The sequence below is a fragment of the Kordia algicida OT-1 genome, assembly GCF_000154725.1.
Classification (GTDB): Bacteria; Bacteroidota; Bacteroidia; order Flavobacteriales; family Flavobacteriaceae; genus Kordia; species Kordia algicida.
This window is the reverse complement of sequence record NZ_DS544873.1, coordinates 1581661-1639331: the sequence shown is the minus strand read 5'-3', so window position 1 is coordinate 1639331 and position 57671 is coordinate 1581661. Positions and strand designations below refer to the sequence as shown.

The 57671-nt window shown below is 34.0% G+C and carries 52 protein-coding genes (1 of these 52 running past the window's edge); 36 read left to right on the top strand and 16 right to left on the bottom strand.

All coding sequences use genetic code 11. From position 1 onward, the window contains the following. From KAOT1_RS06890 to KAOT1_RS06800, 18 genes are all read left to right on the top strand, one after another. On the top strand, positions 1–238 hold the 3' end of the coding sequence (locus KAOT1_RS06890; RefSeq protein ID WP_157560078.1) for a hypothetical protein. The gene continues 1316 nt to the left of window position 1, outside the view; the window shows 238 of its 1554 coding nt (coding positions 1317–1554); the start codon falls outside the window, past its left edge; the stop codon is at positions 236–238. Next, complete coding sequence (locus KAOT1_RS06885; protein ID WP_007094034.1) at positions 235–858, top strand: hypothetical protein; 624 nt, start codon at positions 235–237, stop codon at positions 856–858. The genes KAOT1_RS06890 and KAOT1_RS06885 overlap by 4 nt, the downstream gene beginning before the upstream one ends. A 143-nt stretch (positions 859–1001) precedes the next feature. Beyond that, the gene (locus KAOT1_RS06880; protein ID WP_007094032.1) at positions 1002–3743 is read left to right on the top strand and encodes a patatin-like phospholipase family protein; all 2742 of its coding nucleotides are present in this window, start codon (positions 1002–1004) and stop codon (positions 3741–3743) included. Between the two features lie 181 nt (positions 3744–3924). Beyond that, positions 3925–5229: an ATP-binding protein gene (locus tag KAOT1_RS06875; protein ID WP_007094030.1), complete on the top strand. Its 1305-nt coding sequence runs from the start codon at positions 3925–3927 to the stop codon at positions 5227–5229. A gap of 70 nt (positions 5230–5299) precedes the next feature. Continuing rightward, a complete protein-coding gene (locus KAOT1_RS06870; RefSeq protein WP_007094029.1) occupies positions 5300–6331 on the top strand; it encodes a zinc-dependent metalloprotease family protein in 1032 nt (343 codons plus the stop codon). 349 nt (positions 6332–6680) lie between these two features. After that, positions 6681–7163 (top strand): hypothetical protein, encoded by a 483-nt coding sequence (locus KAOT1_RS06865; protein ID WP_007094028.1) that lies wholly within the window; start codon positions 6681–6683, stop codon positions 7161–7163. 69 nt (positions 7164–7232) lie between these two features. After that, positions 7233–7901, top strand: coding sequence for a hypothetical protein (locus tag KAOT1_RS06860; protein ID WP_007094027.1), 669 nt, complete (start codon positions 7233–7235; stop codon positions 7899–7901). A gap of 136 nt (positions 7902–8037) precedes the next feature. Beyond that, the gene (locus tag KAOT1_RS06855) at positions 8038–8469 is read left to right on the top strand and encodes a hypothetical protein (protein ID WP_007094026.1); all 432 of its coding nucleotides are present in this window, start codon (positions 8038–8040) and stop codon (positions 8467–8469) included. A 20-nt stretch (positions 8470–8489) separates the two neighbouring features. Beyond that, positions 8490–10595: a tetratricopeptide repeat-containing sensor histidine kinase gene (locus KAOT1_RS06850; protein ID WP_007094025.1), complete on the top strand. Its 2106-nt coding sequence runs from the start codon at positions 8490–8492 to the stop codon at positions 10593–10595. A gap of 27 nt (positions 10596–10622) precedes the next feature. Beyond that, the gene (locus tag KAOT1_RS06845; protein WP_007094024.1) at positions 10623–11264 is read left to right on the top strand and encodes a response regulator; all 642 of its coding nucleotides are present in this window, start codon (positions 10623–10625) and stop codon (positions 11262–11264) included. A gap of 76 nt (positions 11265–11340) precedes the next feature. Further along, positions 11341–14904: a T9SS type A sorting domain-containing protein gene (locus KAOT1_RS06840; RefSeq protein WP_007094023.1), complete on the top strand. Its 3564-nt coding sequence runs from the start codon at positions 11341–11343 to the stop codon at positions 14902–14904. 158 nt (positions 14905–15062) lie between these two features. Next, positions 15063–16601, top strand: coding sequence for a YifB family Mg chelatase-like AAA ATPase (locus KAOT1_RS06835; protein WP_007094022.1), 1539 nt, complete (start codon positions 15063–15065; stop codon positions 16599–16601). Positions 16602–16867: 266 nt separating this feature from the next. Next, positions 16868–17761, top strand: coding sequence for a LytR/AlgR family response regulator transcription factor (locus KAOT1_RS06830; protein WP_040559384.1), 894 nt, complete (start codon positions 16868–16870; stop codon positions 17759–17761). A 159-nt stretch (positions 17762–17920) separates the two neighbouring features. Beyond that, on the top strand, positions 17921–18160 hold the full coding sequence (locus KAOT1_RS06825) for a hypothetical protein (RefSeq protein WP_007094020.1): 240 nt from the start codon (positions 17921–17923) through the stop codon (positions 18158–18160). Between the two features lie 293 nt (positions 18161–18453). Beyond that, the gene (locus tag KAOT1_RS06820) at positions 18454–19593 is read left to right on the top strand and encodes a DUF2891 domain-containing protein (RefSeq protein ID WP_040559926.1); all 1140 of its coding nucleotides are present in this window, start codon (positions 18454–18456) and stop codon (positions 19591–19593) included. Beyond that, positions 19577–20767 (top strand): Nramp family divalent metal transporter, encoded by a 1191-nt coding sequence (locus tag KAOT1_RS06815; RefSeq protein ID WP_007094018.1) that lies wholly within the window; start codon positions 19577–19579, stop codon positions 20765–20767. Before KAOT1_RS06820 ends, KAOT1_RS06815 begins: the two co-directional genes overlap by 17 nt. Before the next feature lie 83 nt (positions 20768–20850). Further along, entirely contained in the window at positions 20851–22341 is a 1491-nt protein-coding gene (gene pxpB, locus KAOT1_RS23525) for a 5-oxoprolinase subunit PxpB (RefSeq protein WP_007094017.1), read from the top strand. After that, on the top strand, positions 22335–23183 hold the full coding sequence (locus KAOT1_RS06800) for a 5-oxoprolinase subunit C family protein (protein ID WP_007094016.1): 849 nt from the start codon (positions 22335–22337) through the stop codon (positions 23181–23183). Before pxpB ends, KAOT1_RS06800 begins: the two co-directional genes overlap by 7 nt. On the opposite strand, the gene KAOT1_RS06795 is transcribed toward KAOT1_RS06800, so the two are convergent. Continuing rightward, a complete protein-coding gene (locus KAOT1_RS06795) occupies positions 23161–23418 on the bottom strand; it encodes a hypothetical protein (protein ID WP_007094015.1) in 258 nt (85 codons plus the stop codon). The two genes, KAOT1_RS06800 and KAOT1_RS06795, sit on opposite strands and share 23 nt — an antisense overlap. A gap of 253 nt (positions 23419–23671) precedes the next feature. Here KAOT1_RS06795 and KAOT1_RS06790 point away from each other — a divergent pair, with 253 nt between their 5' ends. The 4 genes from KAOT1_RS06790 (at position 23672) to KAOT1_RS06775 (ending at position 26364) form a co-directional block, all read left to right on the top strand. Further along, positions 23672–24067 (top strand): hypothetical protein, encoded by a 396-nt coding sequence (locus tag KAOT1_RS06790; RefSeq protein WP_007094014.1) that lies wholly within the window; start codon positions 23672–23674, stop codon positions 24065–24067. Positions 24068–24073: 6 nt separating this feature from the next. Further along, positions 24074–24751, top strand: coding sequence for a hypothetical protein (locus KAOT1_RS06785; protein WP_007094013.1), 678 nt, complete (start codon positions 24074–24076; stop codon positions 24749–24751). A gap of 177 nt (positions 24752–24928) precedes the next feature. Then, entirely contained in the window at positions 24929–25702 is a 774-nt protein-coding gene (locus KAOT1_RS06780; RefSeq protein WP_007094011.1) for a sensor histidine kinase, read from the top strand. A 5-nt stretch (positions 25703–25707) separates the two neighbouring features. Beyond that, complete coding sequence (locus KAOT1_RS06775) at positions 25708–26364, top strand: response regulator (protein ID WP_007094010.1); 657 nt, start codon at positions 25708–25710, stop codon at positions 26362–26364. A 94-nt stretch (positions 26365–26458) separates the two neighbouring features. Here KAOT1_RS06775 and KAOT1_RS06770 read toward each other — a convergent pair whose 3' ends face one another. From KAOT1_RS06770 to KAOT1_RS22805, 7 genes are all read right to left on the bottom strand, one after another. Beyond that, positions 26459–27193, bottom strand: a complete 735-nt coding sequence (locus KAOT1_RS06770) for a nitroreductase family protein (RefSeq protein ID WP_007094009.1) — start codon at positions 27191–27193, stop codon at positions 26459–26461. A gap of 685 nt (positions 27194–27878) precedes the next feature. Next, complete coding sequence (locus KAOT1_RS06765) at positions 27879–28088, bottom strand: class I lanthipeptide (RefSeq protein ID WP_007094008.1); 210 nt, start codon at positions 28086–28088, stop codon at positions 27879–27881. A gap of 118 nt (positions 28089–28206) precedes the next feature. Then, positions 28207–30015, bottom strand: a complete 1809-nt coding sequence (locus tag KAOT1_RS06760) for an AraC family transcriptional regulator (protein WP_007094007.1) — start codon at positions 30013–30015, stop codon at positions 28207–28209. A gap of 100 nt (positions 30016–30115) precedes the next feature. After that, positions 30116–31495 carry an aldehyde dehydrogenase gene (locus tag KAOT1_RS06755; RefSeq protein WP_007094006.1) on the bottom strand — a complete coding sequence of 460 codons (1380 nt, stop codon included), beginning with the start codon at positions 31493–31495 and terminating at the stop codon, positions 30116–30118. Beyond that, complete coding sequence (locus tag KAOT1_RS06750) at positions 31465–31992, bottom strand: DUF4252 domain-containing protein (protein ID WP_083777294.1); 528 nt, start codon at positions 31990–31992, stop codon at positions 31465–31467. Before KAOT1_RS06750 ends, KAOT1_RS06755 begins: the two co-directional genes overlap by 31 nt. 37 nt (positions 31993–32029) lie before the next feature. Then, the gene (locus tag KAOT1_RS06745) at positions 32030–34363 is read right to left on the bottom strand and encodes a penicillin acylase family protein (RefSeq protein WP_007094004.1); all 2334 of its coding nucleotides are present in this window, start codon (positions 34361–34363) and stop codon (positions 32030–32032) included. 113 nt (positions 34364–34476) lie between these two features. Further along, positions 34477–34650: a hypothetical protein gene (locus KAOT1_RS22805; protein ID WP_007094003.1), complete on the bottom strand. Its 174-nt coding sequence runs from the start codon at positions 34648–34650 to the stop codon at positions 34477–34479. A 222-nt stretch (positions 34651–34872) separates the two neighbouring features. On the opposite strand from KAOT1_RS22805, the gene KAOT1_RS22800 reads away from it, so the two are divergent. Then, the gene (locus KAOT1_RS22800; RefSeq protein ID WP_007094002.1) at positions 34873–35043 is read left to right on the top strand and encodes a hypothetical protein; all 171 of its coding nucleotides are present in this window, start codon (positions 34873–34875) and stop codon (positions 35041–35043) included. 221 nt (positions 35044–35264) lie between these two features. On the opposite strand, the gene KAOT1_RS06740 is transcribed toward KAOT1_RS22800, so the two are convergent. The 4 genes from KAOT1_RS06740 to KAOT1_RS06725 all read right to left on the bottom strand — a co-directional run bounded on the left by KAOT1_RS06740 (position 35265) and on the right by KAOT1_RS06725 (position 41281). Then, on the bottom strand, positions 35265–36320 hold the full coding sequence (locus KAOT1_RS06740; protein WP_157560077.1) for an endonuclease/exonuclease/phosphatase family protein: 1056 nt from the start codon (positions 36318–36320) through the stop codon (positions 35265–35267). A 360-nt stretch (positions 36321–36680) separates the two neighbouring features. Next, entirely contained in the window at positions 36681–37637 is a 957-nt protein-coding gene (locus tag KAOT1_RS06735; protein WP_007094000.1) for a T9SS type A sorting domain-containing protein, read from the bottom strand. A gap of 402 nt (positions 37638–38039) precedes the next feature. Then, entirely contained in the window at positions 38040–38429 is a 390-nt protein-coding gene (locus tag KAOT1_RS06730) for a Rid family detoxifying hydrolase (RefSeq protein WP_007093999.1), read from the bottom strand. A gap of 170 nt (positions 38430–38599) precedes the next feature. Further along, positions 38600–41281 (bottom strand): putative LPS assembly protein LptD, encoded by a 2682-nt coding sequence (locus tag KAOT1_RS06725; RefSeq protein ID WP_007093998.1) that lies wholly within the window; start codon positions 41279–41281, stop codon positions 38600–38602. Positions 41282–41561: 280 nt separating this feature from the next. Here KAOT1_RS06725 and KAOT1_RS06720 point away from each other — a divergent pair, with 280 nt between their 5' ends. The 8 genes from KAOT1_RS06720 to KAOT1_RS06685 all read left to right on the top strand — a co-directional run bounded on the left by KAOT1_RS06720 (position 41562) and on the right by KAOT1_RS06685 (position 47772). Next, complete coding sequence (locus KAOT1_RS06720) at positions 41562–42689, top strand: N-acetylmuramoyl-L-alanine amidase family protein (RefSeq protein ID WP_007093997.1); 1128 nt, start codon at positions 41562–41564, stop codon at positions 42687–42689. 63 nt (positions 42690–42752) lie between these two features. Beyond that, complete coding sequence (locus tag KAOT1_RS06715) at positions 42753–43724, top strand: MlaD family protein (RefSeq protein ID WP_007093996.1); 972 nt, start codon at positions 42753–42755, stop codon at positions 43722–43724. Positions 43725–43748: 24 nt separating this feature from the next. Continuing rightward, entirely contained in the window at positions 43749–45059 is a 1311-nt protein-coding gene (locus KAOT1_RS06710) for a (Fe-S)-binding protein (RefSeq protein WP_007093995.1), read from the top strand. 27 nt (positions 45060–45086) lie between these two features. Next, complete coding sequence (locus KAOT1_RS06705; RefSeq protein WP_007093994.1) at positions 45087–45866, top strand: (Fe-S)-binding protein; 780 nt, start codon at positions 45087–45089, stop codon at positions 45864–45866. 18 nt (positions 45867–45884) lie between these two features. Next, positions 45885–46523 (top strand): hypothetical protein, encoded by a 639-nt coding sequence (locus tag KAOT1_RS06700; RefSeq protein ID WP_007093993.1) that lies wholly within the window; start codon positions 45885–45887, stop codon positions 46521–46523. Positions 46524–46529: 6 nt separating this feature from the next. Next, positions 46530–47015, top strand: coding sequence for a hypothetical protein (locus KAOT1_RS06695; RefSeq protein ID WP_007093992.1), 486 nt, complete (start codon positions 46530–46532; stop codon positions 47013–47015). Between the two features lie 146 nt (positions 47016–47161). Next, positions 47162–47377, top strand: coding sequence for a hypothetical protein (locus KAOT1_RS06690; RefSeq protein WP_007093991.1), 216 nt, complete (start codon positions 47162–47164; stop codon positions 47375–47377). A gap of 188 nt (positions 47378–47565) precedes the next feature. After that, a complete protein-coding gene (locus KAOT1_RS06685; protein WP_157560074.1) occupies positions 47566–47772 on the top strand; it encodes a hypothetical protein in 207 nt (68 codons plus the stop codon). Positions 47773–48592: 820 nt separating this feature from the next. On the opposite strand, the gene KAOT1_RS06680 is transcribed toward KAOT1_RS06685, so the two are convergent. The 4 genes from KAOT1_RS06680 to KAOT1_RS22795 form a co-directional block, all read right to left on the bottom strand. Beyond that, a complete protein-coding gene (locus KAOT1_RS06680; protein WP_007093989.1) occupies positions 48593–49765 on the bottom strand; it encodes a lanthionine synthetase LanC family protein in 1173 nt (390 codons plus the stop codon). 22 nt (positions 49766–49787) lie between these two features. After that, a complete protein-coding gene (locus tag KAOT1_RS06675) occupies positions 49788–50552 on the bottom strand; it encodes a nucleotidyltransferase domain-containing protein (RefSeq protein WP_007093988.1) in 765 nt (254 codons plus the stop codon). A gap of 142 nt (positions 50553–50694) precedes the next feature. Further along, positions 50695–50934 (bottom strand): class I lanthipeptide, encoded by a 240-nt coding sequence (locus KAOT1_RS06670; protein ID WP_007093987.1) that lies wholly within the window; start codon positions 50932–50934, stop codon positions 50695–50697. Between the two features lie 318 nt (positions 50935–51252). Continuing rightward, on the bottom strand, positions 51253–51423 hold the full coding sequence (locus tag KAOT1_RS22795; RefSeq protein ID WP_157560072.1) for a hypothetical protein: 171 nt from the start codon (positions 51421–51423) through the stop codon (positions 51253–51255). Between the two features lie 311 nt (positions 51424–51734). Here KAOT1_RS22795 and KAOT1_RS06665 point away from each other — a divergent pair, with 311 nt between their 5' ends. The 5 genes from KAOT1_RS06665 to KAOT1_RS06645 all read left to right on the top strand — a co-directional run bounded on the left by KAOT1_RS06665 (position 51735) and on the right by KAOT1_RS06645 (position 57567). Further along, positions 51735–52166 carry a hypothetical protein gene (locus KAOT1_RS06665; RefSeq protein WP_007093986.1) on the top strand — a complete coding sequence of 144 codons (432 nt, stop codon included), beginning with the start codon at positions 51735–51737 and terminating at the stop codon, positions 52164–52166. 152 nt (positions 52167–52318) lie between these two features. Continuing rightward, positions 52319–55231 carry a glycoside hydrolase family 3 N-terminal domain-containing protein gene (locus KAOT1_RS06660; protein ID WP_040559376.1) on the top strand — a complete coding sequence of 971 codons (2913 nt, stop codon included), beginning with the start codon at positions 52319–52321 and terminating at the stop codon, positions 55229–55231. A gap of 12 nt (positions 55232–55243) precedes the next feature. Beyond that, positions 55244–56371 carry an N-acetyl-alpha-D-glucosaminyl L-malate synthase BshA gene (bshA, locus tag KAOT1_RS06655; RefSeq protein WP_007093984.1) on the top strand — a complete coding sequence of 376 codons (1128 nt, stop codon included), beginning with the start codon at positions 55244–55246 and terminating at the stop codon, positions 56369–56371. Between the two features lie 191 nt (positions 56372–56562). Next, on the top strand, positions 56563–56982 hold the full coding sequence (locus KAOT1_RS06650; RefSeq protein ID WP_007093983.1) for an OmpA family protein: 420 nt from the start codon (positions 56563–56565) through the stop codon (positions 56980–56982). A 6-nt stretch (positions 56983–56988) separates the two neighbouring features. Next, the gene (locus KAOT1_RS06645; RefSeq protein ID WP_007093982.1) at positions 56989–57567 is read left to right on the top strand and encodes a TlpA family protein disulfide reductase; all 579 of its coding nucleotides are present in this window, start codon (positions 56989–56991) and stop codon (positions 57565–57567) included. The last annotated feature ends 104 nt before the right edge of the window (positions 57568–57671 follow it).

Below are 57671 nucleotides of genomic sequence, written 5' to 3'. Positions count from 1 at the left end.
GGGAATCAAGAGTGGACTTGCTCGTGATATATTGACATGTAGGGATAAATTTAAAGAAACTAATGGTGGTTTTGAAAATTTAGCTGATTTAATAGCTAGCTTGAAATTAATGTATTCAGATTCATTAACACCAAAAGAAGGAGGACAACCATCGAGACGATTAAAAAGTTTAAGAACTAATCACATAACTGAACTTACGAATTTAATTTCAGTTGAGAAAAAAGTGAAAATTGAATGATATTACAAGAAAAATTTAAGAAATTGGTAGAACAACTGAATGAGAATCAATATGTAATTATAGAAAAAATTGCTATAGGAGAAGCTACTGATGACGCACTTGTTGGAGTAATTCTTAATGTTATAAATTACAAAATACCAGAAATAATAGTAAATTTTTACAATGAAGTTTCTTATGTGAAAATTTATTGGAAATGTAACTTAGTAGAAAATAATCAAATCACTAAATACAGTAAAGAAGATGAACAAGTTTATGGTGACATAAATATTCTTGATTTAGCAGAAATGACAGCTTTTGATGAAAAACTATTGTCCGAATATTGGACTAGGAATATGGAAGCAGAGGAATTGGAAGATGTAAAAAATTTTAGATATTTTAATAAACATGATGAGTACTTACGATTAGGTTTTTTAGTAGAAGATGATATAATGTCTGATGAAATATATTATATTCAAGAAGGCACTACAGGATTCGCGAAAGCACCATTTAGTTTTGAAGAATATTTAGATACGATTTTTAAATTCAAAGGGTTTTTAGGGTTTGAATATAACATGTTATATCCAGAAACCGAGTCTAATGAAAGAATGCAACATTACATAAAAGAAATATTTGGCGAATAGCTTCATTGCAAATAATCCCCAAACATAGGTATAAACCCCACAAATCTATTTTTGTATATTTAAAAAAACAAAAGTAAATCGTACTGTCATGGCAACCAATCCAACCAAAGAAGAGAAAGAAGAACAATCAAATCTTATCAAAAATGGGTAATAAATTATACAACTTTTTTGCTTCTCTCAACAAGTTTCGTCGTTCCTCTTTTCTAAGTATCATCATCTTAATTGTGATCTTTTTATTAGTCAAAGCACTCGATCAAGCATACACACTATTAGTCGATATGATTGAACGCGATGCCACATCACTCATACTATGTTACATTATCATTTCTGTATTTGCATTGGTTATCTCGCATTACCCAATCTATATTTACTATGCAAAAGATATCAATGATAGTAAAGATGAAAACTACTGGTATGCGCACATTTGGTTAGGATTCTACAAAATATTTACCTTCAATAAAAAGCCGAAAAGTGCTATTACAACCAATCAAAACTATGAACAGGATTACATGGCAAAATTCTTTCGATACAGTTTGGGACTCTGCATCTTTTCCATCTGGACGTACTATATTTACAAAACCTACGAACCCAAACTACTATTTGCTTTTGGAAGTGTAGACATCTTTTGGGGAATCAATTTTTTACTCTACGGAACACCATTTTTGATACTTCTATACATGTTGCCTAAAAAACAACGCATAGAAAAAGAAAACAAAACATACAGAGAAAATAACAATGAGAATACAGACAATTACAACAAATTCTATACAAGAGGCGTTATCATATTCTATGTAATTACCATACTTTCGGTCATTTTACTATTAATTACCGCATACGGCACAAGTTTTAACTTTACATCATACATTCTCTTACAACTTCTCACACTCAGTTTAGCACTTACGTATATATATTTCCGACTATTCCGATCAAAACTCTACGACTTTGCATCTGTATTTCTCATTAGAAAAATAGAAGTAAACTTCAACTATGTAGTCTTCTTTTTTATCATTGCTTTGTTAATTCTCGGATTACTCATCTATAGTAACATTGCTGTGGCGTATGGGTATAAAATTGTAAATGCAATGGTCATTTTATTCGGATATCTATACATCATTTACTACGGATTGGCATGTATTCTAAAATATCTTTTTGTAATTCAGGCGATGAAACACCAAAGTGAAGCATTCAAAAAAGGAGAAATTGACGAAGACATTTACAAAAAACACTCAGGAATTGAAGAAAGCAAAATTTCCAGAATCATTCCACTGGAAGATCAAGAACAATTTGTAAAATGTGGTCGTAGAAGAACAACCTATTATCTTGTCATAATGATAATTATTATAGGAACTTCAATGATTTGGAGAGAAAGTAGCGTACATGCTCTCGATACACAGTCTGCAAATCCTCGTACAGATAATGACGTGGTAAAAATGGAAACCTACAGAAATGAACTTCAACAACGTATCAAAGACGACAAGCCGCTCATATTTGTAGCATCGCATGGTGGTGCCTTAAAAGCAAATATCTGGACGATGAAAGTATTAAATCACATTCAAAAGAAAACCAACGGTGCATTTTTAGATCAAACTGCTTCTTTTTCTGGTGCCTCTGGTGGAATGATGGGACTTTCCATGTATGCCGTTTTATCAGGACAATTTCCAAAAAATGTACAAAATCGTTTCGATTTAATCGAAAAAAGAATTGATACAGTTGCTTCAGAAGATTATGCTTCCCGAGACATTTCGTATACGCTTGGTTGGGATTTTATTCGAAAAGCCACAGGATTCAAAGAAATAAGCCAACATAAAGACAGAGCCTATTATTCCATGGTTGCTTATCAAAATTTATTAGAAGGTAAAAAACAAAAAGAACACAGAATGCTGACCAACGAGTCATTTCAAAGCTACTGGAAAAAAAATATTTATGATTTAAATGGATATTTCCCTGCATTATTAGTCAACACTTCCAAAACCAACGGAAGACGTGGAGTTTTCAGTTCTGTTCGATACAATCAAACGGAAAGAGACTTATTTTTAAATGCTGATAATTTAGCGCAATTAGAACCAATTACGTTAGAAAATAACGAAGAAAAGCGGGCAATCGTCTCTTTCTATCAAGCTGTTTCGTGTACCAATCGCTTCCCAGGATTCAGTCCTGCAGCAAAAATAAAAGGTTACGGACATTTTATTGATGCTGGCGCGATAGACAATAGCGGATTGCTCACAAGTTTAGATTGGTACGATTACCTAAAAAACAGCGATGATGCGATTATTGAGCCAGAAACGAATGTAATCTTTGTGGAAATCATTAATGGAAAATCCAATTACATCAAATACATTTTAGAAAGATTTCAAGAAAAAATAAACACAGATTTTTTACAATTTGATGAAGACGAACAAGGAAATCTCTCTGCGGTTATCAGTGCTGGCGCAAATTTAGACAAGAATCCAGACTACTTTAGCGATCTCATCAAACGTCTAGAAAAACGTGGTAGAAAACTTGATGAAACGATGATGGATTCTATCAAAATTGCAAATAATTCGAAAAAATATCGCGTCAAACACATTCCAATATACTTACCAAGAGTTATTACCATTGATGATGTAGAAGGTTTTATTGGCGGAAAAGTCATGGGAATTATTGATAATAATGAAAAACTGAAAATTCGTGACAGTCTCATTGGGTTCATTCGAGAGAAAAACAACGAAATCTTTGAAAGAACGGAAAATCTTGAAAACAAATTCGAATGGGATACGTATGAACCTACATTGGCGCGACACTTAAGCAAAAGTACCTTAAACTATTACGACAAAATTCTAGAACGCGATTCTCTTATCAAGCTAAGAGTTGCAGAACTAAAAACACAATTGGGAATAAAAGAATAAACGATTTTGTGACGAGTTTGCAAAGTATAAAAATCTCGATTATAAAGCAAAAAAGGGGAAAAACACCCTTAGAAAAAGTGTTTCAACGGTTTTATAACATCAAAAGTCTTCTTTTATTTATGGTGGATATTCAGGTATGTAAAATACTTGAAAATACGCTACTAAATTCATTTGAAAAGACATGACTACAGAACTTATTGACTATATAAAACAAGCCGTACGCTACAGGTTGGTAGAAGTTTCGGGAAGTGACGAACAAATTGACTTTCCTACGTTTGATTTTGCGAATGACGATTCAGAATTTTCAAAATTCATCATAGAAAATGACTTTCAAATCTTTGAAACGCTCATCTTATTACTTTCCATGTTGCCATACATTGCACCAGGTTTTCTAACCAACATACTTTCCGAATACTTTCCTGACGGAAGCGACTTTCCAGAATTTGGAGGCGTAAAAGGAACGCAATATCGCGGCATCATTCCTACGGGCGAAACTGCCATATTTATTGTAGTGGGAAACAATTACAGGGCGAGAAACTTTATCATTTCTATCTTCAATGAAGAACATCCTTTCTATAAAAATTCGATTCTTTCTTTAGGAAATGTGCCTGTGGGCGAACCGAAAATAAGCGGAACACTATTATTAGACATTGAATACGTAGAACTATTCGTGTACGGTTCGGTATCAAAACCAAAGCTCAGTCAAGGGTTTCCAGCAGAATTACTAGAAACACAAATGGAATGGGACGATTTAGTCTTAAATGACAAAACGCTCAACGAAGTCAATAATGTCCTAGTTTGGATGGAACATAACGAAACATTGCTAAACGATTTCAACATGAAAGACAAAATCAAGCCAGGATATAAAGTCATGTTTTTTGGTGCGCCAGGAGTTGGAAAAACGCTTACAGCAAGCTTGATGGGAAAACATACAGGAAAAGACGTATATCGAATCGATTTATCATTAGTCATCTCAAAATACATTGGAGAAACTGAGAAAAACTTATCCAATCTCTTTAACAAAGCCAAAAACAAAGACTGGATTCTGTTCTTTGACGAAGCCGATGCCATTTTCGGAAAACGTACAGGCGTGCGCGATGCACATGACAAATACGCCAATCAAGAAGTTTCGTTCTTACTACAACGCATAGAATCGCACTCAGGTTTGGTGATCTTAGCATCCAATTACAGAAGTAACATTGACAAAGCATTTACCAGAAGATTTCAATCGATTATAGACTTTGAAAGTCCAGGAATTCCAGAACGTTTACGACTTTGGCAAAAATACATCCCAGAAGCTTTTATAGCTGACGAACTGAATTTACAAACCATTTCAGAAGACTATGAAGTTACAGGAGCCAACATTGTAAACATTGTACAATATGCGTGTTTACAAGTCTTAGCCAACGGTGGAACAAAACTCACTGACGAACTTTTAATCAACGCAATTCAAAGAGAATTTATCAAAGAAGGCAGAATGGTGTAAAAATCATACATAACTTTGGGTAACAAATCGTTCCAAAAAGAACTATACAACAAACAACAAAAGTTCAATTATGGAAAAGTTAAGCAAAACCTTCAGCGTCAATCTAATTTTATTATTTCTTTGCAGTGCATTACTCATTATTGTATCATGTTCACAAGAAGAAATCTCAACAGAAGAAGATGTACAAAAAAGAACAGAAGCTGTACGTTATCCAGACAAATATCCAATAAAATACCCTGAACCTGTACGACCATTTATAGAATGTGTGGTAACACATGACAATCAAACAGGTGTTGTATATGATGAAGATGACATCAATCAAAATACCAATTCATTCTACGAACCTTCTCCAATAATAATCAAGGTAAAATTTAACTTTATTCGAAGAAGTGATGGAACAGGTGGTGCAGCAGAAGCAGACATGACAACAATCATCAACAACCTCAACAGTGTTTTTAACGTACATATTTCAGGAATCGTAAGCACATTAGTAGATGTAAAACGCATTCAATTTACCAATGCAGGAAATGATACTTTAAACTCAGATACGTATTTTGAAATTGATAATCCAACAGAATACAATGCATTATTGCAAAATACTGACTTATACGAAGCAAATATGCTAAACATATACTTAGTTGGCTCATTATACTTGGCTAACGGAAATGCTGGTGGTGCCGCAGGAATTATGGACAACAGAGCCACCATTATTACAGAAGATAATAGACACTTAGAAGCTTCAACCGTTTCGCATGAAGTCGGACATAGCTTAGGATTGTATCACACGCATAAAGAAGATTTTGGACTCGAATGCGCCGATTTTTCTAACGGATATACAACAGGAGATTTAGTCATTGATACGCCAGCAGACATCACGTTTTTACCTACAACAAACATAGAAAACTGCGTATATACGGTTGATCCAACTTTTGCAGATTTATGTGATAACACACCATACGATCCTAGTTTACAAAACATTATGTCGTACTACGGAAGCTGTAGAACAGGTTTTTCGGTAGTGCAACACATGAAAATGAACGCAAACGCAATCACACTAGGAATTACCTGTGAAGGTGGCGGAAATAGTTCGTCTTCATTCTAAAAAAAACATAACCAGTAATACTAGAAAAGCTTCAATCTGTAATGGATTGGAGTTTTTTTTATGTCAAAAAATGAAGCAGTATCGTAGCTAACCTAAGTTTTAGAGAAAAATACTGAAAAACACGTAATTACCTAAAATAAAAGGTATTGCGTGTTTTTTTTGTCATAGAAATTAGTAGAAAAAAGATAAATATCACATAAACAGGTGAGACAAAAATCACACATACATGTGTTTTATGGCGTGGAGTTGCGCAATAGTTTTGAAGTGTACAAAAATAATGGTCATTAGCAGGCGGAATCTGAAAAGCCTTAACAGAGTAAGAATAAAATTTTTTAAAACCAACAAAATTATGTCAACCCATTACAAAAGTGTTACAAAAGTTGAAAACAACGCCGTATATCAAGGATTTGATTTGCGTGCCGTAAAAAGATGCACACCAGAAATATTTGGTTTAAAAGCTTGTGCAGAATTAGTTGCAGAAGGTGACGGAGAAGTAACGATCAATTTAACTGCGGAAAGTCCGTTAGGAAACTTTACCAAAACCTTTTCTTTCAACGCAGATACTGATTTTGAGTTCAGTCCGATACCAAGAATTACAATTAAAGTTTCGGTAAGAAATTTTAAAGTTACTGATGCTGAAATATCCTTTAAACTGAGTTTAGAAGGATGTATCGATGTGCCTTTTCTTGGCGAAAAATGTGAAGAAACAAGCTTCAATATTTCCTTACCAATGCCATTAGCATTTGCGAGCAATAATGTAAAAGATTTGTCTTCTGGCGATATGGCTTTGCTATTATTAGCAGGAAACAATCACGCGTGTACATGTAAATAATAGTCGCAACAAAGGCGTATTCCGAAAAGCCTAAATAGAGTAGGAGCAAATCAATTAAATAAAAATAACATGTCAGAATTTAAACTAAATACCGCATTCACGGACGAACAATTAAGAAATATCTACATCGCAGGAGTGAATGTTGTGGTAGCAAAACCAACAAAAGATGGAAGTCCAAACGTAGCTTGGCAAGTATTCAAACCAATGCAATCAAACACATTAAGTTGGACAGAAGAATACGGAATTTACGCTTCAACGAGTGAAATTGTAAGTGGCGCAAAGCTAAGTCAATTATCAAATGTTCCTGTTGGTGCGATTCAAAACAAACAATATACTTTAGAATCGAATGCCACAATTACTGGTCCAGCAACTGGCGGAAAACCACATTCGTACGCATTGGAAAATCAATATGCTGAAAAGCCATATATGACTGTAGGATTGTATCAAGATGCTACTGTAAACGGCACAGAAATCGCAGGAAACGCTATTTCGGCAGTTCCTGTGTTACGAGCGCACAATGCTGTAATGACGCCTTATACAACGGTATATATTTGGTTAGAATCGAATACGATAAGCAATACCGTGGTAACAAATGTGACTTCTCAAATGACTGCTGTAAAATTTGGTGGCGGCATTGATACCATTTCATTAGCATACGATTCTAGTACAGGAAAATTCATTCCGAATGGAAGAAATGCAGATACTTCTTTGATTGAACATCATGAAGCAATCTTATAACTAGCAATTTCATACAGCGTAATTCATTAAAAAATTACGCTGTATTTTCTTAAAATAAAAGAAGATTCTGAAGATATACTTATGACAGAAAATTTGATTAAATTCATAGTATACTAATTCCAAACCAACCCATATTATGAAAACTGAAAAAAATCCAATCAAATCTGTACAAATGGTTGTTGCCAGAGAAGATAAAGAAACTACCAATCAATTACATGTCGAACTCACTGTTGAAACAACATTTGATATTGATTTTAAAGAGGTTTCTTCTGAAGATATCAACAATCTGGAAGCATTCAACAAAGACAAAACTGCTGTTTTAAATGTATTAAAATTGAGTATATATCTCATTCCAAAAACAAAAGTGTCTTCTGAAACGATATTTAAAAATAAACATAAATTCGAAATCATAAAAGATCCAAAAAAAGGAATTGATTTTAAATTTGACAACGATGAAAACTCAGTATTTGTGGTAGAAGTGAAGGTAAAAGATGCAAGACCAGATGGCACCAAACGCAAGGTGATTACTTATGAAGATTCTGATCTTATCGATCAATCACATTCATAACCTACTTAAGAAATTACCCAATGAACTTACCATTTCAAGCACAGCGTTTTTTACTATTTTTTGCAATTCTTTTCACTGCCATACAATTGACACAATGTAAAAAAGTAGCATCTGCAGAAAATGATGAATTTCGCAATCTTGTAGACAGTTTAAACACAGAAGCATTTTCAAATATAATTGACAAACAATGGGAAACATCTTTTTTGGTCGCTAAAAAATCAGATTCAATCGCAACTATTCATAATTACAAAAAAGGAATTGCCAAAAGTCTCAGAATTCAAGCCTATTACTGGAATCACAAAGTAAAATTAGACAGTGCTTTTCGAGTGTTACAACAAGCGGAACGACTTGAAATTGCAACTAAAAACTACGTGGGTTTGCGTGCAGTATACAACACAAAAGCCTTGCTATACAAACGAAATGAGTTGTATGATGAAGCGTTGGAAGTATATCAAAAAGCCTTGTCAATTCAAGATAGTAGTATTACAAACAAACAACGGAGTACAACACATGCCAACTTGGGAAATGTATATGTAAAAAAAGGCGTGTATGATGTTGCAGTATATCATTTGCAACAATCATTACTATTAAATAAAGATGATACGACGAGCCGACAAACGATTAAAACCTATACAAATTTGGGAAATGTGTACAGTTTATCTTCAGATTATAATTTAGCAGAATTCTACTATAAAAAGGCTTTAAAACATTATAAAAACAAAGAAAACGAAACAGAAATTGCAAAACTATACAACAATCTTGGCGCGTTATTTTATGAAAAAAATGAAGATGCACTTTCGTTAGAATATTTTAAAAAAAGCATTCAACTCAAAGAAAAAACACAAGATTCTTCTGCTTTGGTAGAAGGTTACTTAAATATTGCGGAATTGTATTCAGATCGAAATCATTCGGTTGCATTTGAATATTTAGACAAAGCTGAAAACCATTTACAAACTACAGAAAAAGCTTCTTATTTGGCAAAAATCCATCTTTCAAAAGCAGCGATGTATCAAACGAAAGGTCAAATTGCAAAAGCCAAAAACGAACTAAAAAAAGCAATATTGCTATCAAAAAATCAAGAAAAACTCACTTTTGAGCGTTATTTGGTCAAAAAACAGGCAGAAATTGCTTTTCAGGAAAGAAATTTTAAAAATGCGTACAACTACAGAATCGCCTACGAAAAGTTGAACGATTCCGTATTTAACGAAGAAAAACTTTGGGAAATTGCAGCATTGCAAAAATCAGCACAAGCAAAAATGAAAAAAATAGAAGTCGCTTCTTTAGAAAAAGACCGCGCTTTGGCAGAAGAAATTGCGTTGCGAAAACAAAAAGAAAACGAACAACTCTATGCGTATTTAATTGTCTTCGGACTCACTCTTTGCTTAGTTTCTGTCATTGCTTTTTACTTTTACAAACTAAAAAAAACAACGAGTCAGCTTGCCAAACAACAAGAATTATTATTGCAAGAACGCATTCAAAATCTAGTAAACAATCAGGAACTCGAAATCATCAATGCGACACTCACAGCACGATCTAAAGAAAAAGAAGCAATTTCAAAAGAATTACATAACAATATTGGGAGTTTGCTCACTTCCGTGAAATTTCACTTTCAGGCATTTGATGAAAACGTCTTAAAAGCGCACAACGGCACTAAAAAATTGTATGACAAAACCATGCAAATCATCAATACGATTACGATGGAAATTAGAAGTATATCACATCGTTTTGACCAAGACCCGATTCCAGAATTCAATCTAAAAAATGCGATTGCGAACTTTTCAGAAAAAGTACAAAACGAACGATTAAAAGTACACACGGCAATTCACGGTTTGGAAAACTTCCAAAACTCTCAAATCAGTATTTTTATCTTTAGAATCTTACAGGAATTGGTTAACAATACCTTAAAACATGCAGTAGCTACTAACTTAACCATTTACATTACCAAAAATACAGATCACATAAATATCATGGTAGAAGACGACGGAAAAGGCTTTGATATGCAACAACATTTTAACGGAATTGGATTAAAAAACCTTCGCAAACAAGTACAAATCATAGAAGGAAACTACCATATCGATTCAAACAAAAAACGCGGAACTACCGTAACCATTGACATACCAATATGATTTGAAATTCTTTAAAACAGCCAACCAATGAAAAAAATACAACTGCTCATTTGCGACGATCATAACTTAGTTTCGGAAGGCATTGCAGTCATGTTAGAAAGCGAAAACAACTATAATATTCACATCGTTACTTCGGGAAAACAAGCGATTCAGCATTTACACAATCACGAAGTACATGTGTTCATTCTCGATATTTCCATGCCAGAAATGGACGGATTGGTGGTGTTAGATACGCTAAAAGAAGAAAAACTATCACAAAACGTGTTAATGCTCACCATGCACGATCAGGCAAAATATATCAAAAAAGCCATTGAAAAAGGTGCAAAAGGATATGTCTTAAAAAGTACGAGCAAAACCATGCTTGTAGAAGCCATTCAGAAAGTTTATAACGGCGAAAACTTCTACGACCCAAGATTGACAGAAATCTTATTAAATACTTCGGAAGAATCCAAAAACAAGCAAGCAACACACGTAAAACTCACGCCAAGGGAAATAGATATCTTAAAACTCATCGCACAAAACAAAAAAACCAAAGAAATCGCCGAACTTCTTTTCATCTCAGTAAATACGGTACAATCGCATAAAAAAAACCTATACAGCAAGCTAAACATTCATTCTGTTTCGGAATTGGTGACGTATGCTATTCAACATAAATTTATAGAACTATAAAACCATTCCAAAAGAATAATCTCCTCAAAAACAAACCATAAACAAAGATTACTTACTTTTGTGCAAAACCGTAATTATGAAAAAAATACTACTCGCACTAATAAGCTGTTTCTGTTACCTTTCAGCAAATGCACAAGTGGCTTATGAACAAAATGTTGTTATTGACGATTCTTATGGGACTTCCAATCCGCAATCCATACACGCAGCAGATATTGATAACGATGGCTTCAAAGATATACTCGTAGCAAGTTATGGCGAAATCATATGGAGACGCAGTACAGATGGACAAGGAAATTTTGAAACTGAAAGACGTTTAATAGACGATTTTGTTGACGCATACACGGTAAGAACAGGTGATTTTGACAATGATGGCGATCTAGATGTTGTCTTCTTTATGAGAGGCAACGGAAGTACTGCCAATGTAATGTATAGTGAAAATCTAGACGGAGCAGGAAACTTCGCAGAAGCAGTCGCTCTAGCAACGACAAACTCTTTTTTTGGTTTGCGACTACAGGTAATAGACATGAATAACGATGGCGACTTAGATATCATCTATGGAAGCACACAAAATATATCATGGATAGACAACACTGATGGACAAGCAAATTTTACAGACAATTACTTACTTGCAAACAATGATGGTTTTATTGCGGTTGATGTAGATGGCGACAATTTGGTAGACATCATCAGAGACAACGGATATGACTTAAATGCCTACAAATTCAACGCAGATGGTACATTAGGCTTCTTCGAAACCATGAATACATTTGCATTATATCAAGATTATCAAGCTGCCGATATAGACAATGATGGCGATAATGATATTCTTACGCTATACATCAACGGAAGCAGCAAACGTGTTCATTGGTTTGAAAATACGGATGGAATGGGAACGTTTGCAAACAGACAAACACTAATTACCTTACCAACTTCTTCTTCAGGATCAGCAAACTCTACTAAAGGAATTCGATTGGTAGATGTAGACAACAATGGGCATTTAGATGTCATTGTGTATGATGCTAACCAAGATGGAACCACTTTATATAAAAATTCAGGATCACTAAGCTTTAGCAATGAAATCGTCATAAACACTGATGTGCCGAGTATTTCAGATGTATTTGTTACAGACTTGAATAATGACAATACGCCAGATCTATTAGTAACTGATTTTAATTTCAGCGAATACTTTTGGTACAGCAACACTGATGGACTCGGAAACTACAGTACAAGAAATCCAATATCTTCCACAGCATTATCTGCCAATCATGTTGATTATGCAGATATTGATGGTGATGGCGATTTAGACCTAGTTTCTTCTTCTCATGGAGATAACAAAGTGGCATGGTATGAAAATACAGATGGTCAAGGTAATTTTTCAAACCTTCAAAACATAATATCCAACACCAATGAAAAGCCTAGAAATGTCTTTGCCGTTGATATGGATGGTGATACTGATAACGATGTTTTATTCTACTCGTATCTCGATTCCACTACAGACGAATACCAACTCATTTGGATAGAAAACGATGGAAGCGGAAACTTTACTCAACAACATATTTTTGAAACAACCATGGATGACATTATTAAAATTGCGTATGCAGATGTAGATGATGATGGCGATATGGATGTTATAAGTGGAGAAGAAAACAGTACATTAGTCCTCTACAAAAACAATGGCGATGGTACATTTGCGCCAAGAATCGTATTCTCTCAGCCAGGCACAAGTTACATTCTAAGTCTACAAGTTGCTGATGTTGATGGCGATGATGATATCGATATTTTAGCGTCTTACAACAACAATGAAATCATCTGGCATGAAAATACGGATGGACTTGGCGATCTTACCACAAAGCACGTTATCGTTGAAAGCATGCATTATCCTGCGGCGATATTTGCAGCAGATATTGATGGAGATACCGATGTAGACGTTCTCTATGCAAATCGTTTTTATGATGAAGTTGGATATTTTATCAATACGGACGGACAAGGTACATTTGATGCACCAGTAATTACCTCAGAAATTCCTCAAAATCCATCAATAATATATAGTTTAGATGTAGATGAAGATGGCGACATGGACATGATTACAAATTCTGAAGAAGGACAAAAATTCGTATGGTTTCCCAATGATGGAAATGCCAACTTTGGCGATCCTGTAGAAATAACAAGCTTCATAGGAAATATCAGTCGTATCACAGTAGCAGATCTAGATGAAGATGGTAAAGTTGATCTCATCACGTCAATATTCACGAATGAAATACTATGGTTCAAAAATCTCGGAGCGTTTACCAATACCATTTCTGGAATCGTTCGCCTAGATGCAAATGCAGATGGTTGCGACAATACTGATGCGCCAATTCCTTCCTTGCTCATTACAACCGATAACGGAGAAAACTCATTCTCAACCTTCACAAAAGCTGATGGAACATTTATGTTACAAGCAAACAAAGAAATCTACACCACACAAATAACGTCATCATTACCAAACTATTACACAAGTTCGCCGCTAAGTTATACAAATGACTTTACAGGATTGAGCAACACAAATCAAGTGGCAGATTTCTGTATCGAAGCAAATCAAACCATAAACGACCTATCAATAGTCGTATATCCTTCCATTGATGATCCGCGTCCAGGGTTTGACACTGACTATCAAATTGTCTATAAAAATGAAGGAACTGTGCCACTAAGCGGAAACATCTCGTTTACATTCGACGATAGCAAAGTACAATTCCTATCCGCAAGTGAAACAGTCGCAACACAAACAAGCAACTCGCTAACATTTAATTACTCAGGATTAAATCCTTTTGAGACAAGAACCATCAATCTTGAATTCAATGTATTTGCGCCACCAACCACAAACATTGACGACATCTTACTTACTTCGGCGACTATAAATCCTGTTGCTGGTGATGAAACAGAAGAAAACAACAGTTTTCAATTAGAACAAACGGTAATTGGTTCGTACGATCCAAACGACATTCGCGTACTAGAAGGAGAAGAAATTTTCATTGAAGATGCAGACAAATACTTACACTACATCATACGTTTTCAAAACACAGGAACAGCAAGTGCGATCAATGTAAATGTCGAAAACATGTTGGATGATAAATTTGATTGGTCAACCATACAAATAGAAAGTCTAAGTCATGATGGTCGTGTAGAAATCACGAACGGGAATCAAGTAAATTTCATATTTGATAACATCAATTTGCCCGACAGTACTTCCGATGAACCCAACTCACACGGATATATAGCGTACAGAATAAAACCGAAAAGCAATGTTGTAATTGGAGACATCTTTTTAAGTACGGCAGATATCTTTTTTGATTTCAATCCGCCAATTACAACAAATACGGCAAGCACAGAAATTGTGGCGCCACTTTCGGTGGAAGAATTTAATAACAATCAACTTACGGTCTATCCAAATCCGACAAAAAACATCGTAACTATCAATGCAACGCAACAACTAGAACGTGTCACGATATTTGACATCAACGGAAAACTATTAAAAACGGTTGTAGCGAAAAATGGACAATTGCAAATGGAAATTCCGCTAAAACAATTTTCCAAAGGAATCTATTTTCTGAAAATTCAAACCAATTTGGGAACACAAACTCAGAAGATCATCAAGCAATAAACAAATTCTTTTCAAAAACTCAAAAACCGTCATTCAAAGCAAAATGACGGTTTTTTTATACTCAAAATTAACGCTTATACAAAATATTTAACGCTTACGAATTCATTCTAGGAATCTTACAAATAAAAAGATAGCTTTAAAAAAAAAGAAATCTAAAAATGCTCAAAAAAGTATACGGAAGCGCTGTTTTTGGTATCGAAGCTACTACGATCACTGTTGAAGTAAATATTGCGAAAGGAATTGGCTATCACTTGGTCGGTTTGCCCGATAATGCCATTCGCGAAAGCAACTACAGGATTGCTTCGGCTTTACAAAACAATGGTTACAAAATTCCAGGGAAGAAAATTACGATCAACATGGCACCTGCCGATTTACGGAAAGAAGGCAGCGCATACGATTTAACCTTAGCATTAGGAATACTAGCGGCGTCCAATCAAATTCAATCTGAAAACTTAGAAAAATACTTGATTATGGGCGAATTATCGCTCGATGGAAGTTTACAACCCATCAACGGCGTATTGCCAATCGCTATCAAAGCACGCGAAGAAGGTTTCAAAGGATTCATTCTGCCTGAACAAAACGCTAAAGAAGCCGCAGTTGTCAATAACTTAGAAGTCTACGGAGTCAAAAATATTCGGCAAGTCATCAATTTCTTTGATGCCGACGAACCTTTGGAGCAAACTATCATTGATACACGTGCAGAGTTTTTACAAAATCTCGCCTTTCCAGAATTCGATTTCTCGGATGTAAAAGGTCAAGAAAGCATCAAACGTTGTATGGAGATTGCGGCGGCTGGCGGACACAATATTATTCTCATCGGACCACCAGGTTCAGGAAAAACCATGCTTGCCAAAAGGTTGCCATCAATATTACCACCGTTGACGCTTCATGAAGCCTTAGAAACGACAAAAATTCATTCGGTAGTTGGAAACATCAAACACAAATCGGGTTTAATTGCCGAACGTCCGTTTAGAAATCCGCATCACACCATTTCAGATGTCGCTTTAGTGGGCGGCGGAAGCTATCCGCAACCCGGCGAGATCTCGTTGGCGCATAATGGCGTATTATTTTTAGATGAATTGCCAGAATTCAAACGTAGCGTTTTGGAAGTCATGCGACAACCGTTGGAAGATCGAGAAGTCACGATTTCCAGAGCACGTTTTACGATTACCTATCCGAGTAGTTTTATGCTGGTAGCGAGCATGAATCCAAGTCCAAGCGGATTTTTCAATGATCCGAATTCGCCCATGGCTTCCTCGCCTGTAGAAATGCAACGCTATATGGGAAAAATTTCGGGACCTTTACTAGATCGAATTGACATTCACATTGAAGTCACACCAGTTCCTTTTGAAAAACTTTCCGAAGAACGCAAAGGCGAGACAAGTAGTGCAATCCGTGAACGCGTGATAAAAGCCAGAGAAGTACAAACGGAACGTTTCAAAAGTTCTGAAATTTTACACTACAATGCACAAATGAATACGAAGCAAATTCGAAAATATTGCAAATTGGATGCTGAAGCGTTACATCTTCTCAAAAACGCCATGGAACGTCTCAATCTTTCCGCAAGAGCGTACGACAGAATCTTAAAAGTAGCACGCACCATTGCCGATTTAGAAGCGCAAAAAGACATCTTGCCCAACCATATTGGAGAAGCCATTCAATACCGAAGTTTGGACAGAGAAGGTTGGTTGGGATAAATCTATAACTTGGGCGTAACCTCTGAAAAAGAGGTCGGGCTTTCGCGAGTCGCTCACACTACTTTGAAAATAACAAGATCACTGAGTGAAGTCGAAGTGAGGAGCTCCAACAATCGCTCAATCCCTTACGCAATTCAGGAATTAGGTATTAAAGACCATTTGAAGTACAATACCCAAAACCCAAAACCTATCAAAAATAGGGGAAAACCGTACTTTAGAAAAAAAACAAATTTGTAAATTATTCATGCTTTTTTAATCGGAAATACGTGACGCTAAGTAAACTAACAGACTATTTTCAGCAAAAACACCAACTCGTAGACAATCAATCGTATTATTTAAAACTGTCTGTGGTTATGGGAATGGTGCTTACCGTTTTCGTCTATATATTTGATCCATACGATAACTATTTGGCAATTCCTAAGTTTGAAATTCCGATCAAAATCATTCAACTAGGTTACGGAATCAACACAGCTTTTGTTATTTATTTCTTGTATTGGCTGCTTTTTAGAAAATTTCGGGTTGCTCACGGAAATCGTCCTTGGAAAACCTATCATCATTGGTTGCTTTTAGTTGCCATACTGACTATTGCAGGTTTTTTGGGAACAGTATATCATCGCTTTATGATGGATGTTGGCGAAGTAGACACCAATTATTATTTATTTGTTACCATTCCGCGATCAATTATCATTGCAGTTCCTTTATTCGTAATCACACTATTGCTCGATCAACTATATACTAGCAAAACTTCTCAGAACAACATTGTTACGTCATTAAATACAGTTGTTAAACAAGAAAAAGTAACTCCATTAGAGAACAAAATCATTCTAAAATCACCTATAGTCAATCAATGTATAGAAATTATTCCTTCTGAAATTCAATACATCAAAGCATCAGGAAACTACGTAGAAATCTATTCTACAGGGCATAAAAAATCAAAATTATTTCGTGCACCTTTGCGATTTGTGGCGACACGTTTGGAAGCTTATGATTTTATCATAAAATGTCATCGACAATACTGTATAAACATTCATAAAGTTGCAACATACAAAGGCAATTCACAACGACTTTTACTAACATTTAAAGCTTTAAAAGAGCAAATTCCGGTAAGTAAAAGCTATACAAAAAAAATCCTTTCGTATATACAAAACGAAGAAAATTAGTGATAATTCATTCGTCACAAAATGTATTCACTCGTCACATTTTCTTTCAAATCACTCTAAATTAGACTATTTTTATGATCGTTTTTTAGTTACTATACCTACAATTTTAGTAACGAAAATTCATAATTTAATCAATAACCATATTAAAAAACTTAAATCATGAAAAAAAAGAATGTAAGTAAATTAATCCTTCAAAAAAGTGCTATTTCAAGATTAGACCATTTACGTGGTGGTAATGTTGCAACTCCAATAGCTGTGGGTACAAATGTATGGTCTAACTGCGAAGTATGTGACACAGTTAGAAAAACCCAATGTAAAGGAGACGATTGTCCTAACTTTACAACTCCATGCAACGCAGTAGCACAACCAATTGATCCAAACGCAGCAGGAGCAGTTTAACACATGAAAATTACAAAGAGAACTCTAGGGTTCACTTTTTTATGACCAAATTAAATCTCATAATTTAGAAACAGAAACATGTATGTCAGTTATTTTGTAAGCTGTTTCTAACGTGTAAAGCAACAGTTTCCATTGTTGGTAAATATTGAGAATTTAGTATTACGATCAAAAGCGAGTCAATAAGGCTCGCTTTTATATTTTCTAAAAGTCTTATATCTAACATCTCAATACTGAATTCTCATATCTAAGTATAAATATGTATCTTGATAGCTTCAACCAAAACACTAGCAACATTGAAAAAAATAAGCTACTTTTTACTGCTTTGTCTCTTTGTACAATGTCAGCCAAAAGCGAAAGAAGAAAAATCCGAAAACGAAACAACAAAAAATACGAAAACTACCAACGTTTCTACCAAAATTGCCACACTTTCTTTAGCAGAAGCCAATCGTTTAGCAGCTTTACCATTGCACTGCATGCAGGAAGAATATCCTAATAAACTCAATCAAACCATAGGAAGCGAAGAAGATTTACAATCGCCAAAAGCATTGCATCCAGCATTTTATGGTTGTTTTGACTGGCATTCGTCGGTACATGGACATTGGTCGTTAGTTACGTTACTAAAGCAATTTCCAAACTTGGAAAACAGCGCTGAAATCAGAGAAAAATTAGCAGAAAATATCTCCAAAGAAAACATCGAAATCGAGATTCTTTATTTTAAAGGAAAATATAACAAATCGTTTGAACGCACATATGGTTGGGCTTGGCTATTGAAACTCGCAGAAGAATTGCATACGTGGGACGATCCGTTAGCACGCGAACTAGAAATGAATTTACAACCAATGACCGATATAATTGTTCAAGGATATTTAGACTTTCTTCCAAAACTCAACTATCCAATCAGAGTTGGAGAACACACAAATACGGCTTTCGGACTCACATTTGCGTACGATTATGCCAAAACAGTTGAAAATGCAGCGTTAAAAAGCTTGATAGAACAACGTGCAAAAGATTTCTACATGTCAGATGAAAATTGCCCAATCTCTTGGGAACCAAGCGGATTTGACTTTTTATCACCTTGTTTGGAAGAAGCTGACATCATGCGAAGAATCTTATCAAAAGAAGATTTTAAAACATGGTTAAATAAATTCCTACCGCAATTAGCAAACAAAGACTTTCAACTCGCACAAGGAAAAGTATCTGATAGAACCGATGGAAAATTGGTGCATCTTGATGGTGTAAACTTTAGTAGAGCTTGGTGTTTATACGGAATTGCCAATGAATTTACTGAATATGCACACCTAAAAAATGTTGCTAACGAACACATCAATTATTCTTTGCCAAGTATTGTAGATGACAATTATGAAGGAACACATTGGTTAGGATCTTTTGCTATTTACGCTTTAAATACTGCTGCAAATGTTCAGGTGGATTAAAAATATCGGACCAGGAACGTTGGTTGCAGCTGCGTTCATCGGACCAGGAACAGTAACACTTTGTTCCAAAGCAGGTGTGCAATTTGGCTACAGTTTACTATGGGCAATGTTGCTCTCTATTATTGCTACGATAGTATTGCAAGAAATGGCGGCACGCACAGGAATTATCACACAAAAAGGTCTGGCGGAAGTCATCAAAGGACAAATAACGAGTCCGTTACTACGAAACATCGCTATCTTTCTAATTTTGGGTGCTGTAGTGATTGGAAATGCGGCATACGAAGCCGGAAATATCTCTGGGGCAAGCTTAGGAATGTATGTTTTTGGAGAAAAATATGCTGTTTTCTATCCAGTTTTGATCGGAATCGTCGCTTTTGTGGTCTTATTCATAGGAAATTATAAAATATTAGAACGAAGTTTGGTCGCGCTCGTATTATTGATGAGTATCTCATTCATAATCACGGCAATTTTGACCAAACCTGACATTGTCGCAATGTTAAAAGGAACATTCACACCAACAATTCCAGAAGACAGTATTATTGTTATCATTGGCTTGATTGGAACTACCGTTGTTCCATACAACCTCTTTCTTCATGCGTCTTTAGTCAAAGAAAAATGGAAAACGAAAGAAGATTTAGCAAGTGCTAGAAAAGATACTATTATTTCTATTGTTTTAGGAGGAATTGTCTCTATGACCATCATTGTAGCGGCAACAGCAATCACAGGTGGAAGTGTAGACAATGCATTCGATTTGGCAAAAGGATTAGAACCTTTATACGGTGAAAATGCCAAATATTTACTAGGAATTGGCTTATTTGCTGCAGGAATTACTTCTGCAATCACCGCGCCTTTAGCGGCTGCGTATGTTGCAAAAAGTTGTTTTGGGTGGAAAGCTTCCTTAAAAGACAATCGTTTTAGAGCAGTTTGGATGATAATTTTAATACTAGGAGTTGTGTTTTCATCTCTAAAACTCAAACCTGTAGAAGTCATCACATTTGCGCAGGTTGCCAATGGATTATTATTGCCAATTGTCGCGATTTTTTTAGTCTGGATTGTGAACAAAACCAATGTTTTAGGGAAATACAAGAACACATTATTTCAAAATATATTAGCAATTTGTATCATCCTCATTACTATAATTTTGGGAGTCAAAGGCATTTATAAAGTATTTTAAATAACGAAAACAAGCAATTTATTTAGAGTCTAAAAGCGAAGCAATCTTAATTCTAGATTCACAACAATAATCTACAGCAACTATTGAAAAACGAAGTGTATTTTGATAAAAAACCGAAAAATCTCCATATCAATTGTGATGTTGGAGAAGGCGTAGGCAACGAGGAAATCCTCATGCCGTACATTAGCGCGTGCAATATTGCCTGTGGCGGACATGCAGGAAATTTGGAAACAATGCAAGAAATTGTAGTATTAGCCAAAAAATATCAAGTGGAAATTGGCGCGCATCCTTCTTATCCAGATCGGGAAAATTTTGGACGTATTTCTATGAATATCGCTTCCGCAGAATTTATCAAAACCATACAAAATCAAATCTCAAATCTGGAAGAAATTGTCGCTTTACATGATGCAAAAATTACACATATAAAACCACATGGTGCATTGTACAATGATGTGGCAAAAAGTAAAGAAAAAGCACAACTTTTTTTAAAGGCAATTTTAAAATATAAAGACAAATACAAACTCTATATTCTGTATAATTCTGTGATTGAAACGGAAGCAAAAAAACAAAATTTTCAAGTCGTTTATGAAGCGTTTGCTGATCGAAATTATAACGACGATTTGACATTGGTTTCACGAAAAAATGATCGCGCAGTTTTAACTAAAATAGGGGAGATTATTCCGCATGTTTCTAGACTGAAAAATGAACAAAAAATACAGACAATTTCAGGAAAAAAATATAACTTGAAATCAGATACGTTTTGTGTACATTCTGATACGATATCAGCTATCGAAATTATACAACAATTGCACACACATTTTAATGTTGAAAATGAAGTTGAAAAACCTGAGTTTCCAAACTACAAACCTTATGGAAATAACGGATTATTGCTCACTTGGGAGAATAAAATGAGCTCAGAAGTGCTAAACTCTGTGTTGGAATATCAAGAAAAAATTAAAAAATTTAATATTAAAGTAATACTTAATATAATACAATCAAATAATTCATTATTAATTATTTATGATAATGAAAAAGTAAATTTAAAGTCACTCCAACATTTGTTGGAATGGCTTTCTTTGCAAACTTCCAATAAATTACAGCCGCGAAAATCAATCTGTTGGGAAATTCCTGTGTGTTATGATGAATTTTTTGGAATTGATTTGGATGAAATTGCACAAAAAAATAGGCTTTCAATTGAGAAAATTATCAAGCTACATACCACTCCAAAATATCAAGTTTTTTCCATTGGTTTTTTACCTGGTTTTTTGTATTTGGGCGGACTCGATAAACGACTGCATATTGATCGAAAATCAACTCCGCGATTGGCAGTCAAAAAAGGTGCGGTTGGCATTGGTGGAATACAGACAGGAATTTATCCAAAATCTAGTCCTGGTGGATGGCAAATTTTAGGAAATTCGCCACTCAATTTTTTTGATGTTTCTAATGAAAAACCATGCTTTGCCAAAGCAAGAGATTTTATAAAATTTGTACCAATTTCAATTGAAGAATATCACGAGATTTCAACAGCAGTTTCTAATGGAAATTATCAACTAAAATTCACAGAAACATGTTAGAGATTTTACAAAGCGGATTGCACACTTCTATTCAAGATTTAGGAAGATTTGATTACCGAAATTATGGCGTTCCTGTTTCGGGTGTGATGGATGATTATCATGCAAAATTGGCAAATCAGATTTTAGGAAACGATGAAAATGCTGCTGTTTTGGAAATGACATTACAAGGCACAAAGTTAAAATTCCATGAAAATACACAAATCGTACTTTGCGGAGCAGATTTGTCGCCAAAACTCAATAGAAGCGATTTAAGAGCGAATATTCCTGTAAAGGTGTCCAAAGGTGACGAATTGGAGTTTGGGAAGCGAAATTATGGCGTTCGAGCGTATCTGGCGATTAAAGATGGTTTTCAATCATCAGAAGTTCTTCAAAGCAGGAGTTTTTATGATGGAATCACAGAAAAGTCAAGAGTTACTACAGGTGATGTAATTCCATATAAAGTATTTTCAGGGAAGATTCAATCGAAAGCAACAATTGCTGTACAGCAGGAAATTTTCAGTAGTAACGAAATTTGTGTTTATGAAGGTCCAGAATTCGATTTCTTATCAAAATCACAACAAGAACAACTATTTAATACCATATTTTCCATCGGATTAAATAACAGAATGGCGTATCAACTTGAAGAAACTATAAAAAATGACTGTCCAAGTATCATTACTTCGGCAGTATTACCTGGAACGATTCAGTTGACACCATCTGGAAAACTGATTGTTTTAATGAAAGATTGCCAAACGACAGGTGGTTATCCGCGTATTTTACAATTGGATCAAAGAAGTATCATCAGACTTGCTCAAAAACATACAAGAGATCAAGTTTATTTTAAGAAGCTTTCAATTTTGTAATATCAATTTCATCAGAAAGCAATTGTATGGCATCTTCTTCTGATAATTTCCCCAAAATATCCTGTGTTCCTTCTTTAAAACTGTCGTGATGTAAGAACAGTCGCCATAGCGCACGAATAAATTCGGTATAATTCAATCCGTCATTCCACTGTATAATTTTTTCAGTAAACGCCTTCTCAATATGTGATTGAAGAATGATGCGTGACGCGCTTTTGTTTTTCTCTAAGGAAGTCATTTGGAGGTTCGTAGTATTATGAGGAAGCGAATGTAGTGTCAAAAAAAATAGCTAGCAAGAGGAAAGTACCTTAAAAAAAGGGGATTTTTCCCCTTGTCAAAAGGAAAAAACCTGAGATTTTGTGTGTTGTTTCAGCTTAAAAATCTAACTATCAGTTTTTTAGCAAAAAACCTGAGTATAAGTGGTTTCATTAAATTTTTTATTGTGCTTCTTTATAAATAACTTGTTCGCGATAATCAATAATATTATAAGTATGAGTGACTACAAAACCCCTAAAGACAAACTTATTAGTAGTGAACAAGCATTAGCGTTGAATGAATGTTATAAGGCAAAGCAAAATGCTGGCTTTGGCGCAGAAAATGATAGTAATTTTTCTTGTTCAAGCTGGTATTCGCTAGAAGACTTGGAAGGTTACATAAATTATGTAAAGGAACAAGCAACAGAAAAGAAAATTAATGTTGATGGAATTCGATTCTATTTTGGAGTATATCCAGAAAATTCTGAAGACAAAACAAAAGCTGGGCAAAACACAATGTTTTTATGTCCTACAAGTCCTTCAGTTGAAAATTGTAGTAAAGATGTAACTAATATTCAAGCTATGAATTTTGGAAGTACAGGGAATCCTCCTCAAAATGATTATGGAGAATAAAAAGAAATGATTGCATTAGAAGAATTAAGATCTTTTACTGGGTATTTGGCGTTGGCTACTTTAATTTTTGGAATTATATCCTACAAAAATTATTCTAGTACCAATGCCAAATATTTTATTTACAGTATTTTAATTTCAGTTATTACTGAATTTACAAGTTTATATTTCAAATCGTTTGGAACATTCTATTCGAATATATTTGGGCAGACAAATTTTCCAATTGCCAATATATTTATCATTGTTCAAATTACATTTTACCTGTGCTGGATTCGTTACATTTTGAATTCAAAAAACAGAAAGAGAATCATAGGATTATTTATCATAGCTTATTTGTTGTTTTCTGCATTAAATCTAATATATGGGCAAGTCTTCATGACTGGATTGCAAACATATACATACGCAATTGGTGTAATATTTTTACTTATTACCATAAGCTTCTATTTTGTAGAATCGTTTAATAAAGAAACCATTTTTAATATTATGGACTCAATTAAATTTTGGTTCATTTTAGGAGTTTTATTGTTTTATGGAACTTTTATGCCTTTTATGTTTGCCTTTAATGTTTTTCTTGAAGGAGATCAACGAATATTTAGTTTAGTAACTTTTGCATTAAATGCAATTATGTATGGATGTTTTGTTGTTGGATTTTATAAAAGTTATAAAGTTAGAAATCAGCAATTATAAAAAATGACAACCGAGGAAATTCACATCTTAGTATTTATTTGCGCTTCAACGATTTTTCTTGTAGGAATATTATTAGTGATTACTTTAGTGTTTTTACATGGAAAAAAGCGGAAATTCATCAATTTAGAATCTGGTGTAAAGAAATTTCCTTAAAATGATATTATTTGAAGAAATCTTATGAACGATCAAGAAATACAAATGCTGGTAGCTGCAACATCTATGGTGTTGCTTATTTTGTTAATTACCGTCATTATTCTGTTTGTCTTCTTTCAAAAGCGTAAACTAAAATTTATCCTTGAAAAGAAAGAAGCTGAAAAGCGATACATGGAAGAAATTGCCAAATCGCAAATTGAAATACAAGAACAAGCTTTGCAAAACATGAGCTGGGAATTGCATGATAATATCGGACAATTGCTGTCGGTTGCACGTATGCATATTAACATTCTGGGTACACAACTCACCGAAGGAAATAAAGAGAAACTCGACGATATTAGCGAAATTGTTGGAAAAAGTTTGCAAGAAATCCGATTACTTTCTAAAACGATGAATACTGAAATTATCCAGAATATGGGCTTGGTAAAATCGATAGAAGTAGAATTAGATCGTTTTAATAAGCTCAACTTTTTGGCAGCGAGCTTGCGTATTTTTGGTGAAGAAAGATCGTTGGATATTAAAGAAGAAATTATATTATTCCGTATTTTACAAGAATTCTTTTCGAATGCAATCAAACATTCCAAAGCTAAAAATTTAGAAGTAACTTTAAACTTTGAATCCGATCGCTTAATTATCATGGCACAAGATGATGGCGTTGGTTTTGAAGAAGAAAAAATAGAGAAAGGATCTGGATTAATCAACATGAAAAGTCGTGCCGCCATCATAAATACAGAATTTACGATGAAATCGGCTAAAAATAAAGGAGTTTCCTTAACTTTATCCTATCCTTATAAATAAGCGTAATGAAAAAACATTCAGTTGTAATTGTAGATGACCATTTGCTTTTTGCACAATCCTTGCAAGGTTTGGTCAATGCATTTGATGAGTTTGAGGTTTTGTACCATGTAAAGAATGGAAGCGAACTAATAAAAAAATTATTAGAGTCTGAAAACGTTCCAGATATTATTTTACTAGATATTAACATGCCAGTAATGAATGGTTTTGAAACCATGGAATGGATTAAGGAAAATCGTCCTAGCATTCAGGTTTTGGCACTTTCTATGGACGACCATGAGGAAACAATTATTAAAATGTTGCGTTTGGGTGCAAAAGGCTATCTCCTGAAAGACATTCATCCAGAAATATTTTACAAAGCATTGAACGAAGTAATTTCTAACGGAATTTACTATTCAGAACGTGTTGCTACTACTTTGCTGAATTCGTTACATGGAGGCGATGAAAAAGAAACTTCTAAAGGAAAACAATTGAAAGATACCGAACTTACGTTTTTGAAATTGGCGTGTACAGAAATGACCTATAAGGAAATTGCGCAAGAAATGTGTCTGAGTCCAAAAACAATTGATGGTTATCGCGAATCGTTATTCAAGCATTTTAAGGTAAAAAGCAGGATTGGTTTGGTGTTGTATGCGATTCGAAATAATATGGTGAATAGTAAGTAGCTTCGCTTTTGGATCGCTTCGCTTTTTGATCGCTTCGCTTTTGGATCGCTTCGCTTTTTGATCGCTTCGCTTTTGGATCGCTTCGCTGATCTTCTTAGATTTCTTGGTATGTAGTTTCAAAAGGAACTCTAAATTGTGGTCCGTAAATGCCATTTTCACTACGAACGCCACAACCAATAATCATGTTGATTTCTGCACCACGAGGAAGTTTTAGAATCTTTTTTACACGCAATGTGTCGCTTCCTTCCATCGGACAAGTATCATACCCAATAGCTGCCATACTTATCATAAAATTTTGAGCTGCCAAACCCGCGCTTTTGTGTGCAACAATTCGTAAATCGCTCAGTCGGACTTGTCTGTAGATAGGTCGAAACAATCCAACGATATTGAAAAACGCATATTTTATCCAGCCGTAAATTCCTAGGAATTCAGCATAAATAGGTGGAATCAATTTTTGATAATAGTTCAAAGCAAATTTTTCTCTTTTTGAATATTCTTCTTTGGGTTTATCACCAAATTGACTCTTTAAAAAGTGTACATTCGCCTTTGCGCGTTGTTTCCATAAATCTTTTCTAGCGACGACAACGACTAATTGTTTGGCAGTTTTAGCGGCATTTTGCCCCAAGCAAGCTGTTGTAAGTTGTTTTAAAGTAGTTTTGTCGGTTACATGATAAAATTCCCATAGTTGTAAATTGCTACTTGTAGGCGCCAATACTGCATTTTTAAGGCAGTTTTTTACTTTTTCAGGATCAATCTCAATGTTTTTGTCAAAAACGCGTACAGAGCGTCTGTGCTGAATAGCTTCGGTTACAGTTTTTTCTGGAGTCATTTTCAAATGTAACAATCTTAGCGCGAACAAAAAAAAGAGAATGTTTGTAATAACATTCTCTTTTGTAAATAACCTAAAATAACGTGAGTTCGACGTAAGAATTTTAGTTTGAAACTTTTCTTTTCCGCAGTATAGCAGGAGTTTTTCGTTAAAAATTTTTGAAACCTTGGAGAAATGTTAATTCATGAACTCCATAACTGAAAATAGAGCATGGTGAACTAAAATTTAGAAAAACTCATGCGGTTTTAGTTTTTCCCTAAAAAAAAACTAAAAATACCTCTGGAAAAGTTCCTTTTCTTTTGTTGATGCCAGTGCTGAACTTGATTCAGTATTCTTTGGGTAAGCAAAGAAAATGAAAGTAAAGCCTTAAAAATGAATTATATAGCAGAATTATTTCTAAAATTACTATAAATATAAATTGATTGATTTATATCGAACTGACGTTAAAATATACTTCGAATTTAGCTTTTCGGTTTATGGATTTCTATCATCATTTTGATTTCCACTAATGTCAACTGTAAATCTTGAAGAAGTGCAAGTATCCTGTCTTTCTTTCGTTTCATATACGCCACCAATAAGATTATTAATTGCAATGACATCTAATCTTGAAATATTGATTTTATTTAACTTTAAGTGTCTGTTTTGAAATTTTTTTCATAATGATAGTTTTAAAGTTTGTAAGTAATTAGCAATTTTCGCCTTTACTGCTAAAGTCAACTGTAAATCTAGAAGTTGTACACGTGTCACCACAGGTTTCAGGACAGGTTTCTTCGTTTGTTTTACCAGGACAAGTATTAGCTGTATTTCCTCCTAAAATGGCATGTGAATGTTGTAGGTTTAGTTTAGAGACATTGATTTTGTTTAATTGTAAGTGCTTTTTGAATTTTTTTTTCATAATACAAATTTTAAGTAAATAGTTTTTTGATGATAATTTTTATCACCATCCAAACATAACTTAGATTCCACACTCTTCACAACATTTGAACCCTATTCTAAACAAAATAGGGCAGTTTTTATGTGTTTTCTTTGTTTAAATTTTTGATGTAATACGATGGATATAAGGAAGTTTGCTTTTTAAAATGCTTTGTGAACGAGTCTGCACTTTTATATCCGACTTCTTGTGCGATTGATTTGATAGAATAGGCTCTAAATAGCGAATCGGACTTTAAACGTTTTAATGTATATTGTATGCGAAGATCATTAATGTAATCATTAAAACTGATCTTTTTATGTGTATTGATGATTTTTGATAAGTAGGTTGCGTTGGTTTTTACTTTTTTGGCTACGAAACGTAAATTACAGTTTTCGTCTAGGTATTGTTCTTTTGCTTCAAATTTTTCCAAGCCTTTTAAAATAGCTTGCGCTTTTTCGTCGGTAATCGTAACTGCTTTTTTGGTAGTTGTATTTTTTGGTGCTTCAACCGTATTTTTTTTTGCTTCAAGTGTAGATATTTTTTCAATCAAAGCTTTGTAGGCAAGTTGTTTTTGCTGTTCTTTTTTTCTGTAAAAAATCGCACCAATGATTAATCCCACAAAAACCAAAGCTAATAAATAATATAGATATTTGACTTTTTTCTCCGCTTTTGCTTCCTTTTTGCTTAGTTTCTCAATGAGAGCAATACGCGGAGCTTCATGAAATTTGAAAATTAAATTGTTGATACGAACATTTTTTTGTGCACTTTCTATTTTGAGCGGATAATACTGTTCAAAATAGAAATCTCTATTTTCTTCATCGCCAAGCGCTTCATAACATTGCATTAACGTTTCTAATAGATACAAATATTCATAAGGAATAAATAGCTTTTCGTCACCAATAGACATATTATTTGTATTGGATGCGGAAAAACTATCTTTTAGTGCAAGTTTGGCATTTTTAGCATTTCCTTTACGAATAATATCAAATGCTTTTTCAATGTGTTTAATTGCTTTTTTATAGTCTTTTAGCGCATAATAACATTGCGCCATGTAGTAATAAACTTCAATATTTCGCTTTTCTTCCGTTTGTACGTTTGAAATTAACTTTCTAGCTTTTTCTAATATTTCTAAGGATTTTGGAATCTTATTTTTATGATAATAATACAATGCTTCGTATGGATAAAAATAACTTAATGCATCAGAATCATTACTTTTTACACTTTCTTTTAAGCCTAAATCTAAATAGATACGAGCAGAATCAAGTCTTTCCGTTTTTAGAAAATTTTCACTCATTCCGATAATAATACTATTTCTAGAATTTTGACTGATAAGTGAAGTATCTGTTGAAATACGAAACATTTCTCGGTATGTTTTCATGGATTCAAAATACTGCTTCGCATACATTTCCAACAAGGCAATATTAATTTTAATGATGTTGATTCCTTTTTGGTCACTATTCTTTTCAGAAATCTGAAGTGAGATATTAAAATCGTGAATGGCTTTTTCATATTTTCCATATTGACCATAAATTCCACCTCTTAAGTTGTATAATCTTCTTAAAATATTGCCTTGAAGACTATCTTTAATTGTTTTAGTCTTCGCAATTCCCTTATTGATATATGCAATAGATGCTGTAAATTCACCTTGCGTATCCGCAATATTTGCTAGGTAAAAATAGCTCTCAATAATATTTGTGGTATGCTGTTCTGCACTTGCTTTTGCATGAAATGCTTCTGCGTATACTTTGGCAACTTTAGGTGTATTGTATCTAAATTGCTTAATTAAGTCAATCAATTCTTTATTAGTCTTGTACGCTAAACTATCTGGAAGTTGAAAATTTTCTTCTTGTGCAAAAAGAGCCGCACATGAAAATAGAATAAAGTATAAAAATGGTAGTGCTTGCTTCATTAAAGAATGATATCAGTTATAATGTCAAAAATGAAACGACAATATATAAAAATACGTACTTTATCTTAGCTATTTTACAGTTTAAATGTATAAGAAAACGTTAAAAGTATTTTAAAAAAATCTTTAAAATTTTAAGCTTTCCTTTGTATGGTGCGTAACGAATAGGTACATCAAGCCAAGTTCCTCTTTTTGTTATTGATTTTTTATGAGAAAATGTATCAAAGCTTCCTTTTCCATGATAAGAACCTATTCCACTGTGTCCAACGCCACCAAATGGCATCCTGTGATTTACAAAATGTACTACCGTATCATTAATAGCACCGCCGCCAAAAGAATGTCGTTCTATCATACGATTGGCAAATTTTTTGTCATTTGAAAAAACGTATAACGCCAAGGGTTTTTCATATCTAGCAATGATATTACTGATGTCATCCAAAGTAGCATATACTTGAATCGGTAAGATAGGACCAAAAATTTCATCAAGCATAACATCGCTATCTAAATCGGGCTCGTCTAAAAGTGTAGGCGCAATGTATAAATCGTCTTTATCAACAATGCCACCATGTAACACTTCTTGATTTTCTAACATTTTTGCCAAGCGATCAAAGTTTTTTTCGTTGATAATTCTTGTGTAATCTGTTGATTCTTGCGGATTTTCTCCATATGCCAGTTTTATTTCTTCCATCAAAACTTTTAAGAAGTCAAACTTTGCCTGCGCTTGCACAATTAAATAATCGGGTGCAATACAGGTTTGTCCTGCATTTAAGAATTTTCCCCAAACAATGCGTTTTGCGGTCAATTTAAAATCTGAATGCAAATCAACAATACACGGATTTTTTCCGCCAAGTTCCAAAGTCACAGGAGTCAAATGTGGCGCTGCTGCTTTGGCTACTATTTTTCCAACATTTACGCTTCCTGTAAAGAAAATATAATCCCAGCGTTCTGCTAATAATTTTTGTGAAATGTCTACACCACCTTGCACTACTTTTACATGATCTTCCTCAAAAACTTCTGTGATGATTTCTTCCAGAATTTGTGAAGTATTTGGAGTAAGTTCAGAAGGTTTTAAAACTACGGTATTTCCAGCAGCAACAGCACCAATTAAAGGAGCTAATGCCAATTGATACGGATAATTCCAAGGAGCAATAACCAACGTAGTTCCGTAAGGTTCTGAGTGAATACGATCGCTAGAAGGAAAGTTGAGCAACGAAGGAAACACACGTTTTGGTCGTGCCCAAGATTTTAACTTTTTAATCGTTAATTTCAGCTCTGTAAGTACAATGCCTGTTTCGGTGAGTACTGCTTCAAACTTAGGTTTTTTAAAATCGGCATACAACGCTTCACAAATATCGTTTTCACGTTTCTTAACTACTTTAAGTAGCTTTTTTAACGATTTTCTGCGATAATATACATCCTGCGTTTTACGAGTTTTAAAAAAATCTTTCTGCGCTAGTACGATGTCGGAGCAGTTGTATTCCATAAACTATTGTGTTGTGTGATCGATTGTGCTAAATTATCAAATTTTCCTTGTTCAGCGAATTCCTGAATTCTTTTTGGACTAAATCGACCGTTTAAGTATAAAACAGTGTGTTGTTGATTTTTATTTAGATGTACAATGACTTCTCTAATTACCTCATTTTGTTCACGAACAGAAACTAATGTACGTTTTTGTCCTTCATTTTTTCTAAAAATATCCGTAAAACGTTCGTTTGTGAGTAAATTAATTTCATGCTGAATTGCACTTTGTTCAGTCAAACTATTCGGTTGTAACTGTATGTATCGAAGATTATTCACATTTTGTAAAGCTGTGTTCATTTCTGGCGAAAGTCCTTTTAAAAGCGTCAACATAAAACGTGGCACTTCTACAGCAGTGACATTTGCATCATTTTTATGCGCATTGTAAAAGTTGTTCATAGAGTAATAGCTTCCGCATGCAATACAGGCGAACAAACTTAACATCAAGATAATTTTTTTCATTGGTTGATTTTGGTGTTAACAAAGGTAAATTATATTTTTATTTTAAAGTAAGTGTATTTTTTGCAGTTCGTTCAATTTCTTCTTTGTTTAACATCATTTTTCTAAATTTCCCTTGAACGTACATTGCTGCCTGATCGTCATAATGTTCACTAAACGGATTTCCAGATTGTCCCGTTGGCAAAATACTCATGCTGTTTTCAATGTCTGAAAAATCTACAATGCGTCGCGTGGAAGGTCCGAAATACACTTTATACGTTCCCGAATTATCATAGTGATAGCCCAAATTGTTAATCACTTCACGCGTTCCAGGAACTTCGTATGGTCCAACATTAAAAAACGAACGCAAGCTTTCTACTTGTCCAATTGGATGTGGATGTTCCACAGTATGCACTTTATTCCATGTCCAAGCGTTCATATCTTTTCCCAATTGTGTTTCCAAATTTGCAATGGCTTCTTTAAAAGACTTTAGTAAAATATCTTTTCGCGTTTCTTCTTTTTCTGTAGAAACATCATCGTACCAAACAGATTCTTGATAGAGTAGTGGAGAAGTAAAACGTTTTAGAATGTGTGTCTTAATCAGCATTTCAAATGTTTCCTGATCGAGTTCGTCTGCAAAAGTATTTTTTAAATATTGATAGATAAAACTATGATACATCGTAGGCGCAATATCAGTAAGTTGATTGTCACCATTCCAGTTTTGAAGTACGGTGATTGCTTGTTTTTCTTTTGCAGAAAATTCATTATTTTCAATAAGCTTCAAAACCTCCTGAATGGTCTCTGCATGCACTTTTGCCGTCACATCAAGTGTCATTTCCATCATGTCTGCTTTTGTCCATGTATCTTTGGCTTCAATCAATTCTACAATGCGTTTTGCTCTGTTTTCGGGCAAATAATATCCTGGATATAAACTTCCGTTGATACTGTCTGGCTGATTGTTTGCAGAATACACATAATTCCACGGCGGATTGGTTGCTCTTGGATTTTCAGAAGCATCCATAAAACGAATCGGTTCATCTTTCCCTGAACTTCCGTTTAAAATTAATTTCGAATTTACATGTGAAGGTCGTTCAATAAGCTGTCCGACAGCGTACCAACCAATATTATTTTCTGCATCGCCATACATTAAATTTAATCCTGGCGCATGAATTTTTCCTACTGTTTGTTCAAATTCCTGCTGATTTTCTGCATGCGACATCCTATAGCAAGCTTCCAACAACTGATTTTTTCGTTGTGTATAGACCCAACACATCGCGACAGGTTTTTCAAAATCAATTCCATTGGCAATTCCGTTTAAAATAGGTCCGTGAACAGAACGTTTTAGGGTTAAGGTTACATCATCTGCATCTTTAACTTTGATTGTTTTCGTGGTCGTTTCAAACGTAGCAAAACCTGTTGGTGTTTTGTATTGTGAAGCATCTGTAGTATTATTTTCCTCCCAATAGAAATCAATATCATCGTTTTCAAACATCGTCATTCCGTAGGCAATTTTCCGATTGTGGCCTAACATTGGAAATGGTGTTCCAGCCAAGTGATAACCGTACATTTCGTAGGTTGGTGTATGTACATGCGCTTCATACCAAACCGAAGGTTGTGAAAATCCAATATGCGGGTCATTGGCAAAAAGCACTTTTCCTGTGGCTGTTTTTTGTGGCGCTATAACCCAACTGTTGCTTCCAATAAATTGCGGAATTGGCAATGGTTTCAACGCTTTGTCAATCGAAGAAACTAAGGTGTTTTTAACTTTTGCTGTGTTTTTCGGATAGTTTTGTAAAAGTGTCGTTTTCGGATCAATGTGCAATCCTAAATCGGTTAAGTATTCGTTTCCTAATTCCTGCTGAATGCTTGTCAATAACGGATCGGTTTTATGCGCCATGGCAAAGCTAAACGCCATGTAGCCAAAGATATTATGAATGTCTTTTATGGTGAATTCAGTTTTGTCAATTCCCGTAAGGTAAAATTCAATTGGTGTAGCGCCGTGTTCAATAAATTCGTTGATTCCGTTGATATATGCTTGTGCAAGTTTGTAGCTTTTGGAGTTTTTATCGAGTGTATTAACTGTTTTTTCGGAGTTTTCATCAATTCCAGAAGCAACAAAAAAACGATCGGTTGGTAAGGTAGCTTCACCAAATACTTCAGAAAGTCTTCCCGGCGCAATCCTGCGAATTAATTCCATTTGCCACAGTCGATCTTGTGCATGTACAAATCCCAAAGCCGTAAATGCATCCGTTTCGTTGTTGGCGTAAATATGCGGAATTCCATACGTATCGTAATGAATGGTTACTTCTTCTTGTACGTTGGCAATGTCTAGATTTCCATTATAGGTTGGTAGTAAAGTTCGATAGAAAATGTATATGCCAATGCATATGAGCAAAAGGATTCCAATAATTTAGCAGCTTTCTTCACAAATGATGGTTTTTTAAACTACGAAAATTTATTTACAATACAAGTTTTAGAGATGTTGGTAATCTGTAGTGAAGCTATCGTTTATCGGCAGCTTCCGCCTCTACAAGTTGCTACTTCGCATTCATATTCGCTTTCGGAATTGGTAATGCAGCACATATCACCATTTTGATCGCATCCAGGCGCTTTTCCACCAAGAATTACTTTTTGTTTTGATTTGCTCAATACGGAGCCTACTTTTTTAATTTGTTGTAACATAAGATTATTTTTAAATAATTAATGACAAAAGTTACAGAAATTATTATAAAAGATTCTATGTGAACGCCTTACTAATAGTGCGGTTTGGAGTAGTGTTGAGTTTATAGAAAGTTTTGTGATTAAATTGTTATTTCTTACATAATTAATCAGAATAAAAATAAACAGCGTGAGATATTTTTGTAAATTTAGGAATACAAAACACTAATTTTAAACATTAAAATCATGAAAAAAAGAGATCTTAAATCATTAAAATTAAACAAAAAATCAGTTTCAAACTTAGATGCAAACGCTACAAAAGGTGGTGCTGCGGGTACAAATTCTTGGGTTGGTCTGTGCGGAAAATCTTGGGATCAATCCTGTAAATGGACAGAGTTTTTATGTGATTGGTTCTAATTCAGAGTGTCACATAGTAAATGCTATAGAGCGAACTTCGGTTCGCTTTTTTTGTTATAATATTTAATGTTTGAAAATTCAATTCTCCAACAAATCTCTAAAGCCTTGCCAACATCATTAGAAATATACAGAAGCTGTTTAAAAAGTATTCGCAAGTATCATTTTAATGAAATTTTGACTTTTTAAACAGCTTCTTTTAGTTTGTATACTTTGAATTTTAGCTATTCTTCTTCCTCTACGGCAACATGACCTTCATCAATAATATCATCTACTTTTTCTTTTAATTCAGATTCTAATTTTTCTGCTTCTGAAAAGCTTGATTTTACCACAGTAAATTCACAATAAAAAGGTAAATGATCGGAACCAATATCACTTAGAGTTTTGATATTGTGTACTTGAATTTCTTCTGAACTGAATAGTAAATCTAGCGGAAATCGCATAAAACTCGGACGTACAGGAAATGTTGCGTGAATTCCTTTTCCCAATCGAGAATCTTGCAAGCCTGAAACTTTTGCAAAAAGTCGTGCACTTCTTGACCAGCATACATTATTGAAGTCTCCCGTAACAATGCTTGGAGATTTTAAATCTCGTACTAATTTTGCCACTTTTAGCAATTCTGCATCTTTTTGTCTGGCAGTAGGTTTTTCTTGTGGAGCTGGCGGTGGCGGATGAATTCCCCAAAAGACGAAATCATTTCCATCATTATCAAACATATGTGCTTCAAGGGCAGGTCTGTCGTCAGCAATAAAATAATGTTCGTCTATATGTTCTACTTTAAGTTTGGTGTAAAAGTGAATTCCATATCTATTTTCTTTCGGAATTTTGTACACAAATGAAAAATCATCTTCCAAAACTTCTAGCGCTTCTTCCCAAGCTTTGTTTGTTTCTAATGTTAATAATATATCTGGTTGTACTTCTTTTACTAATTTAATAAGTCGCTCATAATCTGTATTGCTTTGAAGTACATTTACACTAATTACTGAAATTGTATTGTTTGCTTGTGAAGGTTTTTTAAAAATATTGTATGTAGGAAGATATGGGAAAATGATACATATCTGATAAAAGATAGTTATACTCAAGAATATTAACGCAGTAAGAAATAGAGTTGCATCTTCTTGATAATAAACTACGAGTCCAATTAAAAGTAAAATCTGAATGACTAAAATTTGAATTCGAATGTAGTCAAACATACGAAATGTCCAATGTGAAATACGGAAAGCAGGAAAGTAGCTTACTATAGAAAAAAGAAAGGACAGTATGATGAGTAGTATATTCAAATGATGTTTTTAGATTTTAACAATGCATGGTTTAAATTCAAAAATACACATTTTACGATACACATATTAGTTCATTCGCTGAATTTATTAGTGTAAATACTTTTTTTCAATACTATTTTGAAGTTCTAGATTTGGTAATTTTAACGTAATGAAGCGTTATAGTATTCTAAAAATATCATTAATGCTTAAATACAAAGAGGTTGTTTCAAAAGGTACTTTAAAGGTTATTTTAGAATTGATATAGAACTCATCATATTGACTTTAGAAGGCTATAAGAACTCAAAACCTTACTGAATAAAGTTTAATACATGAGTTATACTTGTTAGAAATTGAACTTTTGAGACAACCTCTTTTACAATTTTAATTTCGAATGATTTTTCCCGTTTTTTCATTTCCTTCACGATCTCTAACTACATAGAAATACAAACCTTTTTGTTGATTTTTAAGATTGATTTCTTTAGAAATAGTGGGTTTTTCCATAATTTTTTCTCCATTACTATCAAAAATTACAATTGAATAGTCGTCTAAATTATCACCACTGAATCGAATTGTAGAAGTAGTTGGATTTGGAAATATTTGTATATTTCTAAAAAGGAGTCCGTTAGAATCATCGCAACTTTCTCCAGTAACACAAGAGGTAAGAAGGTCTAAAATTCCAAAGCCAGGAATATGATGAATTCCAATTAATACACCAGCATAAAATTTCTTAGAAAGGATCCCATTCGAAATTTCTAATCCGATGCTTCTTACAGGATTTTCTAGACATTTTTCTCTAAAAACAGGATTTAATCCGTTCAAGACTAACAACGTTCCATCATCAAATTTAATTGACCAAGTAAATGTGAGATTTAATGTTGTATCAGCTAAGTTTGTAAGGCTACTTGCTGTACAAACATTTAGTTTGCCTTCTAGCGTAATATCTTCAGGAACAACAGATTCATAACCAATACACGTAAGTAACGGAATTGGTGTTGGTGTAGGTTCCCAATTGGTTTCAATGGTTACGGTTTTCATATCAGAGCACGCGCTTTCAAAATCTTTACATTTTACAACATAAACAGTTCCGCTATCATGTCCCATATTTCCTTTAATGTATGCGGTTGGTGTTCCTTGTCCTGAAACAATATCCAAATTTGGAGAGGTAACTATCCATTTATAGGTCCAGCCTTCGCCCGAACCTTCTGGAACACTAAAGGCAACTCCGTTTCCAGATTGATATACGGTATCTGGCCAATCTGTGGAATCGCAACCACTCGGTGATTGTGCATATGTGATACAATAAATTAAAAAGATTGAATAAAGTAAAATTTTTCTCATAACAGTTTGATTTAATGGTTAATAATAAAATAACTTTAAAAGTCACACAGAGATGTACTGCCTTTTAATTCTATTAATAAATAAGATATAGATTACTATATAAAAAGATTTACACTTCTAATAAAGTAGAAATTAAGATTTATAAAAATAAGATTAAAGCTACATATTTTAAATATTTTTTATAAATTTTAACGATTTTATAACTAAAAATCAGGCTTTTATGCTTGTTTTCTAAAATTTCGTTAAGTATGGAAAAACCGTAAAAATCAATGTGTGATTTTTTTTATTTTATAGTAAATTTGGTAGTTTTTTAAATTGAGGAGAAAGTAGATGTTTCATAAAAAAACCTCGTAAATATGAAATATCTACGAGGTTTTGAGTGTTATGATGATGTTTTTACTTTTAAGCGTTTTCTACAGCAATCATAGAAATTTCTACATTGACAAACTTTGGTAAATTGGCAACTTCTACCGTTTCTCGCGCTGGTGCAGTTTCATCATTAAAATACTGACCGTATACGCTGTTTATCTGGCTAAAATTATGCATGTCACTAATGAAAATAGATGTTTTTACAACATTCTCAAAAGTCATATCGGCAGCAGCCAACACTGCTTTCATGTTTTCCATGACGAGTTTGGTTTCTTCTTCAATAGAACCTTTTAGCAGTTCTCCCGTTTCTGGATTAATGGCAATTTGTCCCGAAGTATATAAAGTTCCGTTGATAAGTGTTGCTTGATTGTACGGTCCAATAGGCGCAGGTGCGTTTGGTGTAGTAATGATTCTTTTTGACATTAGTTGTGTTTTTTTGGTTATGAGTAATTGGTTTTTTGTTTTTCTTACAAGAAATAATCGTATTAGAAAAACAGCTGAAAGTTATTCAAAAATTCCACAATCTAAAAGTAAAACCAATCTAAAAACCTAACCAGTCTAAGCAAGTCTAAAAAGTCTAACAAAGTCTAAAACTACAACCTTCTATCTGGTTCGCTTCGTTGTTCCCACTTAATATCTTGTAAGATAGATGCTTTAATTCCGATAAAGAAATACCAAGAAGCTCTGGTACTAAACGGAACCCAGTTAAAATTGATTCGCCAACTTTTCAAGTCACGTTCAAAACGCATTTGTGTATAGGTAAAACCTTTGTTTTTAAAGTCATAACCCGAAGAAATTCCTACTTTCCATTGCGGCGTTAATTCCACATTACCAGAAAACATTAGCGAGTTGTTGGATATTTCATTTTGTCGATTGCTGTTGAGATACGTCAAAGAATAGGCGACTCGTAAGTCCCACGGAATCTTAGCGCGATAGGCTTCAACGTCTTCTTTTTCTTCGTCATCATCATCGTCTTCATCCCGAAAGGAATTTCGGTCACTAAAATCTTGTGCTCGACCAAATAAGTCATCATCACGTCCACCACTTCGGGTATTATCAGCATTGTTCCCTTTTCCTTCAAAACTTTTACTAGAGAAAGAATAATTTAGGGTCATGTTGGCGCTCGTTAAACGAAATAAACTTCCACCATTATCAATATTAAATTTATTAATTCGTGTACCTTGGTTATCAATCGCATACGGATCTAGATTTGCACCAAAATTCACATTTAGTTTATTATTAAATAACACGGTGCTACCAGAAACGCGCACTGGAGCCCAAGCCAAAGAATCGGCAGCAATATTATAACTTGTAGCAAAGTTTAAACTGTTTAATAACATTACCTTTTTGGGTTCTGTTTGTGTAGAATCGTTTGAACGTACTTTGGCTTCTACCGTATTGGCGACGTTTAATCCTATAGAACTTGCAAATGTTTGACTCGGCACGCCAAAAAGTCCATCTTCAAAACGTGTATATTCTTGCATTGTTCTATTTTCGGCATCAATTATATACGTATCATAATATTGATCGAAAGCAGGATTGTAGCTATAACTTATAGAAGGTCGTAATGTATGTCGAATGGCTTGAATTTTTCGATCTTCTCCACGATCAAATGTACCATATAACGTAGTACCAATACTTGCACTAAAATTGTAGGTTCTGTAAGAATCAAAACCATTAATAGTGTCTTTTACAGAAGCAATTTGCTCTGTCATTGTAGGATCGTCAGGATCAATAATAGCATCCGAACGTTCCGTGGTTTTAAACGTCCAGACTTCATCATAGTTTCCACCCAAACTCACACTTAAGTATTTCAATAATTTAAAGTTCGTGTTGACAGGAATACTGTGTCTCAGTCCCATTTTGGCATCATCAAACATTTCTTTCTTAAAGAATAACGAATCGGTAGTATTAATTCTATTTTCTCCTCGTAAATTGTATTGAAAGTTAATATTTTGAATGATTCCTTTTTTCGTTCCGTCTTTTGGCGCAAATGGATAAATACGTTCTACACTTGCTTGTAATGTAGGAAGTGTAAGGTTGATGCTTTCTGTGTTGGTATTTTGCGAATGCGTCGCCGTAAGCGAAATGTTTACTGATGGATATGATGGAAATGTTTTGGAATACGAAACTGACGAATTCAGCGTGTTATTCAAGAAATTTGGAGTATTTAATTGATTGATAGAAGCTTGGTAAAACGAGCTACTACCTAAGTTTACCGAAGCAGAAAAACGCGAATTCGGATTTGCTTTTGCATCTTGATTGTGTGACCAACGAATATTGTAAATGTTGGATTTGCTGTAATCTGGGAAGCCTCGTTGACTGTTAATTACGGCTTCAAATCGTACACTTAGGTTTCCGCGGAAGCGATACCGCAACGCATAATTGGATTCGCCCCGAAAGGCATAACTTCCATTGGTATAATAATCACCCAGAAGCGCGAGATCGAAGTAATCACTGACGGCAAAATAATATCCTCCATTCTGAAAGAAATACCCACGACTACTGTTTTCTCCAAAAGTAGGGAAGATAAAACCAGAAGCTCTATCGTCCGTTAACGGAAAATACGCAAAAGGAATTCCAATTGGCGTTGGAACATCTGCAATATATAAGTTGGTAAAACCAGAAACGATTTTCTTGTTCGGAACTAATTTAATCTTTCGTGCGAGGAAAAAATATTCAGGATTATCAATATCTTTAGAAGTGGTGAATTTTGCATTTTTCAAGAAAATCACCGAATCATTTTCTTTTTTAGAGAGTTCGCTGGCAATTTTAGTTCCGTTTTGCTCGGTTCTAGAATTCCAAATCAGTGCTTTTTCGGTGTCAAAATTAAATCGGATAGAATCAGGTTCAACTATATTATTACCCTGCTTAAAATACGGCGCTTGCGAATATACGCCTGCAGTATCTTTCAAACGACCAGCATACACTTCATTCTTCTCATAATCTAATACGATAATTCCCGATTTCAATTCTGTATCTTGATAATACAATTCGGCTTCATCATATAAATAGATTTTTTTGTCTCGCTGACTAATTTTTACATAATCTTTGGATTTGTATTTTACCAAGTCGAGTAATACAGGTGCTTTCTCAGGAACAGAATCTTTTTGAATAGAATCATTCTTAATGCTGTCGTTTACTTTGCGTGTTCCTATCCTTATAGAATCTTTAAGAGTAACCTTTAGGGTATCCATTTCCTGCTCCTGTCCAGGTTTGAATGGAAGTTTTTTCCTTTTAGGAAGTTCTTGTGAAAAAGCAAAGGAACTAATCAAAAGTAGTATTAGCTGTATACCTATGTAAAATCTTTTTGTCTGCAATGGTCTAATCCAAATTCTTTATATAACACAAAAGAAAGATTTCTTTTATGAATAATCAACTAACTTTTATATTTTCGCTCATATACGAAAGCCGTAAAAGTATGGCTCAATATTTGAAGTGCCAAACCTAGTCGTGTATTTTTATCATACATTTATGATATTTTAATTATAATTAACACAATAAGGAATGCACAATACGCATTATTATATTAGTAACGTATAGAAAACGAACTTTATGCATACATATTTTTCAATTTTAATTTTCCTCTGTACAACGAGCTTTTTGGTTGCAGCAAATGGAGATGGCGAAAATAATTCTTCAAAAAAGAAACAATTTGTAGTAATGATTGATCCTGGACATGGCGGGCGCGATACAGGAACACCAGGGACAGGCAGATACAAAACTACCGAAAAAGACATCGCTTTAGATGTTTCACTAGCTTTGGGAAAAATGCTCGATAAGCTTCCCAATGTAAAGGTAATTTACACGCGTACCAAAGATACGTACCCAACACTAAATCAACGTGCGGTAAAAACAAACAAGAAAAAAGCAGATTTATTTATTTCGATACATTGCAACGCACAACCTGGAAAAAAAGGAACTGCGTATGGTGCGGAAACGTTTGTTTTAGGTTTAAGTAAAAATAAAACCAACTTGGAAGTTGCCAAACGTGAAAACTCGGTAATATTCTTGGAAGACAACTATGAAGAAACCTATGCAGGATTTGATCCGAGTTCACCAGAATCACTCATTAGTTTAATCCTTTTACAGGAAGAATATTTAGACCAAAGCATTGAAATAGCATCTTACATTCAAAAAGAGTTTAAAGTTACCGCAAAGCGAAAAGACAGAGGTGTAAAGCAGGCAGGTTTTTGGGTGTTATCTAAAACATACATGCCAAGTGTATTGGTTGAATTAGGCTTTTTAACGCACAAAAAGGAAGAAGATTATTTAAACTCGAAACGAGGAAAAAAAATCATGACGCAATCTTTATACAATGCAGTTAAAAAGTATATAGAGTTGCATACGCGAACCACTTTTAGTGAAGATGATGTTGTTATTGACGAGCTTGACGAAGATAAAAAAGAAGCTTCAAGAGTGATAAAAGGTGTTACTTTTAAAGTACAACTCTCTGCTAGTTCAAAAAAGATTGCTACAAAATCATACAATTTTAAAGGATTAAAAGATATATCTAGAGAAAAATCAGGAAAAATATATCGCTATTTCTATGGTAAAACTTCTGATTATGAGGAGATAAAGCGTTTAAAAGAGCATGCAAAACGCAAAGGCTACAAAGATTGTTATGTCGTTGCATACAAAAAGGGAAAAAAAATATCATTGGCAGATGCGTTAAATGAATAATAAATTAGACGTATTCTTAGTAAAAAAATGTTAATTTTGTGAAGTTCACAAATTCCCAATACATTGAAAATATCCAGAGAAATCAAAACAGCATTTCTAGCAATTACCGCGCTAGTCCTTTTATATTTCGGAATTAGTTACTTAATGTCAAGGTCTGTACTATCTAATGATCGTATTTTCTATGCAGAATACAATGACATTGGTGGTTTAATTCCCGCCACGAAAGTAACCATAAATGGTTTTAAGGTTGGTAAGGTACAAGACATTCAATTACAAGCTTCAGGGAAATCAATGGTCACTATAGCATTAGAAAATGACTTTCAGTTTTCAAAAAATAGTACGGTTCAGTTGCAGGAAAATGGTTTTATCGGTGGAAAATCTTTAGCAATTCTTATCAAACGCGATGGTGGAGCCGTTGCAGTTTCTGGAGATACTTTACAAACTGTAATACAACCAGGAATGATTGATACCTTCAAAAATCAACTCACTCCATTACAAGACAAAGTAGAAAAAATGTTGGTAAGCACCGATTCGTTGTTAACTTCTGTTAATGAAATTTTAAACAAAGATTCGAGAAACAATATCAAAAAAAGTCTCGAAGATTTAATGACGACAATTTCTAATTTCAAAAAAGCTTCTGGAACATTCAATTCATTGTTAGATGGTAATAAAGATAAACTAGACAACACATTTACAAATCTCGATAATATGGCGTCTAACATGTCTACAATATCCGATTCGTTGGCAAGACTAGAGCTCAATAAAACCATGAAGCAAATGCAAGGAACAATCAATCGATTCGATAATATCATTGCTGGTATTGAAAATGGAGAAGGTTCTGTTGGAAAATTATTGAGAGACGAAAAATTATACGATAATCTTACAGGCGCATCTTTACAAATGGAGCAATTGCTTCAAGACATGAAGTTGAATCCGAAACGTTACGTACATTTCTCACTATTTGGAAAAAGACCAAAACCATACTCACCACCAGAAGAAGGAGAAAAAGACGAAAAAGAAGAAAAGAAAAACTAAATAACCATCAAACAATAATTACTCATGGAGTACATTCCTAATATTCTATTTGCCATACTATTAATTGTTGGCGTAGGTTACTTTGCAAAAAACGTTAAAAAACTCACCAGAAACATCAAACTAGGAAAGGATGTTGATCGCTCTGACAACAAATCCGAACGCTGGAAAAATATGGCAATGATTGCGCTTGGACAATCTAAAATGGTAAAAAGACCTATTGCAGGTTTCTTGCATATTATTGTATATGTTGGGTTTATCATCATCAACCTAGAAGTTCTTGAAATCATCATTGACGGACTCTTTGGAACACACAGAGTATTCACTAAAGTGTTGCCAGACAGCGTATATGGTTTCTTAATAGGAAGTTTTGAAATACTAGCAGTATTGGTGTTAATTACCGTAATTATCTTTTGGTTGCGACGAAATGTCATCAAACTCAAACGCTTCTTAAGCGCCGAAATGAAAGGTTGGCCAAAAAGTGATGGTAACATCATTCTATACTTTGAAGTTGTATTAATGACGTTATTCTTAGTGATGAATGCAACTGATGCAGAATTTCAAGCAATGGGATCAGGGAACATCATAAGCAAACACATTGCAGGTTTATTTGGTTCAGGAGAACATTTACACATCATAGAAAGAGCAGCTTGGTGGTTGCACATTGCAGGAATTTTAGTATTCTTAAACTACTTATATTACTCAAAACACTTACACATACTCTTAGCGTTTCCAAACACATGGTATGCAAACCTAAAGCCAAAAGGGCAATTTGTAAATGATGCAAGTGTGACGAAAGAAGTAAAACTAATGATGGACCCGAATGCCGATCCTTTTGCCGCTCCGGCGGAAGGAGAAGACGAAGGCGAACCTGAAAAATTTGGTGCTTCGGATGTGCAAGATCTAAACTGGGTACAACTGATGAACTCATATACTTGTACAGAATGCGGACGTTGTACAAGTGAATGTCCTGCAAACCTAACGGGAAAAAAACTTTCGCCACGTAAAATAATGATGGACACTAGAGATCGTCTGGAAGAAGTCGGAAAAAATATTGATGCCAACAATGGAACGTTTGTAGACGATGGAAAATCACTCTTAAACGATTACATCACTACTGAAGAATTGTGGGCGTGTACATCTTGTAATGCTTGTGTAGAAGCATGTCCTGTAAACATTGATCCATTATCAATCATCATGGAAATGCGTAAATACTTAGTCATGGAACAATCGGCAGCACCAACAGAACTCAACGTAATGATGGGGAACATTGAAAACAATGGAGCGCCTTGGCCTTACAACCAAATGGATCGATTGAACTGGAAAGACGAAAACTAAAAAAAGACAACTTAAAAAGATACGAAGATGAAAGTACCTACAATGGCAGAATACATGGCAGAAGGGAAACAACCAGAAATATTATTTTGGGTTGGTTCTGCTGGAAGTTATGACGATAGAGCAAAAAAAATTACCAAAGCTTTTGTGAAAATCTTAAACAAAGCAAATGTTGACTTTGCTGTTTTAGGACCAGAAGAAAGCTCAACAGGAGACGTAGCAAAGCGTGCAGGAAACGAATTCTTATTTCAAATGCAAGCTATGATGAATATCGAAGTACTCAATGGTTATGAAATAAAACGAATTGTAACCTGTGATCCGCACTCATTCAACTGTATAAAAAACGAATATCCTTCTCTCGGCGGAAAATATGAAGTAGTGCATCATACACAATTTATAAAAGAACTCATAGATAGCGGACGTTTGCAAAATGTAGGAGATACGTACAAAGGAAAACGTATCACGTTTCACGATCCTTGCTACTTAGGTAGAGCGAATGAAGTATACGATGCGCCTCGTGACGTACTAAGTGTTCTAAATGCAAACCTAACAGAAATGAAACGCCACAAAGCTACAGCACTATGTTGTGGAGCAGGAGGCGCACAAATGTTCAAAGAACCTGAAAAAGGAGACAAAGATATCAATGTATTGCGTACGGAAGATGCGCTAGAAACAAACCCAGAAATCATTGCAACAGGTTGTCCATACTGCAACACAATGATGACAGATGGTGTTAAATACAAAGAAAAAGAAGACAGTATCATTGTTCAAGATATTGCTGAATTAATTGCAAACGCACAAAATCTATAAAAAAACAAAATCAAACCGATGAAAAAAATAATTACCACCATCATCCTATTAGTCGCAACCATAGGATTTGCACAAAACAAGGACACAAAAGATGCTGTGCTAAAAGAAATAACTAATGAAGTTTGCGAATGTGTTTCTGCAAAAACGGCAGAAGGTTTAACCGCAGATGAAGTAGAAGTACAATTAGGACTTTGTATGATGTCTTCGTACGGAAAATATAAAAAGCGTTTGGATAAATTTATGATTGTTTCTCTAGATGATTCCGCTTCGCTTGAAAAATTAGGACAAGAAATAGGTTTCAAAATGCTTGAAATTTGTCCAGATACATTTATGGTATTTGCGAAAGACTTGGTTCAGGAAGAACTTGATAATGAAAATTCGCAGCCTGTCGTTTCAGACAATACAACAATGGTTTTTGGAGAAATCGTAAAGCTTACCAAAGAACAATTCAATATTGTAACTTTCAAAGCAAACAATAAAAGAACTTATAAATTACTTTGGATGGAGTATTTTGAAGGTCAAGAATTATTGGACGATGTAAAACAACTAAAAAATCAAAGAGTAAAAGTATCGTATGAAAACAAAGAAATGTACGATCCAAAACTCAAAGATTACCGCACATACAAAGTATTAAGAAAAATAGAAGCTGTAAACTAAAACACTATGTTGGTAGCATTTGATAAAATAGCTGACGAAGCACGAGTTTGGATATATCAAGCCAATCGCTCATTCAGTGAAACCGAATTGGAAGAATTACACACAAAACTATCCAACTTCATTACGCAATGGACAGCACACGGAACTGACTTAGAAGCCTCTTTTGAAATAAAGTACAAGCGTTTCATCATCATTGCAGTCGACCAAACCAAACAAGCGGCAACTGGCTGTTCTATTGATGCTTCTGTACATTTCATTCAGCAATTAGAAAAAGAATACAATGTTGATTTAATGGACAAAATGAACGTATCTTACAAACAAGGACAATACATTGCGTATAAAGACTTAAAAGCATTCCGAAAAATGGCAAAAGACAAAGCGGTTACAGGAAACACCATTGTTTTTAACAACTTAGTAGCAACAAAAGCAGAATTCCTTGAAAACTGGGAAGTTCCTGCCAAAGAAAGCTGGCACGGACGTTTTTTAAACTAAAAAACATTTCAAAATATCAATAGCGAAAAGGCAAACAGTACTGTTTGTCTTTTTTTGTGCTTTTTTACGGATAAAATATGTAGGATGATTATATGTAAAATAGCTTAATTTTCAGTAACTTAGAGATTCAACAAAACATTTTTATCATGAAAAAAAGATCATTAAAAAAATTCCGCTTGCGAAAAACAGCAATTTCTAATTTACAAGGACATCCAGATGAAGCAAAAATCAAAGCAGGATTAGCTGCAGCCACAGGTACAGGTTGCTTGCGAGATTCCAAATGGTGTGAATTTAGCGAAATCGTTTCTTGTTACAGTCCATGCGGATCTGACAATGGAACTATTGGTTGTAGTCCAGCATAGAAATTACATTTCTTAAAATACATAAAAGGTAGGCAATTTGCTTACCTTTTTTTATATAACAAATACATTTTTAGATAGTTGTAATTTTTTCTTAAAAAAATGATTTTAGAATAAATATAGTATGGAAAAACCATAACTGTTTGATTTTCAATTTGTTTATCTTTATGAAAACAAAAGTAATAATCATTATGAAAAAAAGAAATTTAAACGGAAAATTAGCGTTAAGAAAAAATTCAGTATCCAACTTACAAATTGAAAAAGTTAAAGGTGGCGGAAACACAGATATTTGTACAGGAACTCAACCTTCATGTGCAGGCTGTGATACTCCTACCAGAAATCCATGTGTACGTCCAACAAGAGGTGATTGGACATGTCAAGGTTGCCCACAGCAATAAAAAATCAATACATAAACTTATCCTACTTCAATATGTTTATAAGGGAAAACACGTAAAAATGTTTTACATCAACAAGTTTGATAAAAAAGGAAAGCCTTACTTGTACAGAGTGAGGCTTTTTTATATTTACACTATAAGTAACAAACTAACTAACGTGATTTCGACTTAAGAAATCACTAAATAGTTTATAATTTACTGAAAAATAACTACTTGTAAGTTTGAGCATTATCGTAGATACCGAGCGTAGCGTACGAGAACAATGTAAAAACAGCTGTTTCAATCGAATCTATAACTCCGCTAGTATCTTCGATGTAAAATATATTTTAATCTCAATAATGCTCAATTTGACATTTTTACTATATATCTGAAAATCAGTTTTATAAAATAAAAGTTATATTGAACTTATGTTAATTAACGTGAGTTCGACGTAAGAATTTTAGTTTGAAACTTTTCTTTTCCGCAGTATAGCAGGAGTTTTTCGTTAAAAATTTTTGAAACCTTGGAGAAATGTTAATTCATGAACTCCATAACTGAAAATAGAGCATGGTGAACTAAAATTTAGAAAAACTCATGCGGTTTTAGTTTTTCCCTAAAAGAAAAACTAAAAATACCTCTGGAAAAGTTCCCTTTCTTTTGTTTCTTTTCTTTGGGTAAGCAAAGAAAACGAAAATAAAACGCTGAAAATGAATTGCATAACAGAATTATTTCTAAAATTACTATAAATATAAATTGATTGATTTATATCGAACTGACGTTAATTAATAAAATATATAGTTGCATTTTTATAAGTCTGTATAAGAGGCAAGTTTTACAATATAAATTAAGACATTAATAGCATTTCGTCCCAATCCAAAGTAGTTGTTTGTAATTTGCTTAACAAAGAAAGTCCCAAACCTGCATATCCAAGTAAAAAGCCTGTGACATCTTTTCGAGCATAACTGCCTATTTGTGTATGATTTGACTTAATTTGAGGTGTGCCACGATCTAACTGTTGCAACGTTTTTGAATACCAATAATTAGCAGCAAATTTAAAATCATCAATCTGCGTAGTTATATATAAACGTTGAAAAATATGAGCAGCTCCAGAAGTGCCGTGACACAACCAAACATCATTCATCATCAAAACTTCCATATCTTTTCTATGCGTTGTATGAATCAACATCGTTGTAACTTCTTTTTGAAGAACTATATCTTTTAAAAGAAAGCTAGTTGTATACAAAACGGTCAAAATTCCTAAATCTCCATAACACCAAGCGAGTCTGTTATGATTACTTTGGTTTATTGTTTTGCCAATTCTGTTTGGAAAAAAACTGCCATTGGTAATAAAATCTTTTTTGTGTTTAAAGGTAAAATTGATGATTAATCTTAATATAGCTTCACATTTTTTCGGATTGATTTGTCTTGCGAATAATTTATTCAAAACAGCGACAAAGCCATACATTCCGTGGGAAACCCCAAAATTAATACTAGGAAATTCGTGTCGTGTATCTTTTTGTTCAAAAAAGGAAATCGGATCTTCCAATTTAAAAATATCTTCATGCACATCATCAACAAATGTTTGAAGTAGCTGTATATCTGTATTTTCTTTGGAAAGTATATAAAGTAAGATGCCGCTGAAACCTGATATAAATTCGTAATTCTTTCGCTTCAATTCGTTCTTAGCAACTTCCATAAAAGTTATATCAAATTCAGCAGTATCAAAAGCATTTTCAATCTCAACAAAACGTCGAATATAATTGAAAAACCAACCGATACCAGCCAAACCTGAAGAAAACAAATACGAATCGGGAAGATCATTTTCCAGTTGATCGTACAATATTTCTAAATAGTGAATAGCACTGTCGTAATGACGAGTTTCTTTAGTAACTTCGTGTAAATGAAAGTAAAAAATAATAATACCAGGCAAACCACTATTGATGGTAATTGACTTATTATCAAATGATTTAATGAAGAAATCAATGCTTTCTAAATGTAAATGAATTTTCTCTTTCATTGCTTTCAGTTAAATAACAAACTCACGAACTCACAATTTCAAACTGTTCAAAATCAATCTGTAACTTGGTTTCTATAACATTAAAAATGCTACGTGCTGTATTTTTAATATCATCAGCGACCGTAAGCGTGATGCCTTTTACATACATATCTAAAAACGATTCATCAGGAAACTTAGGAATATTGTACTTTTCTCTAAAAGAGACATTTGAAATATAATTCTCCATCTTAAAAAACGGATATTGAAAAATACATTCTACACCCAACAATTTCGTGTATAAAATCAACGATTTTTCTAAAAACACATGAAACTCTTTCAAGGTAAATATGCCCAAATTGTCTTGCAGTAATGCATCTTTATATTTCCAAAGACTATACGCTTGTAATTGTAAACTTTTTAAGGGATGCTTTATAAAAGGCAATTGCATAACCAAAATGGCTTCTTCTTTCAAATGCTTCATTTCTCCAGTTACATCATGTAAAATGATTCCTTGCGAAAGCATGCGTGCTTGAAATTTCGAATACGATCGCAATTGTGAATAAAAGTAATCATAGGCTTCCGTTACAGGATAAGCAGTATATGAAATATGATATCCATTACAAATTTTTACACCTTTATACCGTTTACTAACATTAGAATTCAGAATAATTTTAATATCAATATCAGAATGCTCTGAAAATTGCCCCGTGGCATAACTACCCACTAAAAACACACCAATAATCTCGGTGTTTTCTTTTAGTTTAGAAACATAAGATTCCAAAATAGATGTAATGTTTGTTGGGATCATTCTTTAAAAATTAACGGAATAAAATTAAAGTATCATTTCTACGTTGAAATAGGATAAAATCGCAAATGGATATTTGAGAATGTCTAATTTTAATCAAGGCGCAACGGTAATTGCGCCTTGATGGTAGTTTACAAATTGATGATTAAGAACAAGCTCCCCAACCTTGATCTCCCGTATAACAAAAGGCTCCTGTGCAATTGCAATCGGTATGACACGTATCTTCACATGTTGGATATACGGTTTCTGGAATACAATTAATTTCACAAGTTTCATAATTTGTTTTGTCGTCATTTCCTCCAACAACTCGCCTTTGGGCTTTGTTAGACAAAGAAGCAACTGATTTTTTGTTCAACGAAAGTGAACGAGAAAACTTTTTTTTCATAATTAAATAGATTTTAATATTAATAATATCACAAAGCAATTCATTAAAACTCGAATAAAAAACACAAGCTGCCCGAAATTAGATGATTTAGGCAATAGAAAATAAACTCAAAATTGAAAGCAATGCCTTACGAATCAAAGGTGTGACATACTTAAAGATTATACTGCATAATATTAAAATCTATTAATCATGTAAAAGAAGAATATAAAAAGCCTTACTCAACAATACGAGCAAGACTTTTTTATAAAACGAAATAACAGATAGCATACATCATTACATCCTACAAAAAAGTTTTATAGAACGAATATATATCTATCCTTACGAATAATTGGCTAATGAATTATTGCCAAATTGATAACTTGGATCTTTTAGCATTCTGCTATAAATCTCCGTATCAACAGTAACGGGAACGTCCAAATATGGAAGTTTAATCTGATAACTTTCCCCTCTTTTCTTTACTAATTGGACTCTTAAAGGTTGTTTCTCCATAATTAAAAAAAATTAAAAAGTTAAACCGAATAAAAATACAAAAGCAAAAAGGCATAAAGTGTGCCATTTTCGCTAGTCTAAATTATAAAATGATTTTATAAAAGTCAATATTTATTTTCTGTCAAAATGACACTATTGCTGAGATGCAAGATGATTTAAGAAAAAATAAAAAGGTTTAAAATGTCACTTTTTTGTTAAAAAAATCAAAAAAATAATACTGTCAATCTGCTTTAAAAACTCATGGCATTTTATTTGTTAAATACAAAAAAACATTCAAAAAACTATGTTTAACTGTTTAAAATAGAAATTTCATGAAAAAGCTCACAATGGTATGTGTATTTTTGACGTTTCTTACAGCGCAAACGAGTAATGCACAATCAACAAAAAATCAACAACAACCAGATGAAAGGGTAGAAGTCAACAAAAAATATGACGAAAACGGAAATCTTATCCAATACGATTCTATCTATTCATATTCATCTTCAAGCGGAAATCTAAAAATGCATTCTAAAAAGCTTGATTCATTAATGAAAAACTTTTTTCCAAAAGAATTCGCTAGTCTTTTTCCAGAAATAGACACAAAATCACAAAACACTCCTTTTGGTTTCTTGCAGCGCCATCAAAATATAGATTCTCTTTGGAAACAACGCATGGAAATGCATCGTAAAATGATAGAAAAATACTTTAAACAAACATTTCCCAACGAAAAAGAGCAGAAACCGTTCAAAAAGCAAAAAATATAAGCATCATACAAAAATCTAAAAGTCTTGTTAATTTTCAACAAGACTTTTTTGTGTGCGAGAAAGTCTGTACATTTAATCTATATTGTGAATGCGGTAAAAAATGGCATCTTTTTTGTCTTACCAATACCGTACATGTAAGTGAAAGTTACCCTATGAATAAATTCAGCGCGATCATCCTCTTTATCGTTTCCCTCTTTATAATAAGTGCGCATCAACCGTACACAAAGCTACCAAAGAAATACACAGCTCAAGAAAAATGGGTAGATAGTGTCTACACAAACATGACGCTTAAAGAACGCTTAGGACAACTCTTTACCATTGGCGCGTATGCTAACAAAGGTTTGGCTGCCGACAATAGAATAAAGCAACAAATAATGAAATACAACGTTGGTGGCGTACTATTCTTAGGCGGAAATCCAACGCATCAAGTTGAACTTACCAATCAATTTCAAAACCTTTCCAAAATTCCGTTGCTCATTTCCATGGATGCCGAATTTGGCTTAGGAAATCAGCTCGATTCTTTACCAACCTATCCGCACAATATGATGCTTGGCGCCATTCAAAACAACTATCTTATAGAACAAATAGGACAACGTATTGGAGAGCAAAGTAAGCGTTTGGGAATACATGTAAACTTTGCACCAAACACTGCTGTACATAGTTTTAAAACATCTGTAGCAGGAAATCGTTCATTTGGAGAATCTGAAAATAATGTAACCGAAAAAACACTCGCTTTTCACAAAGGCATGCAAAAATCAGGAGTTGTCGCTTGCGCAAAATACTTTCCATCAATGGGAAACAAATCTTTGGATGCCGCAGCAACCTTTCCCGAACTGAATATTTCTGAAGAATATATAGAAAATGTAGACTTATATCCGTACCGAAATCTCATCAATAACAACATTGAGGCAATCATGACTGGACATGTACAAGTGCCAAATATCGAACCTATTGACGGACTTTCTGCGTCGTTATCTTACAACGTTGTCACCAAAATACTCAAAGAAGAATTTGGGTATAACGGACTCATCTTTTCGGCGAAACTCAATGATAAACGACTCACAGCCAACGAAAAACCTGGCGATGTAGAATTGGCAGCATTTCTGGCGGGAAATGATATATTGCTCCTTCCGGGAGAATTGCCTCAGGTGCTACAAAAATTTGAAGAAGCAATCATGGTCGGACTCATCAAAGAAGAACGCTTGGCGTATTCTGTAAAAAAGATTCTCGCCGCAAAATACAAGCACGGTTTGTTCACGGCTGAACCGATAAAGGAAGATTCTATCCTAATAGATTTGCAACTCATAAAAGACGATCTTTTGCACCGAAAAGCCATCAAACATGCAATTACGGCGGTAAAAGTAAATGACAGTATCTTGCCGATTCAAAACTTAGATAAACAAAAAATTGCCTACGTAAAAATGGGCGATGCAAACGAAAGTACATTTATCAATACCTTACGTAAATATGCTGCGGTAGACATCATCAAAGGAAAAAATCTTGCCGATTTAGTTGAACGACTTTCTAACTATTCAACGGTAATTATTGGTTTTCACAAATCCGACGCAAGTTCAACAGAAGACTATCAATTTACAGACAAAGAAATCGTTTGGTTGCAAGAAGTAGCACGAACCAATACGGTAATTCTAGATGTATTTGCAAGTCCGTACAGTCTCAACAAAGTAAAAAGCTTTACCAATATTGACAACATTATTGTATCCTATCAAAACAGTGATGCTTCTCAAGAAATTTCTGCACAAATCATTTTTGGAGCATTAAAAGCAGAAGGAAAATTGCCTGTTCGTATCAAAAACGACTTTCCGCTAAGTACGGGAATTGTTACGCAACAACTCTCTCGCTTAGGTTATGATTTGCCAGAAACGGTTGGTGTCAGTTCGGTAAAACTAAAACGCATTGATTCGCTAGCGGAATTAGTTGTATCTGAAAAAATGGCGCCAGGTGTACAATTGCTTATCGCGCGTAGAGGAAAAGTAATCTACAACAAAAACTTTGGGTATCATACGTACAAGAAAAAACAAAAAGTAACCGACAGTGATATTTATGATGTTGCTTCCATGACAAAAATATTAGCAACCTTACCAATGGTAATGAAACAAGAAGAAAACAAAAATCTTGCGCTCAATTCCAAACTTGTAGACTTGTTGCCAAAATTCAAAGGAACCAACAAAGAAAAACTAAAAGTAGTAGAAATTCTATCGCATTACGCACGTTTAAAACCATGGATTCCTTTCTATGTAAACACGTTAGACTCCATTACCAAAAAGCCAGATAAAAAATGGTACAGCAACAAAAAATCAGAAAAATACAGTATCAAAGTTGCTAAAAACTTATACATGAATGCGGAATACAAAGATTCCATCATGCAACGTATCATTGACAGTGATTTACTAAAAAGAAAGCGATACAAATACAGTGACTTGCCTTTTTACATTCTAAAAGATTATATAGAAGCTTCATACAAAACTGATTTAAACAAACTTACACAACATTATTTCTACAAATCGTTAGGTGCACATTACACAACATACAATCCGTTGGAAAAATTTTCAAAAAAAATGATAGTTCCTTCAGAAATTGACGACTATTATCGAAATCAAACATTGCAAGGTTACGTTCACGATATGGGCGCAGCCATGCAAGGTGGAATAGGAGGACACGCAGGATTATTTAGCAATGCCAATGATGTTGCCAAAATCATGCAAATGTATTTACAAGGCGGAACGTACGGTAATGTCAAATATTTTGATGCGGCAACCATAGCAAAATTCAACAACTGTTACTATTGCCACAAAGACAACCGACGCGGCGTAGGGTTTGACAAACCGCAACTTGGCGATGTTGGACCAACTTGTGGTTGTGTATCGATGAATAGTTTTGGACATTCAGGATTCACAGGAACGTACACGTGGGCAGATCCAGATGAAGACATTGTATACGTTTTCTTATCTAACAGAACCTATCCGACGATGTCGAATAGAAAACTAATTAAAACTGATATACGAACCAAAATTCAAAAGCTCATATACGAAGCAATTGAAGACTAAACCTAACTAACTTTGAAAATAGCAATTGTATGTTACCCTACATTTGGCGGAAGTGGCGTTGTAGCTACCGAACTAGGAATTGCCTTAGCCAATAGAGGACACGAAATACATTTTATTACGTACAAACAGCCTGTTCGCTTGGCTTTATTGAGCGAAAACATTCATTTTCATGAAGTAAATGTACCAGAATATCCACTATTTCATTACCAACCGTATGAATTGGCGTTATCGAGCAAATTGGTCGATATGGTGAAGCTACACAAAATTGATTTATTGCACGTGCACTATGCCATTCCGCATGCATACGCAGGTTATATGGCAAAAAAGATGTTGGCGGAAGAAGGAATCACCGTACCAATGGTTACGACGCTTCACGGAACCGATATTACCTTAGTAGGAAGTCATCCGTTTTACAAATCGGCAGTAACATTTAGCATCAACAAATCAGATGTTGTCACGTCGGTTTCAGAAAGTTTAAAGCAAGATACCTTGCGATTATTTGACATAAAGCGCGAAATTGATGTTGTGCCAAACTTTATTGATGTTTCTAAATACGATAAAGGATTTACGGATTGTCAACGTAGTTTGATGGCGACTGAGGATGAAAAAATTATTACACACATTAGTAACTTTCGTAAAGTAAAACGTATTGATGATGTGATTAAAATTTTCTATGAAATACAAAAAGAAATTCCTGCCAAACTCATGATGGTTGGCGAAGGTCCAGAAAAAGAACCTGCGGAGCTATTATGTGAGCAATTGGGAATCTCGAATAAGGTAATTTTCTTAGGAAACAGCAACGAGATTGATAAAATATTATGCTTCTCGGATTTATTTCTATTACCATCGGAAACGGAAAGCTTCGGATTGGCAGCTTTAGAAGCTATGATTTCATCCGTTCCAGTCATATCGAGTAATACAGGAGGAATACCAGAAGTAAATGTGCATGGTGTTTCAGGATATTTGAGTGAAGTTGGTGATGTACAAGACATGTCGCGCAACGCGCTTAAAATTTTAAAAGACGATGCAGAATTAGCAAAATTTAAAGCGGTAGCCAAAAAAGAAGCAGCAGCATTTGATATTAATAAAATTGTACCTGTGTATGAGTTTATTTATCAAAAGGCTTTTGAAATGGCGTGACTTCGACTCCGCTCAGTCACCGCCATACATTTCGACTTCGCTTAGTCACAGCCATGTATTTTGAATTCATTGCAGTTACCGCAGTATGATTCTAGTTTTATTCTGACAGGTTTGTGAATGCTTTTAGATTGCCTTGTTGATTTCTTAATTACTACTAATTATATATCTTTCGTTGTTATAAAATTTAATCGATGAAAAACCTAAAATATATTGTAATTGTGACTTGTTTCTTTTTGGTTGGAAAGGTCTTTTCACAAGATCATTCTCAAAAAATACAAGAACTTTCAGCGCAATTAAAATTTAAAAATTCAGCATCACTAGAATTGAAAAAAGAATCTTTCAAAATTTTAGACACATTAGCTGTCATTATCAAAAACTCAAATGCTTCCTATATGGTCAAATCTCATTCAACATTGAGAGGAAAACAAGAAGATAATTTAGTAAAAACACAAAAACGAGCAGAAATCATTAAAGAAGAATTAATTAATAGAGGTGTAGATTCAACACGATTAATTGCAAAAGGTTTTGGAGAAACTGATCGTATATATCATACTCCTACAAGGATAGGTGACATGAAAAATGATCGTATAGAAATTGTAAAAACAGAATAAAAATTTATGAACATCACAAAAAAACTAAGAAATAATATCATTTTTTTTGTTGCAATTGCGCTTTTGCTTTTTACACCTCTTGGTACTTTTGTTAAAGTTCAATTGCTAAAAGTATACGTTGCAGTTTCTAGTCCGGCAAGCATAGAAGAAACCAATAGAGAGGTTGTAAACGATTTTCATTGGAATTTAGTAGATAGTTCAGGTAAAAATGTAAACTTTCAGGAAATGGAAGGAGAAATCATTTTGATTAATTTTTGGGCAACTTGGTGTCCGCCATGCATTGCAGAAATGCCAAACTTGAACAAATTGCATAAAGATTATGGAGATAAAATCAAGTTTCTATTTGTGGCAAATGATGCGGTTGAAAAAGTCAATGCGTATTTAGGAAAAAACCAGTACAATTTACCAGTGTATTATTCCTCAGAAAAAGCGCCTAAAGAATTGTATTCAAACAGTATTCCAGCAACATTTTTAATTGATGATCGAGGAAAAATTATTATGAAGAAAATTGGAGTTTCTAATTGGAATAGTGAAACCGTTCGCAATCAAATAGATGAATTGTTAGCTTTTTCGCTTGCTGAGTGATGGCTTTTTGTTTGTTTTAAAATATTTCATCGGAACCCAAAGCATTCCAAAACATTCTCCATCAGCTTTCCCTAAGTGTTTGTGGTGAATTTTATGTGCTCTAC

What these genes read in the sequence shown, in the direction of transcription:
- KAOT1_RS06885 (WP_007094034.1), top strand. Translation starts at nt 235, where the DNA reads ATGATATTACAAGAAAAATTTAAGAAATTGGTAGAACAACTGAATGAG.
- KAOT1_RS06880 (WP_007094032.1), top strand. Translation starts at nt 1,002, where the DNA reads ATGGGTAATAAATTATACAACTTTTTTGCTTCTCTCAACAAGTTTCGT.
- KAOT1_RS06875 (WP_007094030.1), top strand. Translation starts at nt 3,925, where the DNA reads ATGACTACAGAACTTATTGACTATATAAAACAAGCCGTACGCTACAGG.
- KAOT1_RS06870 (WP_007094029.1), top strand. Translation starts at nt 5,300, where the DNA reads ATGGAAAAGTTAAGCAAAACCTTCAGCGTCAATCTAATTTTATTATTT.
- KAOT1_RS06865 (WP_007094028.1), top strand. Translation starts at nt 6,681, where the DNA reads ATGTCAACCCATTACAAAAGTGTTACAAAAGTTGAAAACAACGCCGTA.
- KAOT1_RS06860 (WP_007094027.1), top strand. Translation starts at nt 7,233, where the DNA reads ATGTCAGAATTTAAACTAAATACCGCATTCACGGACGAACAATTAAGA.
- KAOT1_RS06855 (WP_007094026.1), top strand. Translation starts at nt 8,038, where the DNA reads ATGAAAACTGAAAAAAATCCAATCAAATCTGTACAAATGGTTGTTGCC.
- KAOT1_RS06850 (WP_007094025.1), top strand. Translation starts at nt 8,490, where the DNA reads ATGAACTTACCATTTCAAGCACAGCGTTTTTTACTATTTTTTGCAATT.
- KAOT1_RS06845 (WP_007094024.1), top strand. Translation starts at nt 10,623, where the DNA reads ATGAAAAAAATACAACTGCTCATTTGCGACGATCATAACTTAGTTTCG.
- KAOT1_RS06840 (WP_007094023.1), top strand. Translation starts at nt 11,341, where the DNA reads ATGAAAAAAATACTACTCGCACTAATAAGCTGTTTCTGTTACCTTTCA.
- KAOT1_RS06835 (WP_007094022.1), top strand. Translation starts at nt 15,063, where the DNA reads ATGCTCAAAAAAGTATACGGAAGCGCTGTTTTTGGTATCGAAGCTACT.
- KAOT1_RS06825 (WP_007094020.1), top strand. Translation starts at nt 17,921, where the DNA reads ATGAAAAAAAAGAATGTAAGTAAATTAATCCTTCAAAAAAGTGCTATT.
- KAOT1_RS06815 (WP_007094018.1), top strand. Translation starts at nt 19,577, where the DNA reads ATGTTCAGGTGGATTAAAAATATCGGACCAGGAACGTTGGTTGCAGCT.
- KAOT1_RS06800 (WP_007094016.1), top strand. Translation starts at nt 22,335, where the DNA reads ATGTTAGAGATTTTACAAAGCGGATTGCACACTTCTATTCAAGATTTA.
- KAOT1_RS06795 (WP_007094015.1), bottom strand. Translation starts at nt 23,418, where the DNA reads ATGACTTCCTTAGAGAAAAACAAAAGCGCGTCACGCATCATTCTTCAA.
- KAOT1_RS06790 (WP_007094014.1), top strand. Translation starts at nt 23,672, where the DNA reads ATGAGTGACTACAAAACCCCTAAAGACAAACTTATTAGTAGTGAACAA.
- KAOT1_RS06785 (WP_007094013.1), top strand. Translation starts at nt 24,074, where the DNA reads ATGATTGCATTAGAAGAATTAAGATCTTTTACTGGGTATTTGGCGTTG.
- KAOT1_RS06780 (WP_007094011.1), top strand. Translation starts at nt 24,929, where the DNA reads ATGAACGATCAAGAAATACAAATGCTGGTAGCTGCAACATCTATGGTG.
- KAOT1_RS06775 (WP_007094010.1), top strand. Translation starts at nt 25,708, where the DNA reads ATGAAAAAACATTCAGTTGTAATTGTAGATGACCATTTGCTTTTTGCA.
- KAOT1_RS06770 (WP_007094009.1), bottom strand. Translation starts at nt 27,193, where the DNA reads ATGACTCCAGAAAAAACTGTAACCGAAGCTATTCAGCACAGACGCTCT.
- KAOT1_RS06765 (WP_007094008.1), bottom strand. Translation starts at nt 28,088, where the DNA reads ATGAAAAAAAAATTCAAAAAGCACTTACAATTAAACAAAATCAATGTC.
- KAOT1_RS06760 (WP_007094007.1), bottom strand. Translation starts at nt 30,015, where the DNA reads ATGAAGCAAGCACTACCATTTTTATACTTTATTCTATTTTCATGTGCG.
- KAOT1_RS06755 (WP_007094006.1), bottom strand. Translation starts at nt 31,495, where the DNA reads ATGGAATACAACTGCTCCGACATCGTACTAGCGCAGAAAGATTTTTTT.
- KAOT1_RS06750 (WP_083777294.1), bottom strand. Translation starts at nt 31,992, where the DNA reads ATGAAAAAAATTATCTTGATGTTAAGTTTGTTCGCCTGTATTGCATGC.
- KAOT1_RS22805 (WP_007094003.1), bottom strand. Translation starts at nt 34,650, where the DNA reads ATGTTACAACAAATTAAAAAAGTAGGCTCCGTATTGAGCAAATCAAAA.
- KAOT1_RS22800 (WP_007094002.1), top strand. Translation starts at nt 34,873, where the DNA reads ATGAAAAAAAGAGATCTTAAATCATTAAAATTAAACAAAAAATCAGTT.
- KAOT1_RS06735 (WP_007094000.1), bottom strand. Translation starts at nt 37,637, where the DNA reads ATGAGAAAAATTTTACTTTATTCAATCTTTTTAATTTATTGTATCACA.
- KAOT1_RS06730 (WP_007093999.1), bottom strand. Translation starts at nt 38,429, where the DNA reads ATGTCAAAAAGAATCATTACTACACCAAACGCACCTGCGCCTATTGGA.
- KAOT1_RS06720 (WP_007093997.1), top strand. Translation starts at nt 41,562, where the DNA reads ATGCATACATATTTTTCAATTTTAATTTTCCTCTGTACAACGAGCTTT.
- KAOT1_RS06710 (WP_007093995.1), top strand. Translation starts at nt 43,749, where the DNA reads ATGGAGTACATTCCTAATATTCTATTTGCCATACTATTAATTGTTGGC.
- KAOT1_RS06705 (WP_007093994.1), top strand. Translation starts at nt 45,087, where the DNA reads ATGAAAGTACCTACAATGGCAGAATACATGGCAGAAGGGAAACAACCA.
- KAOT1_RS06700 (WP_007093993.1), top strand. Translation starts at nt 45,885, where the DNA reads ATGAAAAAAATAATTACCACCATCATCCTATTAGTCGCAACCATAGGA.
- KAOT1_RS06695 (WP_007093992.1), top strand. Translation starts at nt 46,530, where the DNA reads ATGTTGGTAGCATTTGATAAAATAGCTGACGAAGCACGAGTTTGGATA.
- KAOT1_RS06690 (WP_007093991.1), top strand. Translation starts at nt 47,162, where the DNA reads ATGAAAAAAAGATCATTAAAAAAATTCCGCTTGCGAAAAACAGCAATT.
- KAOT1_RS06685 (WP_157560074.1), top strand. Translation starts at nt 47,566, where the DNA reads ATGAAAAAAAGAAATTTAAACGGAAAATTAGCGTTAAGAAAAAATTCA.
- KAOT1_RS06680 (WP_007093989.1), bottom strand. Translation starts at nt 49,765, where the DNA reads ATGAAAGAGAAAATTCATTTACATTTAGAAAGCATTGATTTCTTCATT.
- KAOT1_RS06675 (WP_007093988.1), bottom strand. Translation starts at nt 50,552, where the DNA reads ATGATCCCAACAAACATTACATCTATTTTGGAATCTTATGTTTCTAAA.
- KAOT1_RS06670 (WP_007093987.1), bottom strand. Translation starts at nt 50,934, where the DNA reads ATGAAAAAAAAGTTTTCTCGTTCACTTTCGTTGAACAAAAAATCAGTT.
- KAOT1_RS22795 (WP_157560072.1), bottom strand. Translation starts at nt 51,423, where the DNA reads ATGGAGAAACAACCTTTAAGAGTCCAATTAGTAAAGAAAAGAGGGGAA.
- KAOT1_RS06665 (WP_007093986.1), top strand. Translation starts at nt 51,735, where the DNA reads ATGAAAAAGCTCACAATGGTATGTGTATTTTTGACGTTTCTTACAGCG.
- KAOT1_RS06660 (WP_040559376.1), top strand. Translation starts at nt 52,319, where the DNA reads ATGAATAAATTCAGCGCGATCATCCTCTTTATCGTTTCCCTCTTTATA.
- KAOT1_RS06650 (WP_007093983.1), top strand. Translation starts at nt 56,563, where the DNA reads ATGAAAAACCTAAAATATATTGTAATTGTGACTTGTTTCTTTTTGGTT.
- KAOT1_RS06645 (WP_007093982.1), top strand. Translation starts at nt 56,989, where the DNA reads ATGAACATCACAAAAAAACTAAGAAATAATATCATTTTTTTTGTTGCA.